Source organism: Nocardioides glacieisoli (genome assembly GCF_004137245.1).
In the GTDB taxonomy this organism is placed as follows: Bacteria; Actinomycetota; Actinomycetes; order Propionibacteriales; family Nocardioidaceae; genus Nocardioides; species Nocardioides glacieisoli.
In genome coordinates, this window is record NZ_SDWS01000003.1 from 222,728 (window position 1) to 278,393 (window position 55,666).

Below are 55,666 nucleotides of genomic sequence, written 5' to 3' on the forward strand. Positions count from 1 at the left end.
ACCGAGATCATCGACCCCTGGGCCGGCTCCTACTACGTCGAGAAGCTCACCCACGACCTCGCCGAGCGCGCGTGGGCGCACATCCAGGAGGCCGAGCGCGCCGGTGGCATGGCCGCGGCGATCGAGCAGGGCATCCCCAAGATGCGCATCGAGGAGGCGGCCGCCCGCACGCAGGCGCGGATCGACTCCGGCTCGCAGAAGGTCATCGGGGTCAACACCTACCGCCTGGCCGCGGAGGACAAGCTCGACGTGCTCCGCGTCGACAACGACGACGTCTACCGCCAGCAGGTCGCCAAGCTCGAGCGGCTGCGGGCCGAGCGCAACGACGACGACGTACGCCGTGCGCTCGAGGCGCTGACGAACAGTGCCGACCGTGGACCGGTCGGCGGTGGCTCCCTCGACGGCAACCTGCTCGCGCTCGCCGTCGACGCGGCGCGGGCCAAGGCCACGGTCGGCGAGATCTCCGACGCGCTGGAGAAGGTCTACGGCCGCCACCAGGCCGTGATCCGTACGATCAGCGGCGTGTACCGCGACGAGGCAGCCAAGTCCGGTCCAGATGGCGCCGAGGGCTCTGCCGTGGCAGCCGTCCTCGCCGCGACCGAGGAGTTCGAGGCCGAGGAGGGGCGCCGCCCGCGCATCCTCGTCGCGAAGATGGGCCAGGACGGCCACGACCGCGGCCAGAAGGTCGTCGTCACCGCCTTCGCCGACCTCGGCTTCGACGTCGACGTCGGCCCGCTCTTCTCGACGCCCGAGGAGGTCGCCCAGCAGGCGATCGACGCCGACGTGCACATCGTCGGAGTCTCCTCGCTCGCGGCCGGCCACCTGACGCTGCTGCCGGCGCTCAAGCAGGCGCTCGCCGACCAGGGCCGCCCGGACATCATGATCGTGATCGGCGGCGTCATCCCGCCCGACGACGTCGCGACGCTCAAGGAGATGGGCGCCGCGGCGGTGTTCCTGCCGGGCACCGTGATCGCGGAGTCGGCGCTCGACCTGCTGGCCCGGCTGCGCGCTTCCTGATGGCGCGCCCGGTCGACGTCGGCGCGCTGGTCGAGGGCATCCGCTCCGGCCGCCGTGCGGACGTCTCGCGCGCGATCACGCTCGTCGAGTCCTCGCGCGCCGAGCACCGCGGCGACGCGCGCGAGCTGCTGACCGCGCTCGCGGCCTTCGACCTCCCACCCGCCACCCGCGTCGGCATCTCCGGCGTGCCGGGGGTGGGCAAGTCGACCTTCATCGAGGCGCTCGGCACCCGCCTGACGGCCGCCGGCCACCGCGTCGGCGTGCTCGCCGTCGACCCGTCGTCGATCCGCACCGGCGGATCGGTGCTCGGCGACAAGACCCGGATGGCGTCGCTCGCCGTCGACCCGAACGCCTTCATCCGGCCCTCGCCCTCGGCGGGCACCCTCGGCGGCGTCGCGCGCGCCACCACGCAGGCGATGCTGGTGCTCGAGGCGGCCGGCCACGACGTCGTACTGGTGGAGACGGTGGGTGTCGGCCAGTCAGAGGTCACCGTCGCCGGGATGGTCGACACGTTCCTCTTCCTCACCCTGGCCCGCACCGGTGACCAGCTCCAGGGCATCAAGAAGGGGATCCTCGAGATCGCCGACGTGGTGGCGGTCAACAAGGCCGACGGTGACTTCGAGGCCGGCGCCCGGGTCGCCGCGCGTGAGCTGGCTGGTGCGTTGCGGCTGGTCCGCGGGCACGCCGAGTGGGCGCCGCCCGTGGTGACCTGCTCGGCCCTGACCGGCGCGGGCGTCGACGACGTGTGGCAGCGCATCGGCCAGCACCGCGAGCACCTCGGCGCCGACGGGCTGGCCCACAAGCGTGCGGAGCAGCAGCTGGAGTTCACGTGGGCGCTCGTGCGCGACGAGCTCGCCCAGCGGCTGCGGACCTCGCCGGGCGTGGCGGCGGTGCGCGACGACGTACGCCGTGCCGTGCTCTCCGGCGATCTCCCGGCCCCGCTGGCCGCAGATCGGCTACTCGCCGCGTACGACTCCGGGACGGCCTAGACTGGGGCGGTCATGCCCCCATCAGCGAACCAGCCCACTTCCGCCACAGCCGTCATCACCGAGGTCGTCGACAAGCACTCCGACGACCTCGTTGCTTTGCGTCGCGACCTGCACGCGCACCCCGAGCTGAGCTGGGCCGAGAGCCGCACCAGCGACGCCGTCGTGACGGCGCTCGAGGCGGCCGGCTGGTCGATCACCCGACCGGAGGGCGGGGGAGTGCTGGCCGAGATCGGCCACGGTGGCCGGCTGGTGGCGCTGCGCGCCGACCTCGACGCGCTGCCGATCGACGACCAGATCTCCGACCCGTGGAAGAGCACCGTGCCCGGTGTCGCGCACGCGTGCGGCCACGACGTCCACACCTCTGGCCTGGTCGGCGCCGGCCTCGCGCTCGCCGAGGTCGCGACCCGCGGGCTGCTGCCGGGCCGGGTGCGGCTGCTGTTCCAGCCGGCCGAGGAGGTCATGCCCGGCGGTGCGTTGCACCTGATCTCCAGCGGCGCCCTCGAGGGCGTTTCCCACGTCTTCGGCCTGCACTGCGACCCGAGCCTCGACGTCGGCCGCATCGGCCTGCGCGAGGGGCCGCTGACCGGCGCCGCCGACGCGTTGACCGTCCGCCTGATCGGCAAGGGCGGCCACACCTCGCGTCCGCACCTCACCGAGGACCTCACCTTCGCCCTCGGCAAGGTGATCACCGAGCTGCCCGCCATCCTGAGCCGCCGCCTCGACCCCCGCGCCGGGGTCAGCGTCGTGTGGGGGATGGTGCGCGCCGGCTCGGCCCACAACGTCATCCCGCACGGCGGCGTCGTGGCCGGCACGGTCCGGATGCTCGACGCGGTCGCCTGGGCCGACGCCGAGCACCTGATCCGCCAGCTGATCACCGCGATCGTCGCCCCCTACAGCGTCACCGCGGAGGTGACCTACCAGCGCGGCGTGCCGCCCGTGGTCAACCACGAGGTCTCGACCGCGCTGCTCGGCGCTGCCCTCGACCGGGTGCTCGGCCCGCACGGCCACGTCTCCACTGCGCAGAGCCTCGGCGGCGAGGACTTCGGGTGGTACCTCGACTCCGTCCCCGGCGCCATGGCGCGCCTCGGCACCCGCACGCCCGGCGGGCCGACGTACGACCTCCACCAGGGCAACCTGCGCATCGACGAGGCCGCCACCCCGATCGCCGCGCGCGTGCTCGCCGAGGCGGCCGTCATCGCGCTGTCAGCCGACTGACCCGGCGTCCGACGGGCGGCCGAGTGGCACGCTGAAGGTGAACGTGCTGCCCTGCCCGAGCACCGAGCCGGCCTCGAGGCGCCCGTGCATCAGGTCAGTGAGCTCGCGGGCGATCGCGAGGCCCAGGCCGTTGCCCTGTCGGTCGCCCGAGGCGGCCGGGTTGGCCTGGGTGAACGGCTCGAAGAGGGTCGGCAGCTGATCTGCTGCGATCCCGATGCCGGTGTCGGTGACCTCGAACTCGACCCACATCTCGTCAGCACCGTCCTCGGGCGCGTCCAGGGCGGCCACCCGGAGGTCGACGTGCCCGCGCTCGGTGAACTTCACCGCGTTGTGCACCAGGGTCCGCAGGACCTGGGCGACCCGGGTCCCGTCACCGATCCCGGCGGACGGTACGGACTCCTCGACCACGCAGCGCAGCTCCACCTCGCGACTGTGTCCCACCAGCTCGGCCCAGGCAGCGACGTCCTCGACGAGGTCGCGCACGTGCACGAGTGACTTTCCGAGCACGGTCCGCTGCGTCTCGAGCTCGGAGAACTCGAGCAGGTCGTGGGCCAGGCGCATCAGTCGCTCGGCCGAGCGGTGCACGATCTGGGCGTAGTGCGCGGGCTCGTCCGGGAGGTCGGTCTCCAGCAGGAGCTCGGAGGCGCCGATCATGGCAGCCAGTGGGGTGCGGACCTCGTGGCTCACCGTCGCCAGGAAGCGGGTCTTGGCGGCGTTCGCGTGCTCCAGCTCGCGGAGGACCCGCTGGGCCTCGGTGGTGTCCTCGGTGATGCCGTGCACCCCCACCACGTGGGCGTCGACGACCAGCGGGATGGCCGTGCACCGGGTGTCGACGATGCCGCCGTCGGCTCGCAGCACCCGCGCGTCGACGACCTGGGGAATGCCGGCGAGGGCGAGCTCGAAGGCCTCCTCGAGGAGGTGCACGTCGTCGGGGTGGATCACCTGGGCGAAGTGCGTCTGCCGCATCTCGTCCAGGCTCAGCCCGGTCATGTCCAGCGCGCGCTGGTTGGCGTCGGTGTAGTAACCGCGCCGGTCGACGGAGTAGGCCGCGTGCGGGTGGTGCGTGAACAACGAGGCGTAGTGGTCCGTGTCCTCCGGAGCGGGCTTCGGGTGTGGTGCAGGCACGAGTGTCAGTAGAACATGCCGTCGACGTGTCGATCGCCGAGCCTGCCGCACGTCAGCGAGATGTCACCATGAACGCGTCGACGACACACCGGAGGACACCGTGAAGCTCCTGCTCACCTCGGGCGGCATCACCAACCCGAGCATCGAGGCCGCGCTGCTCGACCTCCTCGGCAAGCCGATCGCCGAGTGCCACGCGCTCTGCATCCCCACTGCCCAGTGGGGACACCAGATGCTGGGGCCGCAGTCGGTCCGCAGCTTCATCGTCGGTGATCCGCAGCGGGGGATGACGACGATGGGGTGGGCTTCGGTGGGTGTGCTCGAGCTGAGTGCGTTGCCCACGGTCGGCCGCGAGCGGTGGGAGCCGTGGGTGCGCGAGGCCGACGTGATCCTCGTCGACGGCGGCGACGCGACCTACCTCACCCACTGGATGCTCGAGTCCGGCCTCGCCGAGCTCGTGCCGAGGCTCGACACCGTGTGGGTCGGCCTCAGTGCGGGCAGCATGGTCATGACGCCGCGGATCGGCGCGGACTTCGTCTCGTGGACGCAGGCACCCGACGACCGGACCCTGGGTGTCGTCGACTTCTCGATCTACCCGCACGTCGGCCACCCGATGATGCCGGAGAACACGATGGCCGATGCCGAGCGCTGGGCCGCCGACCTCGGTCTCCCGGCCTACGCCGTCGACGACGACACCGCGATCGTCGTCGTCGACGGCCAGGTCGAGGTGGTCTCCGAGGGGACCTGGAGCCAGCTCGCCTGAGCTACTGCTGTCTATACGGCACCCCGTCGGCCGCAGGGGGCCGGGAGCGGCCGACCAGGCCCGCCACCGCGAAGATGGTGACGAGGTAGGGGAGCATCAGCATGAACTGGCTCGGCACCGGCGAGCCGATGGCCGAGAGCACGCCCTGGAGGTTGGTCGCGAAGCCGAAGAGCAGCGCCGCGAGGGTCGCGCGGATCGGGTCCCACTTGCCGAAGATGACCGCGGCGAGCGCGATGTAGCCCGCGCCGCCGGTCATCTCGCGGTTGAACTGGTTGACGGCGACCAGCGTGTAGTAGGCACCGCCCATCCCGGCGATCGCGCCCGCGAGCAGGATCGTGCGGTAGCGGGTGAGGTTGACCTTGATGCCCACGGTGTCCGCCGCCTTCGGGTGCTCACCCACGGCACGGACCCGCAGGCCCCAGCGGGTCCGGTAGAGGGCGTACGCCACGATCGCGACGACGGCGTAGAGCACGTAGACGAGGGCGGTCTGGCGGAAGAGGATCGGCCCGACGAGCGGGATGTCACCGAGGACCGGGATCGGCATCCGCTCGAAGCCGACGGGCGCGTTGAGGCTGTCGGAGTTGGGGGTGAGCACCTGGCGGAACAGGAAGTTGGTCAGCCCGACCACCAGCACGTTGAGCACGACGCCGACGATCACCTGGTCGACGAAGTAGGTGATCGCGAACAGGCCGAGGATCAGCGCGATGAGCGCGCCGGCGACCATGGCTGCGACCAGGCCCGCCCACGGCGAACCGGTGAGCGAGGCGGTGATCGCCGCGGCGAAGGCGCCGAAGAGGAGCTGGCCCTCGATGGCGATGTTCACGACCCCCGCGCGCTCGCCGAGCACGCCACCCAGCGCGCCGAAGACCAGGGGGACTGCGAGCGCCACCGCGCCGGCGAAGAGGCTGACCACGCGGATCCGGCCGTCGGCGGCCGCCCAGCTCAGGAAGCCGGTCATCCACGCGAGCGCGAAGACGATCGGCAGCCACATCGGCTGGCGGACGTGCGCCACCATGCGGCGTACGGACTCGCCCAGCGCGACGGCGCAGACCAGCACCATCAGCCACGCGGTCAGCATCGAGGGCACGGTGATGTCGGGCAGTGCCACGAAGTCGGACTCGGCGGCGAGCTGGAAGGTGGTGTCACCCTCGTGCGAGGAGCGCAGCAGCGTGATCGCGAGCAGCGCCACCATCACGCCGAAGATGATCGGCAGCTTCTTGGCGCCGGCCGCCTTGGTGGGCGTGACCGCCGGGTCGGGCGCGAGCCCGCCCTGGTCGGCGGGCGTCGGGGTGGTCACGGTGCTCACTTGGCCTCCTGGGCGGGGAGCCGGAAGATCGCACGCACCAGGGGAGGGGCGGCGAGGAAGAGGACGATCAGCGACTGGACCACCAGCACCAGGTCGACCGAGATGTTCTCGGAGGTCTGCATGGTGAAGCCGCCGGCCTTGAGCGCACCGAACAGCAGTCCGGCAGCCAGGATGCCCAGCGGACGCGACCGACCGAGCAGGGCAACCGTGATCGCGTCGAATCCGATGGAGGCGTCGAGGTCGAGCGAGACCCCGCTGGTCACGGTGCCGAGCACCTGGTTCACACCGGCGAGGCCGAGCAGCGATCCGGCGATGAGCATGACGACCGTGTAGGTCCTGCCGACGTTGATGCCGGACGCACGGGCCGCGTGGGGGTTCTCGCCGACCGCGCGGATGCGGTAGCCGAGGGTGGAGCGGTTGATCAGCCACCACACCACGGCCACTGCGACCAGGGCGAGGACGAAGCCGAGGTGCAGGTTGAACTGGTCGCCGAGCACCTTCGGCAGGATCGCCGACTCCTTCATCGGCAGCGACTTGGGGTTGTTCGAGTTCGGCGTCTCGAACAGCACGTCCTCGGCGAGCGCGTAGAAGAGGAGGTAGAAGGCGACGTAGTTGAGCATGATCGTGACGATCACCTCGTGGGCGCCCGTGCGGGCCTTCAGGACGCCGGCGATGCCGCCCCACAGGGCGCCCACCGCCATGCCGACGAGGATCGCGAGCGGCAGGTGGATGACCAGCGGGAGCTCGAGCTTCGAGCCGATGTAGCCGGCCGCGCCACCCGCCATCAGCATCTGCCCGCGGCCGCCGATGTTGAACAGCGACGCACGGAAGGCGATGCCGACGCCGAGACCACCGGCGATCAACGGACCGGCGAACTTCAGCGTCTCCGTCAGCGGGCGCCACTGCTGCGCCGGCTCGGTGAGGTTGTAGTTGAAGATCGCGCCGCGGAACATCGCGCTGTAGGCGCCGGAGATGGCCTCCCACACGGCGGAGAAGAAGTCGGACGGGCGGGCCGTGACGTAGCCGAGCGTCTCGCGCACGCCCTCGTCGGTGGCGGCGATCATCACCGAGCCGACGAAGACCGCGAGGAACACGGCCAGCACACCGGAGAGGGCGTCGCCGGACGCGATCTCCTTCAGCAGCGACCGGGACCTCGAGTCGTCCTGCGGCGTGTCCTTCCGGGTCTCCTCCGGAGCCTCGTCGAGGACGGTGTCGGCCTCGCGGTCCGCGGGCTTCTCGTCGGGCTGGGGCTTGTCTGCGTCGCTCATACGGCCACGTCCTCCAGGTCCTTCGGGCGTTCGCCGGTCATCATCAGTCCGAGGGTCTCGCGGGGGGTGTCGGCCGACACGATGCCGACGACCTGGCCGCGGTAGAGCACCATGATCCGGTCGGCGAGGGCGACCACCTCGTCGAGCTCGGTGGAGACCACCAGCACCGGGATGCCGCTGTCGCGGGTCGCGACGACCTGCTTGTGGATGAACTCGATCGAGCCGACGTCGACCCCGCGGGTGGGCTGCGCGGCGACGAGCAGGCGCAGGTCGCGCGACAGCTCGCGGGCCACGACGACCTTCTGCTGGTTGCCGCCCGAGAGGTTGCCGGCCAGCGAGTCGATGTCGCGGGCGCGGACGTCGTACTCCTTGAGCTTCTGCTGCGCGAACTCGCGCAGGGCGCCCATGCGCAGGCCGCCGTTCTTGACGAACGGCGACTTGAAGCTGCGGTTGAGCATGAGGTTCTCGGCGATGGTGAAGTTGGGCACCAGGCCGTCGACCTGGCGGTCCTCGGGGATGAACCCGACGCCGGAGTCGAGGATCCGGCGGGTCGACTTGCCGACCAGCTCGATGCCGTCGAGGACGATCGAGCCGCTGACGTCGTCCTGGAGGCCCAGGAGGGCCTCGGTGAGCTCGGTCTGCCCGTTGCCCTGGACGCCGGCTACGGCGAGGACCTCACCGGCGCGGATGGTGAAGCTGAGGCCGTCGACCTGGGTGTGGCCGGCCACGTCGACGACGCGGAGGTCCTTGACCACGAGGGCGTCGGCGCCGAGCTTCGGCTCGTCCTTGTGGACGGTCAGCTCGACCGGGCGGCCGACCATCATCGAGGCGAGCTCGGCGTTGCTGGACTTGGGGTCGGCCTCGCCGACCACCTTGCCGAGGCGGATGACCGTGATGCGGTCGGCGACGGCGCGCACCTCGCGGAGCTTGTGGGTGATGAAGACGATGGCCTTCCCGGCCTCCTTGAGCTGGCGCATGATGTCCATCAGCTCGTCGGTCTCCTGGGGCGTCAGGACCGCTGTGGGCTCGTCGAAGACGAGGAGCTCGGCGTCGCGGGAGAGCGCCTTGATGATCTCCACGCGCTGCTGGACGCCGACCGGCAGGTCCTCGACGACGGCCTCGGGCTTCACGTGGAAGCCGAAGCGGTCGGAGATCTCGGTGACGCGGTCGCGGGCGGCGTCGAGGTCGAGCTTGCCGGCGAAGCCGGTGGTCTCGTTGCCGAGCATGACGTTCTCGGCGACGGTGAAGACGGGGATGAGCATGAAGTGCTGGTGGACCATGCCGATGCCGGCGGCCATCGCGTCACCGGGCCCGGTGAAGTTCTGCACGACACCGTCGAGCTCGATCTCGCCCTCGTCAGCCTTGTAGAGGCCGTAGAGCACGTTCATCAGGGTCGACTTGCCGGCGCCGTTCTCACCGAGCAGGCAGTGGATCTCGCCGGGCTCGACGGTGAGGGAGATCGAGTCGTTGGCCACCACGCTGCCGAAGCGCTTGGTGATGCCTCGCAGGACGAGTCTCATGGCATCGCATCCTAGGGGTCGGAGTGGGTGTGCTGGCCGCCGGGAAGGCTAGCCGCCACGGGGCCCCAGGTCTGGGTGCACATGTGCCAAACGTCGGGGCCGTCGTCTGGCAACAACAGAGGGGGGCCGACGGAACCGTCGGCCCCCCTCACGTGGTGGAGCTGTGGTGCACCTCGGGCGGATCAGCCCAGGTAGGACTCGACCTTGATCGAGCCGTCGATGATGCCGGCCTTCACCTCGTCGAGCTTGCCCTGCAGGTCAGGGCTGACCTTGCTCTCCCAGTCGTGGAACGGGGCCACGCCGACGCCGTCGTTCTCGAGCGTGCCGACGTAGGGAGCGAAGTCGAACTCGTCCTGACCAGCGGCGAGCACGGCCTCGTAGGTCGAGACCTTCATGCCCTTGAGGATCGAGGTCATGACGTAGGGCTGCGTGGACGGGTCGGTCTCGTAGAGGTCGGCGTCGACGCCGATCATCGCGATGTCGTCACCGGAGTCCTCGATGGCGGTGATGGCGCCCTGGTAGATCGGGCCACCGACGGGGAGGATGACGTCGACGTCCTGGTCGAGGATCTGTCGGGCCGTGTTGGTCGCGGCCTCGTTGGCCTCGAAGCCACCGGTGAACGAGCCGTCCTTGCCGTCCCAGCCGACGACCTCGATGTCCTTGCCGTTCTCCTCGGCGTAGTACTCCGCGCCCTGCTTGAAGCCGTCCATGAAGATCGTCACGGTCGGGAAGGGCAGACCGCCGTAGGTCCCGACCTTGCCGGTCTTGGTGTAGTCGGCGGCGGCGTAGCCGGCCAGGAACGCGGCCTGGGCGGTGTTGTAGAGCAGCGGCTTGATGTTCTCGACGTCAGCCTTGCCGTCGAAGGTCGCACCGTCGTCGCCACCGTCGGCCGAGTCGTCGATGAGGACGTACTCGATGTCGGGGTTGGCCGCGGCGGACTCCTTGGTGGCCGAGGCCAGGGCGAAGCCGACGGTCACGATGACGTCGCAGCCCTCGCCGACCAGGCTCTCCAGGTTGGGGCCGAAGTCGTTCTCGCTGTTGGACTCGACGGGCTTGAGCTCCACGCCCAGCTCGTCGGCGGCCTGCTTGGCGCCCTCGAAGCCGAGCTGGTTGAACGACTTGTCGTCGAAGCCGCCCGCGTCGGAGACGATGCAGGGCAGGAAGTCCTCGACGGCCGGCTCGGCGGAGCTGGAGCTGGTGCTGTCGCTCCCGCTGTCGGTCTCCTCCTCGGGGGCGTCACCGCACGCCGCCAGGGTCGCGGTCGCCAGCAGCGCCACGAGGCCGCTCGTGACGACCTTCCTCGTCTTCAACACAGATGCCTCCAAATTCGTGAACCCCGGGGTGGGGTCAGCGTTCGGGCGTCATCCTGCCTCCCCGCGTGCCACAGGTCACGCAGATCCGGACTAACGAAATGCGTTTGAGACATAAAAACTGACGGCCATCTTTCGGCGAAACCTGCCAAAGACCCTCGCTTCGCCGGGTGCGACATAGTTGCGCCGTGGAACAGAGTGAGTGGGACCAGCTCAAGCAGGCCGCCGTCGAGGTCATGGGACGCGCCTACGCGCCCTACTCGCGCTACCCCGTCGGAGCCGCCGCGCTGACCGACGATGGGCGCACCGTGGTGGGCTGCAACGTCGAGAACGCGGCGTACGGCGTCACGCTCTGCGCCGAGTGCGGACTGGTGTCCCAGCTCCACGCCACCGGTGGTGGCCGGCTGACGCACTTCGTCTGCGTGAACGCCGACGGCGACGTGATCATGCCGTGCGGGAGGTGTCGCCAGCTCCTCTTCGAGCACGGCGGTCGCGACCTACTGGTCTGGACCGTCTCCGGCGTCAAGCCGATGTCCGAGGTGCTCCCCGACGCCTTCGGACCCGACGACCTGGCCCTCGTGACGACGACCGTCACCGAGCAGGAAGGGGCCCGCTGATGGCCGCCCACGACGCCGTCGAGGTGATCCTCGCCAAGCGCGACAAGCACGAGCTCAGCGACAGCCAGATCGACTGGGTGATCGACGCCTACACCCGGGGCGAGGTCGCCGACGAGCAGATGTCCGCGCTCGCGATGGCGATCCTGCTCAACGGGATGAACCGCACCGAGATCGCCCGCTGGACCGCGGCCATGATCGCCTCCGGCGAGCGGATGGACTTCTCCACGCTGTCGCGCCCGACCGCCGACAAGCACTCGACCGGCGGCGTCGGCGACAAGATCACGCTCCCGCTCGCGCCGCTCGTCGCCGCCTGCGGCGTCGCGGTGCCCCAGCTCTCCGGCCGCGGCCTGGGCCACACCGGCGGCACGCTCGACAAGCTCGAGTCGATCCCGGGCTGGCGGGCGACGCTCAGCAACGAGGAGATGTTCGCGATCCTCGAGGACGTCGGCGCGGTCATCTGCGCGGCGGGCGACGGCCTCGCCCCGGCCGACAAGAAGCTCTACGCCCTGCGCGACGTGACCGGCACCGTCGAGGCGATCCCGCTGATCGCGAGCTCGATCATGAGCAAGAAGATCGCCGAGGGCACCGGGGCGCTCGTGCTGGACGTCAAGGTCGGCAGCGGCGCCTTCATGAAGGACCTCACGACGGCGCGCGAGCTCGCCGAGACGATGGTCGCGCTCGGCACCGACGCCGGCGTGCACACCGTCGCGCTGCTCACCGACATGGCCACCCCGCTCGGCCTCACCGCCGGCAACGCGATCGAGGTCGCCGAGTCCGTCGAGGTGCTCGCCGGCGGTGGCCCCGCCGACGTGGTCGAGCTGACCCTCGCCCTGGCCCGCGAGATGCTCGCGGGCGCCGGTCGCGACGACGTCGACCCAGCCGACAAGCTGGCTGACGGCTCCGCCATGGATGCCTGGAAGGCGATGATCCGCGCGCAGGGCGGCGACCCCGACGCAGCGCTTCCGGAGGCGAAGGAGTCGCACGTCGTGAATGCTCCCTCCAGCGGCACGCTCACCCGGCTCGACGCGATGGCGGTCGGCCTGGCGGCCTGGCGCCTCGGTGCCGGCAGGGCACGCAAGGAGGACCCGGTCCAGGCCGGTGCCGGCGTGGTCTGGCACGCACGCCCGGGCGACGAGGTCACCGAGGGCGAGCCGCTCTTCACGCTGCTGACCGACGAGCCGGAGCGCTTCGACCGGGCTCTTGCCTCGCTCGAGGGTGGCTACGACATCGAGGCCGGATCGTCGTACACCCGCGGGGAGATCGTGCTCGACCGGATCAGCTGATACCGGATCAGGCGAGCAGCAGCACGACGTGCTGGGCCACGCAGGCGGGCTTGTCGTGGCCCTCGATCTCGACGGTGTGCTCGACGATGAGCTGCAGCCCGGCGGGCAGCTCGCGCACCTCACCGAAGCGCACGTGGGAGCGCAGTCGGCTGTCCACCGGCACCGGGTTGGGGAAGCGGACCTTCTCCAGCCCGTAGTTGAGCCGCGCTCCCGGCGTCTCGAGCTGGAAGACCTGCGAGGCGAAGCGGGGGAGCAGGCTCAGCGTGAGGAAGCCGTGCGCGATCGTCGTACCGAAGGGGCCGGCTGCCGCCTGCTCGACGTCGACGTGGATCCACTGGTGGTCGAGCGTCGCGTCGGCGAACGCGTCGATCCGGGCCTGGTCGACCGCCAGCCACTCGCTGGTGCCGATCTCCGAGCCGGATGCGGCGGCGACGTCGTCGAGGGTGGTGAAGGTGCGCATGGGGCCGAACATAGACCACTGGCACGGAGTGCTTGGATGTGCCGATGAGCACTCCGAATCGCGACCAGGTGCACCGCGCCCCCAAGGTCCTGCTGCACGACCACCTCGACGGAGGCCTGCGTCCGCAGACGATCGTCGAACTGGCCGCGGAGATCGGCCACGAGCTCCCGGCCGCCGACGCGGACTCGCTCGGCCGCTGGTTCACCGAGTCGGCCGACTCCGGCTCGCTGGTCCGCTACCTCGAGACCTTCGACCACACCGTCGCGGTCATGCAGACCGGCCCGTCGATCGCCCGGGTCGCCCGTGAGTGCGTCGAGGACCTCGCTGCGGACGGCGTCGTCTACGCCGAGGTGCGCTACGCCCCGGAGCAGCACGTCGCGGGGGGACTGACGCTCGACGAGGTCGTCGCGGCGGTGCAGGAGGGCTTCGACGCCGGGGTGGCCGCGAGCGGCGGCAGGATCGTCGTACGACAGCTGCTGACCGCGATGCGCCACCAGGCCCGGTCGATGGAGATCGCCGAGCTGGCCGTCGCGTGGCGCGACCGGGGCGTGGCCGGCTTCGACATCGCCGGCGCCGAGGCGGGCTACCCGCCCACCCGCCACCTCGATGCGTTCGAGTACCTCCAGCGGGAGAACTCGCACTTCACGATCCACGCCGGCGAGGCCTTCGGGCTGCCGTCGATCTGGCAGGCGATCCAGTGGTGCGGCGCGGACCGGCTCGGCCACGGCGTTCGGATCATCGACGACGTCACGGTCAACGACGACGGGTCGGTCGAGCTCGGCCGGCTCGCGGCCTACGTCCGCGACATGCGGATCCCGCTCGAGATGTGCCCGCGCTCCAACATCCAGACCGGCGCCGCCGAGTCGATCGCCGAGCACCCGATCGGGCTGCTCACCAAGCTGCGCTTCCGGGTCACCGTCAACACCGACAACCGGCTGATGAGCGGGACGTCGATGACCGAGGAGATGTTCGGCCTGGTGGAGGCCTTCGACTACTCGCTGGAGGACCTGCGCTGGTTCACCATCAACGCGATGAAGTCGGCCTTCCTGCCCTTCGACGAGCGCCTCGCGATCATCGACGACGTCGTGAAGCCCGGCTACGCGGCGCTCATCGCCGAGGGGTGACCACGAGCCACGGGCGGTCCCAGCCGGCCAGGCCGACGTCGCCCGACTCCCATCGCTCGCGCGACACCTCGAGCTCGAGGCCGGACGCAGGTTCGTAGGTCCGGGTGACGTCGCGCTCGACGTCGGTGACCAGCACGACGTGGCGGGGCAGGAACCGGTCGCCGACGAAGACCGCAGCCGGTCGCGTCGGCGTCACGTGCGCCAGCTGCGGCCAGACCCGGCGGCCGAGCCGCACCGGGCGGACGGCGTACGCCACTGCGGTGAGCAGGCGCAGCTCGCGGGCGACCGCCCACGGCGGCGTGCCGAGCGCCCGCGGCCACGGCACCTGCCAGCCGCCCGCCGTGTCGGCGAGCGACGTCAGCCGGCGGTGCAACGTGGCTGCCTCGTGGGCGAAGGTCTCCTGGTCGCCCACCAGCCCGGCGTAGCGCGGGTGCACGATCCGTCGCGCCATCACGAGCGCGGCGGCACCGCACGAGCGGCGGTCGGGCTGGCGCAGCCTCACGGCGACCTCACTGCGAGCTCATTGGGACTGCCTCACCGACGCGGTCAGCTCCGCGTAGGCCTGGTCGCCCGTGGCCCTGCGGCACCCCTGGCGCAGCGCGTGGGCGACGACGCGCTGCTGGTCGCGCATCAGGGCCACGCCGCGGCGGACCAGCATGAGCGGGGGCTTGCGGTGCTCGCGCAGGTCACGGGTGAGCCGGCGCCAGAAGGTGACGAGGGGGTGCTGGGTGATGCAGTAGGCCGCCGCGAGCAGGCCCTCGTCCCGGCACGTGGCCACGACCTCCGGCGCGAAGATGCCCTCCGCGACGAACAACTGGCTGCCCGCGAGGTCGACGGGCCGGGAGCCGACCCGACCGTTCTGGGAGATCTCGTAGACCGGCACGTCGCAGCGCCCGGTCGTGCAGAGCTCGCGCAGCGCGGCGAGCGCGTCCTGCTCGTGCCACGAGGCGGGATCGTCCCAGTCGACCAGGCCGGCGTTGGCGCCGACGGTGATGCGGGGCAGCGAGGGGTCGTCGCCGTCCTTGTAGAAGTCGTCGAGCCGGAGGACCGGAAGACCGAGCCGTTCGGCGAGCCGGGACTTCCCGGCCCCGCTGGGCCCGGCCAGGACGACCACCTGGGCAGCGCTCACGTGTTTCCATCTCATTTCGTCGTTCGGCCACGCTGGTAAAGGCTGGACACTAGTCTCGCCCAGACCGCTGATCGAATTTCCTTGTGGGAGGAACTTCATGAGTCTGGACGACTCCGCCGCGCCCGGAACCGGGCAGCCCGCGCCTCGCAAGCGCAACGTGCCCCTGATCGTCGGGCTGGTGCTCGTCATCGCGCTCGGCCTCGTCGCCGCCTTCACCTTCATCGGCGGTGACCAGGCCCCGGCCGAGGCCGACTGCGTCTCGGAGAAGGTCGCCCTGACCACCGCTCCGGTGATGGCGGAGCTGGTCGAGCAGGCCGTCGCAGACGTCAACGCCGACGAGCCGTGCATCGACATCGAGATCACCTCCGGCACGGTGAAGGACGTCGTCGCGTCGCTCGCGGACCCCAACGCCGAGCTCCCCGAGATCTGGATCCCGGACAGCCCGACCTGGAAGGGCCAGCTCACCGCAGCCGGCTGGACCGGGTCCCCGATCGCCAAGGTGCTCGCCCAGACGCCTGTCGGCCTCATCGGCGGCCCTGCTGCCGAGGCGCCCGAGTCGTGGGCGAGTGCCCTCGACGGCGGCGCCCTCGCGATGGCCGACCCCAGCGCCGAGGGTGCCTCCGCCCTGGCCCTGCTCGCGCCCTACGCAGAGATGAAGCAGACCGGCGAGAACCCCGCGTCGATCGAGCAGAAGACGGTCCCCGTCGCGCAGACGTACGGCGAGCGCGCGGTGGCCGGGAGCACCAACGAGACCGACCTGTCGACGATCTCGGCGTCCAGCACCCAGCTCGTGCCCGCGACCGAGACCGCCTACCTCGCGGCCCGTCGCAGCAACGACCAGCTGAGCCTGGTGGCGCCGAGGACCGGCGTGCCGATGCTGCAGTACCCCCTCATCGACGTGAACCGCGGCACCGGCGACATGCTCGCCACCGGCGGTGACCTGTCCGCCCGCGTCGGGCGCGCCCTCACCCGCTGGTTCACCTCCAGCGCCGGCGTCGAGGCCATCGCCGCCGCCGAGCTGCGCGGCCCCGACGGCGCCCCGCTGCCCAACGAGATCGGCCTCGGCGACGCCAAGGTCCTCCCCACGGTGGCCCAGAAGACCACCGACGACACGCTCCGCCAGTGGCGCGTGCTGTCGGTGCCGTCGAGCATCCTCGCCGTCGTCGACCTCTCCGGCTCGATGAAGTCCGCCCTCGGCGACACCACCCGCATCAAGCTCGCGGTGCAGGCCTCCCAGGTCGCGCTCGACGCGTTCCCGGCCCAGGCCCGCATCGGCATCTGGGGCTTCTCCAAGAACCGCGGCGAGGGCGGGGTGTCGTACGAGGAGTACGCCACCCTCGACCGCCTCGACGCGCCGGCCGGCGCTGCCGGCTCGCACGGCGACGTGGTCCGCAGCGAGGCCACCAAGCTCGTCGAGCGGGTCCGCGGCGGCACCGGCGTCATGGACACCACGCTCGCGGCCTACAAGTACGCCCAGCAGAAGTGGGACCCGGCGTGGTTCAACTCGGTCGTGATCTTCACCGACGGTGCGGCCGACGACACCAGCTCGCTGTCGCTGGACTCGCTCGTCAACCAGCTCAAGACGCTGCGCGACCCGGCCAAGCCGGTCAAGGTGATCATCATCGGCCTCTCCCAGGAGTCCGACACCGGTGAGCTCGACGAGATCGCGGCGGCGACGGGCGGCCAGAAGTACGTCGTCAACGACCCCAACGAGATCCTCGGGGTCCTGGCGCAGGCGCTGCTCAACCGCTGAGCACCAGCACGTACGTCGAAGGCCCCCGGAGATCCTCCGGGGGCCTTCGACGTTGTTGGTGCGGCGCTCAGACGCCGATCGGGTGCCAGACCGTCTTGGTCTCGAGGAACCGGGTCATCCGGTCGAGGCCGGGCTCGGCGAGCCAGTCGGTGTCGGGGGCCGGGCGGCGTACGCGCTTGAGGTTGTCGGCACCGGCCGCCTCGAGCTCGGTGGCCAGGGTGGCGTCCTCGATGCCGGTGAGGTCGATGCCGTTGACGTCCATGTGCGAGGCGAGCCAGGGGGCGATCTCCGCCGCCGAGCCGGTGAGCACGTTGACCACGCCGCCGGGCAGGTCGCTGGTCGCCATCACCTCGCCGAGGGTGATCGCGGTCAGCGGGTTCTCCTCGCTGGCGATCACGACGACGGTGTTGCCGGTGATGATGAGCGGCGCCACGACGCTGACCAGGCCCAGGAGGGCGCCCCGCGGGGCGACGACGGCGATCACGCCGCTGGGCTCCGGGGTGGACAGGTTGAAGTAGGGGCCGGCGACCGGGTTGGCGTTGCCGACGACCTGGGTGATCTTGTCCGCCCAGCCGGCGTACCAGACGAGGCGGTCGATCGCGGCGTCGACGTAGGTGCGCGCCTTCGCCGTGGAGATGCCCTCCGCGGCGCGGAGCTCGGCCTCGAACTGCTCGCGGCGACCCTCGAGGACCTCGGCGATCCGGTAGACGACCTGGGCCCGGTTGTACGCCGTCTTCGTCGACCAGCCACCGAAGGCGGCGCGGGCGGCGACGACGGCGTCACGGGCGTCCTTGCGGGAGGCCTGCGCGGCGTTGGCGAGCAGGCGGCCCTTGGCGTCGTTGACGACGTAGGAGCGGCCGGACTCCGAGCGGGGGAACTGCCCGCCGATGTAGAGCTTGTAGGTCTTGCGCACGTCGATGCGGGACATCAGCTGTCCTCTCCCTTGAGGTAGCCCTCGAGCCCGTGGCGGCCGCCCTCGCGGCCGTATCCGGACTCCTTGTAGCCGCCGAACGGCGAGGTCGGGTCGAACTTGTTGAAGGTGTTGGCCCAGACGACGCCGGCGCGGAGCCGGTTGGCCATCGAGAGGATCCGCGAGCCCTTGTCGGTCCAGACGCCGGCCGAGAGGCCGAACGGAGTGTTGTTGGCCTTCTCGATCGCCTCAGACGGCGTGCGGAAGGTCAGCACCGACAGGACCGGGCCGAAGATCTCCTCGCGGGCGATGCGGTGGGCCTGCGAGACGCCGGTGAAGACGGTCGGGGCGAACCAGTAGCCGTTGGCGGGCAGGTCGCACGGGGCCGACCAGCGCTCGGCACCCTCGGCCTCGCCGATGTCGGAGAGCTCGCGGATCTTGGCGAGCTGCTCCGCGGAGTTGATCGCGCCGACGTCGGTGTTCTTGTCGAGCGGGTCGCCGACGCGCAGCGTGGCCATCCGGCGCTTGAGGCGCTCCATGACTTCGTCGGCCACCGACTCCTGCACGAGCAGGCGCGAGCCGGCGCAGCACACGTGGCCCTGGTTGAAGAAGATGCCGTTGACGATGCCCTCGACGGCCTGGTCGAGCGGGGCGTCGTCGAAGACGATGTTGGCCGCCTTGCCGCCGAGCTCGAGCGTGACCTTCTTGTTGGTGCCGGCGACCGCGCGGGCGATCGCCTTGCCGACGTCGGTCGAGCCGGTGAAGGCGACCTTGTCGACGTCGGGGTGGGACACGATCGCGCGGCCGGTGTCGCCGGCGCCGGTGACGATGTTGACGACGCCCGGCGGGAGGTCGGCCTGCTGGCAGATCTCGGCGAACAGCAGCGCGGTCAGCGGTGTGGTCTCGGCCGGCTTGAGGACGACGGTGTTGCCGCACGCCAGCGCCGGGGCGATCTTCCACGCCAGCATGAGCAGCGGGAAGTTCCACGGGATGACCTGGCCGGCGACGCCCAGCGGGGTCTCGCCGAAGCCGGAGTACTTGAGCTTGTCGGCCCAGCCGGCGTAGTAGAAGAAGTGCGCCGCGACGACCGGGATGTCGACGTCGCGCGACTCCTTGATGGGCTTGCCGTTGTCGATCGACTCCAGGACGGCGAGCTCGCGGCCGCGCTCCTGGATGATCCGGGCGATGCGGTAGAGGTACTTCGCGCGCTCGGAGCCGGACATCCTCGACCAGACGCGCGTGTAGGCGCGGCGGGCGGCCTTCACGGCGGCGTCGACGTCGGCGTCGCTGGCCTCGGCGACCTCGGCGAGCACCTCCTCGGTCGCGGGGTTGACGGTCTTGAACGCCTTGCCGGTGCCGTCGACGAACTCGCCGTCGATGAACAGGCCGTAGGACGGCTTGATGTCGACGATCGCGCGCGACTCGGGTGCGGGGGCGTACTCAAAGATGTTGCTCATCAGGTGCCTCAGTCCAGCGTGAAGTAGTCGGGACCGGAGTAGCGACCGGTCGTCATCTTGGTCCGCTGCATCAGCAGGTCGTTGAGCAGCGTGGACGCACCGAAGCGGAACCAGTCGGGGTCGAGCCAGTCGGGACCGGCGATCTCGTTGACCATCACGAGGTACTTGATGGCGTCCTTGGTGGTCTTGATCCCGCCGGCGGGCTTCACACCGACCATCTGGCCGGTCTGCTCGCGGAAGTCGCGTACGGCCTCCAGCATGATCAGCGTGACCGGGAGCGTCGCGGCAGGCTGCACCTTGCCGGTCGAGGTCTTGATGAAGTGGCCGCCGGCCATCATCGCGAGCCAGCTGGCGCGCCGGACGTTGTCGTAGGTCTGGAGCTCGCCGGTCTCGAAGATCACCTTGAGGTGCGCGTCGCCACAGGCCTCCTTCACCTGGGCGATCTCCTCGAAGACGTCGAGGTAGCGGCCCGAGAGGAAGGCGCCACGGTCGATGACCATGTCGATCTCGTCGGCGCCGGCCTCGACGGCGTCACGCGTGTCGGCGAGCTTGATGTCCATCGCGGCGCGGCCGCTCGGGAAGGCGGTGGCGACCGCGGCGACGTTGACGCCGCTGGTGCCGAGGGTCTGCTTGGCCGTGGCGACCATGTCGGGGTAGACGCAGACGGCGGCGGTCGCCGGGCAGGACGGGTCGGCCGGGTCGGGGCGCATCGCCTTGGAGGCGAGCGCGCGGACCTTGCCGTGGGTGTCCTGGCCCTCGAGCGTCGTGAGGTCGACCATCCGGATCGCGAGGTCGATGGCGAAGGCCTTCGCCGTCGTCTTGATCGACCGGGTGCCGAGGCCGGCGGCGCGTGCCTCGCACCCGACCTGGTCGACCCCGGGGAGGCCGTGGAGGAATCGGCGGAGCGAGGAGTCGGAGCGCACGACGTCGTCGAACAACGCGTGCGTCGACCCGGTGCTCGCCGTTGAGCTGGGAGTCGGTGTCACCGACCCAGCATAGAGTTGGCCGAGATGAGCCCGGCAATCCCCAACGGGCCAAACCCTGCCCAAATCGACGAGGACGACATGGCATCCCTGCAGGACGACCACGACGCGGTGGTCGAGCGTTTCCAACCGACGAGCGGCCGCGCCACCGGGTGGATGGCCGTCGTCCTCGCGACGCTCGTGGTGGTCGCCGGAGTGGTCTACGTCGACGACGGCTTTCCGCTCTGGGTGACCGCCCTGGGGCTGCTCATCGGGATCCTCGCGTGGGCCACGATGATCCGTCCGGCGCTGTGGGCGACGCACGAGCACCTGGTGATGCGCAACCTCGCCGAGACCGTCCACATCCGGCTGGCGGCCGTCGAGGAGATGGCGGTGCGCCAGGTGCTGGCCGTCCGCGCCGCCGATCGTCGCTTCGTCTCCACCGTCGTCGGCCGCACGTGGCGCAAGGCGCTGACGTCGCGCCACCGCCCCGGCGGCCTCGCCGACGACGCCGCGCTGGCCCCCACTGAGGGGATGCACTACGCCGACTTCGTGGAGAACCGGCTCTACGAGCTGGTCGACAAGGCACGCTCCCGTGCGGGTCTCCGCGCCGGGTCGCGGGAGCAGCTCGCGCTGCCCGACGCCGTACGCCGTGAGCCGGCGTGGCTGCCGATCGGCCTGTTGGCCGGCGCCGCGCTGTTCCTGGTGGTCAGCCTCCTCCTCTGATGTCCGCATCGAGGGCCGCCTCGAGCCCGTCGAGGACCAGGGTGAGGCCGTAGTCGAACTCGTCGCCGTACTGGTAGTCGCGACCGGTGATCTGGACGGCGATCATCTCGGCGAGGTGCGGGTAGGTCTCGTCGAGCGGTCCGTGGCTCTCGACGCTGAGCTGCTCGACGAAGGCCTCGGCAGGCTCGCCCGGCTGGAAGGGCAGGTTCACCTCGGTGAGCACGAAGCCGAAGACGTACGCGTCGAGCACGGAGAAGGCGTGGGCCGCCAGCGGGACCGAGAAGCCGGACGCCCGGAGGCAGCCCAGGACCGCGTCGTGGTGGCCCAGGCTCGACGGACCGGGGGAGCGCCGCGACTCGATGAGTCCGAGGCCCCACGGGTGCGCGAACAGCACCGAGCGGGCGGAGTGGGCGCGCTCGTCCATCTCGCCGCGCCACGGGCGATCCGTCGCCGGTGTCGACATCCGCGCGAAGACCCAGTCGGCGAGCCCGTCGAGCAGCGCGTCCTTGCTGGCGACGTGGTGGTAGAGCGACATGGCCTCGACCTCGAGCTCGCGGCCGACGCTGCGCATGCTCACCCCCGCGAGCCCGGAGGCGTCGGCGACCCGGCTGGCGGCGTCGATGACGCGGTCCCTCGAGAGCGGTGGTCTGGACACGACCCTCCTCGGTTGGCTGGCTTACATGCGTAAGGCTACTCTCGTCTTACAGGTGTAAGGCGAAAGGACGTGGGATGAAGGCAGCAGTGGTCACGAGGTACGGGCCGCCAGAGGTGGTGCAGGTGCGCGACGTGGCCGACCCGGTGGCAGGGAGGGGTCAGGTGCTCGTGCGGGTGCGCGCCACAGCGCTCAACTCGGGCGACGCGCGCATCAGGGGGCGTCGCTTCCCGCCGGGATTCGCGGTGCCGGCACGGCTCGCGCTCGGCCTCCGCGGTCCCCGGCGGGCGGTCCTCGGTGTCGTCTACTCCGGCGTGGTGGAGGCGCTGGGCCCGGGCGTCACCGGCGTCAGCGTCGGCGACGAGGTGTGTGGGATGACCGGTGCACGGATGGGCGCGCACGCCGAGCTCGCAGCCGTGCGTGCCGACCGGATGACCGCCAAGCCGGCGGACGTCACGCACGAGCAGGCCGCGGCCATCCTGTTCGGCGGCAGCACCGCCCGGCACTTCCTGCGGGACCTGGTCGGTCCGGGCACACGCGTGCTGGTCAACGGTGCCTCGGGCGCCGTCGGGAGTGCCGCCGTCCAGCTCGCCCACCTCGCCGGCGCGCGCGTGACGGGCACCTGCAGCGCCCGCAACGCCGACCTGGTCCGCTCGCTGGGTGCCGACGAGGTCGTCGACCACGCGACGCAGCCGGTGACCGGGCTGCCCGGGACGTACGACGTGGTGCTGGACACCGTCGGCAACCTCGACCGCCGCTCGGGCCCCCGGCTCCTGACGCCCGAGGGCGTCGTCGTCCTCGCGGTGGCGAGCCTCGCCGACACCGTGCTCGCGCGCGGCAACGTCCGTGCAGGTGTGTCGTCGGAGGCCCCGGAGCACTTCGCCTGGTGGCTCGAGCGGATGGCCGCGGGCGAGGCGAGGGCGATCGTCGACCACACCGTGCCGCTCAGCGAGATCGTCGAGGCCCACCGGATCGTCGACACCGGGCGGAAGGTGGGCAACGTCGTCGTCGTGCCCTGAGCACCTCAGCGCAGCTCGTACGCCCCGAGGTCCGGCCTCCCGGAGGCCGGGCGACGCACGTGCCCGGTCGGGGCGGTGTACTCCAGACGGGCGCGCAAACGTCGGGGGACCGCAACCCCTCGGTCGACGGCCGGCGAGGACGGAAGGAGGCGGAAGTCCTCCACCTGCGGGTCGGCGAAGCCGTCGAGGCCGATCACCCGGTTGCGCCGGGCGTCGGCGGTCGGTCCGCTGGTGAGGTCGCCGGGGCCGACGAGCAGGTTGTTGCGCAGGTGGGCGCGAGCCCCGGCGGCGAGGGCGACGAAGGTGCCGGACGTCCGTTGGTTGACCAAGGTGTTGTTGACCACCCAGAGGGTGCGGCTCGGGTGGGTCAGCCCCTCGGCACCGTAGGAGACGAGGGCGGGGTTCTCCGAGCGCGGTCCCTGCACGATCACGTTGCCGGCGACCAGCGAGCGCCCGCCGTTGGGCAGGTCGACGGAGTAGCTCGCGGTGGCGTCGCCGTCGCTGATGCGGTTGGCGACGATGGTGTTGCGGGCCGCGCGCGACTTGAGCTCGTGCCCGGTGCGGGCGTCCGCGAGCCAGCTCCCGCTCACGGTGAGGGAGCGGACGGCACCGACGTAGAGGTTGTGGGAGTAGCCGTCACCGAAGCCGTTGCGGAAGAACCGCGACCGCGTGATGACCACGTCGCTCTCGGGATCGGCGCCGGTGAGGATGCCGTTCTCGTTGTCGTGGAACCAGCTCCGCGTCACCGTGAGGTCGGTGCCCTTCTGGCGGATGCCGGCGCCGTTGCGGTCGGGCACCGACGCCCCGCTGAGCTCGATCCGGTCGACCGTCGTCCGGTCGCCGGCGATCACCCAGATCGCCTTCCCCTGCGCGTCGTTGCCGTCGGCCCGCAGGTGCGCCCGCCCGCCGTCGCCACGGAGGGTGAGGTCGTCCTGGGTCCAGGTCGCGACGTCGCCCGAGTAGGTGCCCGGGTCGATGAGGACGGTGTCGCCGTCGCGCGCGACCGCCGCCGCGGCGCTCGGGGTGGTCAGCGCGCGGTCCGGCCCGACCCGCCACGTGCGCGGCGCCTGCGCACGCTCGTCGTACGACGACGCTGGCGCCGGGCTCCCGACGAGCAGCCCGGCCGCGAGGGCGAGGACGAGGAGGCGCACGTCAGCCGCCGAAGACCGCGCCCCGGAGGTCGGCGGTGATCGCGTCGAGACGGCCGACCGCGGAGATGCGAGCGGCGTCCACGCTGCCCCCGTCGGTACTGGCTTCGACCGGGATGACGACCTCGAGGTAGCACTTCACCTTCGGCTCGGTGCCGCTCGGTCGCACGATCACGCGAGCACCCTCGGCGAGGGTGTAGCGCAGGCCGTCCGTCGGCGGGAGCTGGGCCGAGCCCTGCGAGAGGTCCTCGACCTTCTCCACCGCGAGGCCGCCGAGCGTGGTCGGCGGCGTGGTGCGGACGCGGTCCATCGTCGCCGGGATCTGCGCCAGGTCGTCGAAGCGCACCGAGAGCTGGTCGGTCGCGTGCAGGCCGTGCTCGTGGGCGATGTCGTCGAGGATGTCCGTGAGCCCGCGGCCCTCGGCCTTGGCCGCCGCGGCGAGCTCGCAGACCAGCAGCAGGGCCGAGACGCCGTCCTTGTCGCGGACGTTGTCGGGGTCGCAGCAGTAGCCCAGCGCCTCCTCGTAGCCGAAGGCCAGGCCCTCGACGCGACCGATCCACTTGAAGCCGGTGAGCGTCTCCTCGTGCGGCTGCCCGGCGGCCGCAGCCATCTTGCCGAGCAGGCTGGAGGACACGATCGAGTTGGCGTAGACACCGGTGCGCCCGCGGGCGATCAGGTGGTGGGCGAGGAGGGCGCCGACCTCGTCGCCGCGCAGCATCCGCCAGCCGTGCGCGTCGGGGACCGCCACCGCGCAGCGGTCGGCGTCCGGGTCGTTGGCGACCACGAGGTCGGCCTTCTTCTCGGCGGCGAGCGCCATCGCGAGGTCCATCGCCCCCGGCTCCTCGGGGTTGGGGAAGGAGACGGTCGGGAAGTCGGGGTCGGGCTGCTCCTGCTCCTCGACGACGTACGGCGCCTCGAAGCCCGCGGTCTCCAGCACCTGCGCGACCGTCGTGCCGCCGACGCCGTGGAGCGGCGTGTAGACGATGGTGAGGTCGCGCGGGCCGTCCTCGGCGAGGCCGGCGACGGTGTCGAGGTAGCGGTCCACGATCTCCTCGCTCACCAGGGTGCCCGCGTCACCGCGCGGCAGGTCGGCGAGCGGGCCGACGGCCGCGATCCGGGCTGCGATCTCGCTGTCGGCCGGCGGGACGATCTGGCTGCCGTCGCCGAGGTAGACCTTGTAGCCGTTGTCCTCCGGAGGGTTGTGGCTGGCAGTGACCATCACGCCGGCGACGCAGCCGAGCTCGCGGATCGCGAAGGCGAGGAGGGGCGTCGGGAGCGTGCGGGGCATGACGAGCGCCTTGAAGCCGGCGCCGGTCATGATCTCGGCGGTGTCGCGCGCGAAGACGTCGGAGTTGTGGCGGGCGTCGAAGCCGATCACCACGGAGCCGCCGCGGCCCGTGTCGAGGAGGGCGGTGTCCTTCAGGTAGGCGGCCAGACCGGCAGCCGCGCGGGTGACCACCACGCGGTTCATCCGGTTGGGGCCGGCGCCGAGGGCGCCGCGCAGGCCTGCCGTGCCGAACTCCAGCGGGCCGGCGAAGCGGTCGGCCAGGTCGGTGTCCTCGCCGCGCTCGGCGGCCGCGATCACCGCCTCGAGCTCGGACCGGGTCCGGTCGTCGGGGTCCTCTGCGGCCCAGGCGCGGGCCTCCTCGATCAGCTGCTCGGGTGCGGTCATGTGCGGAGGCTATCCCTGCCCGATGTCGGCGGTGGCTGCGAGGATCCCGGCATGATCGATCACCTGGGCATCAACTGCACCGACCTCGCCCGCGCCGCCGAGTTCTACGACCGGGTCCTCGGCGTGCTGGGCCACCGCCGGGTCATGGATGTCGGCGTGGCCATCGGCTACGGCACCGAGGGTCCGGACTTCTGGATCGGCACCTTCGACGGGGTCGGCCCCAACCGCGAGGTGCACATCGCCTTCGGCGCCCCCGACGCGGCGACGGTCCGCGCCTGGCACGCCGAGGCGCTGGCCGCCGGCGCCGAGTCGCTGCACGAGCCGAGGCTGTGGCCGGAGTACCACGCGGCCTACTACGGCGCCTTCGTCCGCGACACCGAGGGCAACAACATCGAGGCCGTCTGCCACACCGGCGACAGCTGAGATCCGGAGGGTTATCGGAGGCGCAGGAGCTGGTGCGTGTCCCTCACGCTTGTCTCGACGACCTCCGAGCGTGATTCGGCGAAGTTCTTGAACGTGGTGAACCCCAAGCCCTTCTCGTCGAACGCCGGGTCGATCCGCTTCATCTGGCTCTTGAGCGCTGCGGCGTAGACCCATCCGTCGGCGTCCTTCTTCGCCACGGCCATCGTCCGCGCGAGAAGAGCAGTGGCCGCAGCCTGTTCGGGCGACTCCACTGGGGCCATGGCCTTCTTGCTCGGCGCCTTCGTGGCGGCGGCCTGCTTTGTCGCAATCGTGGCCGGGCCGTAGGCGCCATTGGGGCTAGGGGACGCAGTGAGGGGCCCTTGCGCGGTCACGCCCGGAAGCTGCTCGTACTGTGCGAACTCGTCGCACGCGCTGACGAGGGCGCTGCTCGTCGAGCCCGCGACCCCGATGCCGACGAAGGTGCGGCCAAGTCGCTTGCACCGCTGCGCGAGCGGGACGTAGTCGGAATCGCCGGCAACGAGCACGACGTGGGTGATGTCGGGGTGGCGCGACAGGTCCTCGACCGCGTCGACGGCCAGCCTGATGTCGGCGCCGTTCTTCGTACCTGAGGCGGCGAACAGCTGGACGAGGTCGACTGCCCGGTCGACGAGGTCCCTGCGGTAGGCGGCATTTGCCGGGACTGACCAGTCGGCGTATGCGCGGGTCATTGCCACCACGCCGAACGAGGTCGCGAAGTCACTGATCGCGCCGAGGTCGACCTTCGCCCGTGCCAGGCGGTCGTCGTCCATCGTGTGGCTCCGCGCGCCGCCTGCGTGCCACGCGCCCTTGCCGTGGAGTGCGTCATAACGCGAGATCACGACGTTGTCGAAGTCGATGTACACCGCCACGCGATCCCCCATGTCGCGACCCTAGGACAGCGAACACCGTGTCGCTGGAGATCGTGGAGACTCCGAGCCATCTGCTGACTCGACACTTCCACGATCGTCGCGCGCGTCCCTCGCGACCGGAACAACCCCGTCGCGATGGATCGCACCACCCGGCTAGCGTGTGCGCCGTGCCAGCCCTCGTCCGCTCCGTCAACGCAGGGGCCGCGGAGTCGGTGCCCGGCATGAAGCGTCCGAGCGGGATCCGCAAGCGCCCGGTCGACCGGATCGAGGTGCGCGACCCCGGACCCAAGCGGGGCGGGCTCGGGAGCGGTGTGGTCGGCGACCACATCGGCAGCCGCAAGCACCACGGCGGCGAGACGCAGGCGGTGTACGCCGTCGCGCGCGAGGAGCTCGACTGGTGGGCCGAACACCTCGGCCGCGAGCTCGGCGACGGGATGTTCGGCGAGAACCTCACCACCACCGGGCTCGACGTCGACGAGGCCGAGGTGGGGGAGCGGTGGCGGGTCGGCGAGACCCTGCTCGAGGTCTGTGGGCCGCGGGTGCCGTGCGTGACCTTCGCCAAGCACATGGCCGAGCGGGCGTGGGTGCGCCGGTTCACCGAGCGCGGGCGCACGGGTGCCTACCTCGGAGTCCGCGAGCCGGGCGCGATCGGGCCCGGTGACTCGATCGAGGTCGTGCACCGGCCCGGGCACGGGCTCACCGTGCCGATGTTCTTCCGTGCCGCGATGGGCGACAGGGACCTCGCCGGCGTGTTCCTCGCCGCGGAGGTCCTGCCGCCCATCGAGCACGAGTGGCTCGCCCGGGTGTCCGGGCGGGGCGTCAGCTGAGCGCTGCCACCGCGGCGTCGTAGTCGGGCTCGGTGCCGATCGTCTCGGTGAGCTGGGTGTGCAGCACGGTGCGGTCGGTGTCGAGCACCACGACGGCGCGGGCGAGCATGCCCTGCCAGCCGCCGTCGGCCATCTCGATGCCGTAGTCGCGGCCGAAGGAGGACCGGAAGGCCGAGCCGACCTCGACGGCCTCGATGCCCTCGGCGCCGCAGAAGCGGGCCTGGGCGAGCGGCAGGTCGACCGAGACGTTGACGACGGTGGTGTTGTCGAGGCCGGCCGCGAGCTCGTTGAACTTCCGCACGCTCGCCTGGCACACGCCGGTGTCGATGCTCGGGAAGATGTTGAGGACGACGCGCTTGCCCGCGGCGTCGGCGTCGGTCACGGGCTGGAACTTCAGCCCGACGAGGTCCCAGCCGGGGGCCTGCGAGCCGACCGCGGGGAGCTCGCCGACGGTGCTGACGGTGTTGGGTCCGAGTTCTGTGGTTGCCATGGGGCCAAACCTAGACGCTTCCGCCTAGGGTCTGCCCATGGCCTCCCAGGACCGGACGACCGTGATCATCGAGGTGCTGCGCGACGCCTTCGCGCCGCTGATGCGTGCCGACCCGGCGGCCTTCCGCGCCAAGTACCGCAAGATGGCCGCCGACCCGCACGCCTTCTACCGCGGCAGCGCCTGCCTGTTCTTCAACGACGTGACGCAGGAGAAGGACGAGTGGGCCGACCACGGCGCCGAGCGCATCTGGATCCACGGCGACCTCCACGTCGAGAACTTCGGGACCTACCTCAACTCCGACGGCCGACTGGTCTTCGACATCAACGACTTCGACGAGGCGTACGTCGGACACTTCACGTGGGACCTCCAGAGGTTCGCGGCCAGCATGGCCCTGGTCGCGTGGCAGAAGGCCCTCCCCGAGGAGGCGATCCGCAAGCTGATCGCCCGCTACGCGCGCTCCTACCTCGTCCAGGTCAACCACTACGTCGCCTCCGACACCGACGACGAGTTCGAGATCCGGCTCGACAAGGCCGAGGGGCCCGTGCTGATCGCGCTGCAGGAGGCGCGCTCCATGCGCCGCGCCGACCTGCTCGACGAGATGACGGTCCTGGCCAAGGGCGTGCGCCGCTTCGCCGACGGCGGTGGGGCGCGCCGGCTCAAGCGGGACGAGCGCGCCAAGGTGGTCGCCGCGTTTCGCGCCTACCTCGACACCATCCCGCAGTCCAAGCGCTTCGACCGCGCCCTGTTCTACGAGCTGCGCGACGTCGTCGGGATGTCGGGCTTCGGCATCGGCAGCGCCGGCCTGCCGGCGTACAACGTGCTGGTCGAGGGCTACAGCCAGGCTCTGGACAACGACGTGGTGCTCAGCATGAAGCAGGCCAACATCCCGGCCGTGAGCCGTTTCGTGGACACCAGCAAGGTCGACGCCTACTTCGAGCACGAGGGGCACCGCACGTCCGTCAGCCAGCGCGCGCTGCAGGTGCACACCGACCCCCTGCTCGGCCACACGACCATCGACGGCGTCGGCTACATCGTCTCGGAGATCTCGCCCTACGAGGTGGACCTCGACTGGAGCGAGATCAACGAGCCCGACGACATGCGCTCGGTCGTGGACCTGCTCGGCCGTGCGACGGCCAAGATCCACTGCGCGTCGGACGAGGACAGCCAGCAGGACCTCGTCGACTTCGACGTGGAGGCGGCGATCGCGAAGTCGCTGGAGGGGCGGCGCAACGAGTTCGTCCAGTGGCTGTGCGACTGGGGGATCGCGTACGCCGTCCGGGTCCGCGAGGACCACGCGCTCTTCGTCGACGCCTTCCGCGAGGGCCAGGTCGGGATCGCCGCGACCTGACCCCCGCAGAAGAGGGGCTCAGGCGTCGATGTGCGCCATGTTGCCGTAGCGGTCGCCCTGCACGGCGTAGCGCGGGACGGCCTGCTCGAGGGCGCCGAGGTCGTCGGCGGTGAGCTCGACGCCGACGGCACCGACGTTCTCCTCGAGGTACTTCACGCGCTTGGTGCCGGGGATGGGGGCCACGTCGTCACCCTGCGCCAGCACCCAGGCGAGCGCGAGCTGCCCGGGCGTGCAGCCCTTCGCGGCTGCGATCTCGCGGACCTTCTCGACCAGCACGAGGTTGGCGTCGAGCGCCTCGCCCTGGAACCGGGGGAAGTACTCCGAGCGGCGGCGGTCGGCCTCGCCGTCGGCGCCGCGGTCCGCGCTGATCGCGCCGGTGAGCAGGCCCCGACCGAGCGGGGAGTACGGCACGAGGCCGATGCCGAGCTCGCGGATGGTCGGGAGGATCTCGTCCTCGAGGTCGCGGGTGAAGAGGGAGTACTCCGTCTGCAGAGCGGTGATGGGGTGGACTCCGTGCGCCTTGCGGATGTTGGCTGCGGAGGCCTCGGAGAGCCCGAGGTGCCGCACCTTCCCGGCCTCGACGAGCTCCTTCATCGCGCCGACGGTCTCCTCGATCGGGACCGACTGGTCGACGCGGTGCTGGTAGTAGAGGTCGATGTGGTCGACCCCGAGGCGCTGGAGCGAGGCGTCGCAGGCCTTGCGGACGTAGTCGGGGCTGCCGTTGATGCCGACCATCGTGCCGTCGGGGAGGCGCTCGTTGCCGAACTTGGTGGCGAGCTGCACCTCGTCGCGCCGGCCGGCGATCGCCTTGCCGACGAGCTGCTCGTTGGTGAAGGGGCCGTACATGTCGGCGGTGTCGAGGAACGTCACGCCGAGGTCGAGCGCGCGGTGGATCGTGTCGGTGCCGCCCTGCTCGTCGGGCGTCCCGTAGAACTCCGACATCCCCATGCAACCGAGGCCGAGGGCGCTGACGGTGAGGGAGGAGGTGGTGCCGAGCGTGCGCTGTCCGATGTCTGGTGTGGTCATACCTCCACAGAACTCCTTCGAGCGCGCTCCAAGTCAAGCGGCCGTCACGAGGCAGGCGAGACCTGGTGCTCGTAGAGCGCGATCTTGTGGTCGATGGCGCGCAGGTGGGAGGTGACCTCGGCGAGCTGGCGCTCGACGAGCTCGCGGTGGGCGAGCAGCAGGTCCAGGCGCTCGGCCTCGTTGCCGTCGCCCTCGCGGACCAGCGCGGCATAGCGGCGCACGTCCCGGATCGGCATCCCGGTGGCTCGCAACCGCGTCACCATCTGGATCCAGCGCAGGTCGTCGTCGGTGTAGCGGCGGTGGCCCGAGGAGGCACGCTCGACGGAGCGCAGCATCAATCCGTCGCGCTCGTAGTAGCGCAGGGTGTGGGCGGTGAGGCCGGTCCGCTCGGCCGCCTCGGCGATGCTCAGGCTGGTCACCGCACCAGTCTCCGACTTGGAGTGCGCTCCAAGTCAAGCGTCAGAGAGCAGGCCTGTGGAAACGCGCCGACGCGAAGGGCCCGCCGGGGAACTCGGCCTCCGCCTCGTCGTCCGGTCCGGGCTCGACGGAGTCCGCGAAGTCCTCGGCGTCGTCCTGCGGCTCGTAGCCCAGCCGGCGGCCGGGCTCGAGGTCCCACCAGGCGCGCGTGTTGGCGCTGATGCCGTAGAGGACGGCGAAGCCGGGGGCCGGGGCGGTGAGCGCCGCCTCCACCATGCGAACGCCGTCGTCGTGGGACAGCCACGTCGACAGCCCGCGGACGCTGGTCGGCCGCTCCAGGAACGAGCCGATCCGGCAGGCGACCGCGTCGATGCCGTGGCGGTCGGAGAAGAGCTGGAGCAGCGCCTCCGCGGCCACCTTGGCGACGCCGTAGTAGGTGTCGGGCCTCGGGAGGGCCTGGTCGGTGAGCTCGCCCGCCGCCCGTGGGGTGCGGCCGACGGCGTGGTTGGAGGACGCGTAGACGATGCGGGGCACCCGGTGGGCGACCATCGCGTCGAGCAGGGCGGCCGTCGTCACGACGTGCGACGTGAGCTCCTCGGGCAGCGACAGCTCCTCCGGGACGCCTGCGAGGTGCACGACGGCGTCGAGCCGCTCCTCCGAGAAGACCGCCGCGACCGCGTCGGCGTCGGCGCAGTCGGCCTCGTGCCAGGCGTACGGCGTTCCCTCGGGGGCCGGCACCAGGTCGAGCCCGACGACCTCGTGGCCCAGCTCGGCCAGGCCGACGGTGACGACACGGCCGAGGCTGCCGGCGGCTCCCGTGACGAGGACCCGCATCAGATCGAGGTGACGACCTGGCTGAGCAGGCCGCCCATCCGGCTGGCGGCGGCCTTGCCGGCCTCGAGGACCTCCTCGTGGTTGAGCGGCTCGCCGCTCAGGCCGGCGGCCAGGTTGGTGACCAGGCTGATGCCGAGGATCTCCATGCCGGCCTCGCGGGCGGCGATCGCCTCCAGCGTGGTGCTCATCCCGACCAGGTGGCCGCCCATGATCCCGGCCATCCGGACCTCTGCGGGGGTCTCGTAGTGCGGCCCGGGGAACTGGACGTAGACGCCCTCGTCGAGCGAGGAGTCGATCTCCTTGCACATCGCGCGCAGGCGCGGGCTGTAGAGGTCGGTGAGGTCGACGAAGTTGGCGCCGACGATCGGGCTCGTGCCCGTGAGGTTGATGTGGTCGGAGATCAGCACCGGCTGACCGGGCTGCCAGCCCTCCTTGAGGCCGCCGCACCCGTTGGTGAGCACGATGGCCGAGCAGCCGGCAGCGGCCGCCGTACGGATCGGGTGCACGACCGCGGCGACACCCTTGCCCTCGTAGAAGTGCGTGCGCGAGAGGAAGACCAGGAGGTTCTTGTCGCCACTGCGGATGGATCGGATCTTGCCGCTGTGGCCGACGACTGCTGCCGCGCTGAAGCCGGGCAGGTCGGTGGTGTCGATCTCCGCGGTCGCCTCGCCCAGCGCGTCGACGGCGGGCAGCCAGCCCGAACCCAGCACGAGGGCGATGTCGTGGCGCTCCACGCCGGTCAGCTCGGCGAGCTTCGCGGCAGCGGCCTGGGCGTTGTCGTAGGGGTTCTTCTCGCTCATGGGCCGCACTCTAGGGCCCACGCGGGGCTCGTCAGAGGCCGGTCGAGCGGCAGGCGCGCCTGCGCAGTGCGTGGACGTAGTCCTCGGGGGCACCCGCTGCGTCGGCGGCGTCGGCGAGCACGCCGAGGTAGGACGCCGAGGGCAACCCACCCTCGTACGCATCGAGGACGTAGGACCACACGACCATCTCGCCGGTCATCGTCTGCACGCGCACCTTGGTCTTCCGGTAGAGCCCGCTGTCGGCGGCCTCCCAGCCGTCGAGCTGGCGCTCGTCCTCGGGCGTGACGTCGTAGACGGCGACGAAGACCTGCTCGAAGGGGTCCTCCACGATGGTCGACAGCGCGCCGTCCCAGCCGTGCTCCTCGCCTCCGAACGTCAACCGCCACCCCGTCAGCCAGCCCGTGGACTCCAGGATCGAGTGGGGACAGCGCTCGCTCATCCGGGCGGGATCGAGGTTCGTCCCGTAGGCGGCGTAGAGCGTCACGAGGAGCAGGGTATCGAGCCTCGACCTCGGGTGTTCCCCCCGCCGATGCGACAACTAGGGTGGAGGGGTGACCGACACGCACTTCGACACCCTCGTCCTCGGCGCCGGCCCCGGTGGCTACGTCGCCGCGATCCGCGCAGCCCAGCTCGGCCAGAAGGTGGCCGTGGTGGAGGAGAAGTACTGGGGAGGTGTCTGCCTCAACGTCGGCTGCATCCCTTCCAAGGCGCTGCTGAAGAACGCCGAGCTGGCCCACACGCTCCAGCACGAGAAGGCGAAGTTCGGCATCGAGGGCGACGCCACGATGGCCTTCGGTCCCACCCACAAGCGCAGCCGCGACGTGAGCTCGGGCATCGTCAAGGGCGTCCACTTCCTGATGAAGAAGAACAAGATCACCGAGATCGACGGCTGGGGCACCCTCACCGGTCCGAAGGCGATCGACGTCAAGGACAAGGACGGCACCACCACCGGCTACACCTGCGACAACCTCATCATCGCCGCCGGCGCGACCGTCCGGCTGGTTCCCGGCGTGGAGCTCAGCGAGCACGTCGTGACCTACGAGGAGCAGATCCTCACCGACCACCTCCCCGAGTCGATCATCATCGGCGGATCGGGCGCGATCGGCGTCGAGTTCGCCTACGTGATGGCCAACTTCGGCGTCGACGTGACGATCGTGGAGTTCCTCGACCGGATGGTGCCGACCGAGGACGCCGACATCTCCAAGGAGCTCGCCAAGCACTACAAGAAGCTCGGCGTGAAGGTGCTCACCTCCACTGCGGTCAAGAACGTCGAGGACACCGGCTCGGGCGTCAAGGTCACCGTCGCCCCGGCCGCCGGCGGCGACGAGCAGGTGCTGGAGGCCGGCAAGTTCCTCGCGGCCTTCGGCTTCGCCCCGCGGGTGAAGGGCTACGGCCTGGAGAACACCGGGGTCACCGTCACCGAGCGCGGCGCGATCGAGATCGACGACTTCGGCCGCACCAACGTCGACGGCGTGTACGCCATCGGCGACTGCACCGGGAAGATGATGCTCGCCCACGTCGCCGAGGCGATGGGCATCGTCGCGGCCGAGACCATCAACGGCGCCGAGACCATGCCGGTCGCCTTCGACTTCGTGCCCCGCGCGACCTACTGCAACCCGCAGATCGCCTCGTTCGGCTACAGCGAGGCGCAGGCCAAGGAGAAGGGCTACGACGTGAAGACGGCGTCGTTCCCCTTCAGCGCCAACGGCAAGGCGATGGGCCTGGGCGAGCCGATCGGGTTCGTCAAGGTGGTCGCCGACGCCGAGCACAACGAGATCATCGGTGCCCACATGATCGGCCCCAACGTCACCGAGCTGCTGCCCGTGCTGACCATGGCCCAGCAGTGGGACCTCACCGCCGACGAGGTGGCCCGCAACGTCTTCGCCCACCCGACGCTGGGTGAGGCCGTCAAGGAGGCCGTCCACGGCATCGCCGGCCACATGATCAACTTCTGAGGGCCGGTCCTCCATGGCTGACCACATCGTCATCATCGGCGGCGGACCCGGCGGCTACGAGGCCGCCCACGTCGCCGCGCAGCTCGGCGCCGAGGTCACGGTCGTCGACACCGACGGGATCGGCGGCTCGGCGGTGCTCACCGACTGCGTGCCGAGCAAGACGCTGATCGCCACGGCCGAGCTGATGGCCGACATGGGCACCGCGCAGGAGCTCGGGGTCAACTTCCACGACCAGGAGGGCGACGCGGCGACCTCGATCTCGGTCGACCTGGGCCGGGTCAACGCCCGTGTGAAGCGGCTCGCCGCCGACCAGTCGACCGACATCACGGCCCGGCTCGACCGCGACGGCGTACGCGTCGTGAAGGGTCGCGGCCGCCTCGGGCCCGACCTCACCGTCGAGGTCGGCGACGAGACGCTCCGGGCCGACGCGATCATCGTCGCCACCGGCGCCGCACCTCGGACGCTCCCGAGCGCGCAGCCCGACGGCGAGCGGATCCTCACCTGGGAGCAGGTCTACGACCTGACCGAGGTGCCGGAGAAGCTCATCGTGGTGGGCTCGGGCGTGACCGGCGCGGAGTTCGCCAGCGCGTACCTCTCCCTCGGCATCGACGTGACGCTGGTCAGCAGCCGCGACCGGGTGCTGCCCGGCGAGGACGCCGACGCGTCCGCCGTGCTCGAGGACGTGCTCACGCGACGTGGGATGCACGTCCTGGGCGAGTCGCGGATGCAGTCGGTGACCCGCGACGGCGACACCGTCACCGTCACCCTCACCGACGGGCGCACGGTCTCGGGCAGCCACTGCATCCTCGCCCTCGGCTCGATCCCCAACACCGCCGACCTCGGGCTCGAGGAGGCCGGCGTCGCCACCGACGACGGCGGCTTCATCACCGTCGACCGGGTCTCCCGCACGTCGGCACGCGGCATCTACGCAGCCGGCGACTGCACCGGCGTGCTGATGCTCGCGTCGGTCGCGGCGATGCAGGGCCGGATCGCGATGTGGCACTTCCTCGGCGACGCGGTCTCGCCGCTCGACCTCAAGAAGGTCTCCTCCAACGTCTTCACCGCGCCCGAGATCGCCACGGTGGGCTGGTCGCAGAAGGCCGTCGACGCCGGCGAGATCGAGGCGGAGGTCGTCATGCTCCCGCTGGCCGGCAACGCCCGCGCCAAGATGCAGGGCGTCCGCGACGGCTTCGTGAAGCTCTTCTGCCGACCGGGCACCGGCATCGTCGTCGGGGGAGTGGTCGTCGGGCCGCGCGCCTCCGAGCTGATCCACCCGGTGTCGATCGCGGTGGCCGAGTCGCTGACCGCCGACCAGCTCGCGCAGGCCTTCACCGTCTACCCCTCGATGAGCGGGTCGATCGCCGAGGCCGCCCGCCGGCTGCACCGGGTCTGACCCGCACCCCGAGCCCCGATCCCACCCGTGCCTCCGGGCCCGGTCCCGGCTGGCACGCGGGGCACCACCACGTACGCCGGTTGGCGGCGTCGCCCGGCACCTCGGCCGTCACGCTGATCGGGCCGCGGCAGCGCCGGCAGCCCTGCCGCTGGCGACCGGTCACCCAGTGGTCGTCGCCGCGGACGGGCGAGCCGGTGGTGACCTGGTAGGCACCCTGGACGGTCGCGGAGTGCCGCAGCATCGTCGCCCCGCGCTCGACGAGCCGCTCGAGGTCGACCTCGCCGATCGGGGTCCACGGGCTGACGCCGGTCAGGAAGGCGAGCTCGTTGGCCCAGAGGTTGCCGAAGCCCGCCACCGCGCGCTGGTCGAGGAGGGCCGAGACGAACGGCAGCGCCGGGTCGGCCGAGAGTCGGCGCACGGCCTCGGCGGCGTCCCAGTCGTCGCGCAGCGGGTCGGGGCCGAGGTGCCCGACCAGGTCGGCCTCGCGGTCGGTCGGCACGAGGTCGAGGTCGTGGAGCCGGATGCCGTGCACGGCCCGGTCGTCGTCGAGCGTGAGCACCAGTCGCACGTGGGCCTGGAGCTTCGCCGGCAGGCGCTTGCCCGGCGCGAGCGTCGACCACGACCCGTCCATCTTGAGGTGGCTGTGCAGCGTCGCCGCGGGTGAGCCGGCCGTGGCGCTGAAGCGGGTCAGCAGGTGCTTGCCGTGGGTGTCGTGGCCGAGCACCTCGCGGCCGGCGATGTCGCGGGTGGCGAGACGAGGCGTGCGGAAGTCCGAGCGCGCGATCGTGTGGCCCGTGAGCTGGCGGTCGAGCCGGCGCGCGAGCTTCCAGACGCTGTCTCCCTCGGGCACCCGCCCAGTGTCACAGGCGGGTGGGACAGCGGACGTCTCAGCGCCCGTGGAGCCCGCCGCCGCTGGGACCGCCGGCGCTCTGGTTGAGGTAGGCCTGCGCCAGTCCCTTCTGCACCTCGCCGCCCCATCCGTCCCTCGCCAGCTCGGCGGCCGCGCCCACGGTCCCGTCGGCACCCCCGGCGAGGTGCCACGGGACCCAGCGGTCGCCGAGGCGCACCATCCGCACGAGCGGCTCCTCGCCGGCGGCGAGGCGGCGCGCGTCGGCGGCGCAGGTCGCGATCGTGCGTGGGGTCCCGCCGGGCGGGGTCCACTCGACGTCCTGCATCGAGGGTCCGTGCTGGGGGTTGAAGAAGCAGGGTTCGCGGCGCCCGGGGAGCGGGTCGCCGTCGCGGATCGCGATGACGGCAGCCCGGTGGTAGCGGGCGTCGGCGACGACCTGCTCGATCGCGACGACGTCCTCGACGGTCTCGCTCGCGGCGAGGAGGCTCGTGGCCTGGTCGTAGTTCTCCAGCGCGCGGCGGTAGTGGTCGACGGCCTCGGTGTCGGGGGCGTCGCCCAGGGTGTCGACGTGCAGCTCGGCGACCTGCTCGCCGAGGACGGTGACGTCCTCGTCCATCAGCTTGCGTGCCGTGCGCCAGGCGTCCTTGGCGACGAGCTCTTCCTCACGCCTCCGGCGGCGTCCCCCGAACATGTCGCCACCCTGCCAGATCCGGGACGCCGTCCGAAGTGTTCAGCCACCGTCACCGCCTCCGCCGCCACCGCCATCGCCGCCGCCGAAGTCGCCACCACCGCCGTGGCCGTCCCAGCCCGAGAAGTCGTGACCGCCGATCATCCCGCCGTCGTTCCAGGCCCCGGGGTCGGCCCACGCGGCCCCCGCGACGAGGCTGTCCGAGCCGCCGACGGTGGCCCCGGCGTACGTCATGGTGATGCGGTCGGCCTGCACCCGCCCGTCGAGGATCAGCTCGGCGTACCACCCGCCCGCCCACGCGGTGTAGGCCGGGCCGGAGGCGTACCACGGGACGTAGCGGTTGCCGAGGCGCACCATCCGGACCTGCGGCGCCTCGCCCGCGGCGAGCCGCTCGGCGTCGCGGAAGCACACCGCGATGTCGCGCGGGACCCCGCCGAGCGGCGCCCACGACACGTCCCGGCTCGCGGGTCCGTGGCCGGGGTCGAAGAAGCACGGAGGGCGACGGGCGGGCCGCTCGACGCCGTCGCGGGCCGCCAGCACGCAGGCATGGGCGAACCTGCCGTCCGCCAGCGTGCGCGTCACCTCGGTGACGTCGGTCGCCGCGGCCGAGGTCTCGAGACGACGCTTGGCGGACTCGTAGGCGTCGAGGGCCTTCTGGTAGTTGACACGCATCTGGTCGTCGAGGTCGGTCGTGAGCGTCTCGAAGTGCAGGGCGGACAGCTCCTCGCCGAAGACCGTGACATCCTCGCTCGCGGCCCGGCGGACGTGGCGGAAGGCGTCGAGCTCGGCGAGCTCGACCTCACGCCTGTCCCGCCGGCGTCGGCCCATCACCAGACCACTGTCCCACCCCCCGACGGGTTCGGGGAGGCCCGGTTCAGACCGGGCGGGTAACCTCGGGAACTCTGTCCGTCCACGCTCTCGGGGGAGATCCACGCCATGCGCCGTACGCGTCCACCCAGGCTCCTGCTCGCCGTCCTCGCGAGCGCGCTCGTGCTGCCTGTCCTGCCCTCCGCAACGGCCTCGGCCGCGGAGCCCCGCAGGGCGGTGGAGACCTACGCGACGCCGGGCAGCGTCGGCATCGTCCTCACCGGTCACGGCTTCGGCCACGGCAAGGGCCTCTCGCAGTACGGCGCGCTGGGCGCCGCCAAGCAGGGGCTGACCTGGCAGCAGATCGACGAGTTCTACTACCCCGGCACCACGTGGGGGCGGATCGGCGGCAAGATCCGCGTCCTGATCACCGCCGACACCGGCCGTGACGTGCAGGTGGCCGCGCAGCGCGGCCTCGAGGTCACCAGCCTGACCAAGCGGCGGACCTGGCGGGTCCCGCCGATCGCGGCGAAGAAGTGGCGCCTGATCCGTGCGGGCAGCGACACCAGCGTGCAGTACACGAAGGGCGGCGCGTGGCGGACCTGGAAGAAGGTGCCCGGCGAGGCGGAGTTCGCCTCCGCCACGGGGATCCTGACCCTGGTCACCCCGGCCGGCCGCCGTGACTACCGGGGCTCGCTCCAGTCGGTCGCCGCACGCCAGAGCACGAAGCGCGAGACCGTCAACAAGCTCAGCATGGAGGCCTACCTCCGCGGTGTCGTCCCCCGCGAGGTCCCCGCGTCGTGGGCGCCCGCCGCCGTCAGCGCGCAGTCGGTCGCGGCACGGACCTATGCCGCCTTCGAGCGCTCGCACCCCTCTGCTGCCCACTACGACCTCTGCGACACCAGCAACTGCCAGGTCTACGGCGGTGTGGACGACGAGCACCCGGCCGCCACCGCGGCCATCCAGGCAACGGCCAAGCAGGGTCTCTTCTACGACGGCCGTCCCGCCTTCACGCAGTTCTCCGCGAGCAACGGCGGCTACTCGGCCGTCGGCTCGATGCCCTACCTCGTGGCGCAGGCCGACCCCTACGACAGCATCGCGAACCCGGCGTACTCCACCTGGACGAAGGCGATCGACGACACCCAGATCGAGGGGCGCTGGCCGGCGATCGGCGACCTGACGAGCATCGAGGTGACCACCCGCAACGGCTACGGCGACTGGGGCGGCCGCGTCGTCGACATCGCCTTCATCGGGACCACCGGCACGGCGCGCACGGACGGTGACACGGTCCGCGACCACTTCGCCCTCAACTCCGACTGGTTCACCTTCACGGTCACGCCGCGGCAGAAGGGGCAGCTCCGAGAGTGAAGCCCTCCCTCCTGCTCGCCGCGCTCGTCCTCGCGGCCACGGGCTGCAGCGCTGACGGCGCGAGCGGCGACGCCGACGCTCTGCCCGACCCGGTGGTCGACACCGAGGTGACCTCCACCATCGACTACGTGGCGATGGGTGACTCCTTCTCGGCCGGTCCGTTCATCGGCACGATGCGCACCGACCCCGAGGGCTGCGCGCGCTCCAAGGACAACTACCCGGCGTTCCTCGCCGACTGGCTCGACGTGGCGAGCTACACCGACGTCACCTGCTCCGCGGCGACGACGGCCGACTTCTACGCCCCGATGACGCTCTTCAACGGCGGCACCACGGTCCCGCAGATCGACGCCGTCTCGGCCGACACCGACCTCGTGACGATCGGGATAGGCGGCAACGACTTCGGCATCTATGACGGCCTGATCACGTGCCAGAGGCCGGACTCGGCGTGTCCGGTCGCGCAGCTGGGCGCCGACGCGCGCAAGGTCGCCGGCCGCATCGAGCAAGCCGTCCGGCGCGTCACCCGGATCGCCCCCGACGCCGAGGTCCTCGTCGTCGGCTATCCCGACATCCTGCCGACCGAGGGCACCTGCAACGCCGTCGGCGCCTCGCCCGAGGTGCTCGGCCCGGTCACCGAGGTCGCGGGCATCCTCAACGCCTCGCTGCGGAGGGGCGCGGAGGCGGCAGGGGCGTCGTACGTCGACATGGAGACCGTCTCGGAGGGTCACGACGTCTGCGCCAAGGGTCGTGCGTGGGTCAACGGACCGCGCTTCCGGGCGGGCATCGCGGCACCCTTCCACCCGAAGGTCAACGGGATGCGCGCAGTGGCGGCCGAGGTCTTCCGCCAGGTCACCGGCGAGGACGCGGAGATCACGGAGTACGCCGAGCCGGACCCCGACGTCGTGGTGCTCAACCAGTCCTGACTGTCGGACCTCCCTGCTGTGATCTGCCCATGGTGACGGTGGTCGTCGGCGCGCTGGTCCGGGACGGGCGGGTCCTGCTCGCGCACCGTCGGCCCGACAAGGTGGCCTACCCCGACGTGTGGGACCTGCCCGGGGGAGTCATGGAGGACGGTGAGTCCGAGCTCGCGGCGCTCGCGCGGGAGCTGCGCGAGGAGCTCGGCGTGGAGGTCGACGTCGACGCCGTCTCCCACCTGTGCCGCCTGGAGGCGCGGCCCGTCGACGAGCCGGTGGTCCTCAGCGCCCTGCGGGACTAGCCGATCACCAGCACCAGGTCGCCGCCCTCGACGCCCTGGGTCGAGCGGACCGCGAGCCGCGAGACCGTGCCGGCGACCGGCGCGGTGATCGAGGCCTCCATCTTCATCGCCTCGATCGTGGCGACGGTCTGCCCGGCCTCGACCGTGTCGCCCTCGGCCACCGTGACGGTCACCGCGCCGTCGTACGGCGCCGCGACGTGGCCGCCGTTCTTCGGGTCGGCCTTCTCGGCCGAGACGACCTCGGCGGCGACGCTGCGGTCGCGCACCTGCACGGGCCGCAGCTGCCCGTCGATCGTCGCCATCACGTTGCGGAAGCCGCGCTCGTCGGGCTCGCTGATCGCCTCGAGGCCGTAGAGGACGGTCTTGCCCTCGCGCAGCTGCACGGGGTGCTCGCCACCGCGCTGCAGGCCGTAGAGGTAGTCGACGGTCGGCAGCACGGACAGGTCGCCGTAGGCCTCGCGGGACTCGACGAACGCAGCCGTGGGCCCGGGGAAGAGCAGCTCGTTGAGGGTCGTCCGACGGTCGTCGGCCAGGCCCTGCTGCTGCTCGGCGGTGAGGCTCTCGGTCGGCTGCTTCCAGGTCCGGCCGGCCAGGGCCTTGCTGCGGAACGGCTCGGGCCAGCCGCCGGGCGGGTCGCCGAGCTCGCCGTTGAGGAAGCCGATCACTGAATCCGGGATGTCGTACGACGCCGGGTCGGCCTCGAACTCCGCCGGGTCGGCGCCGGCCGCGACGAGGGCGAGCGCGAGGTCGCCGACGACCTTGGACGACGGCGTCACCTTGACGACGTTGCCGAGGATGTCGTTGGCCGCGGCGTACATGTCCTCGACCTGCTCGAACTTCTCGCCGAGACCGAGCGCGATCGCCTGCTGGCGCAGGTTGGAGAGCTGGCCGCCGGGGATCTCGTGGCGGTAGACGCGACCGGTCGGGGCGGGCAGGCCGGACTCGAACGGCGCGTAGACCCGGCGGGTGGCCTCCCAGTAGGGCTCGAGCGCGTTGACCGCGGCCAGCGACAGCCCGGTCTCGCGCGCCGAGTGGTCGGTCGCCGAGACGAGCGCCGACAGCGCCGGCTGGGACGTCGTGCCGGCCATCGAGGCACAGGCGGCGTCGACCGCGTCGACGCCGGCGTCGATCGCCGCGACGAGCGTGGCGAGCTGGCCGCCCGGGGTGTCGTGGGTGTGCAGGTGCACGGGCAGGTCGAACCGCTCGCGCAGCGCGGTCACGAGCGTGCGCGCGGCGGGCGCGCGCAGCAGGCCGGCCATGTCCTTGATCGCCAGCACGTGGGCGCCGGCGTCGACGATCTGCTCGGCCAGACGGAGGTAGTAGTCGAGCGTGTAGAGCGTCTCGTCGGGCGAGGAGAGGTCGCCGGTGTAGCAGAGCGCGACCTCGGCGACCGAGGTGCCGGTGGCGCGGACCGCGTCGATCGCGGGCCGCATCTGCGAGACGTCGTTGAGCGCGTCGAAGATCCGGAAGACGTCGATACCGGTCTCGGCGGCCTCCTGCACGAAGGCCTCGGTGACCTCGGTCGGGTACGGCGTGTAGCCGACGGTGTTGCGGCCGCGGAGCAGCATCTGCAGCCCGATGTTGGGGATCGCCTCGCGGAGCGCGGCCAGCCGCTCCCACGGGTCCTCGGCGAGGAAGCGGAGCGCGACGTCGTACGTCGCCCCGCCCCAGCACTCGACCGACCACAGCTCCGGCGTGGTGCGGGAGACGTGCTCCGCCACGCCGAGCAGGTCGCGTGAGCGCACCCGCGTGGCGAGCAGCGACTGGTGGGCGTCGCGGAAGGTGGTGTCGGTGACGGCGACCCGGTCCTGGGCGCGGAGCCGGCGGGCGAACTCCTCGGGACCGACCTCGCGGAGCAGCTGGCGGGTGCCGGCGGGTGCCGGCTGCGACCGGTCGAGCGACGGCAGCTTGCTGCTCGGCGACACCGAGACCCGTGCCTGGCCGTGCGGCTGGTTGACGGTGACGTCGGCGAGGTAGGTCAGCAGGCGCGAGGCGCGGTCGCCGCCGACCTGCGCCTTGAGCAGCTGCGGGTGGTCCTCGATGAAGGAGGTCGTCACGCCGCCGGCGGCGAAGTCGGGGTCGGCCAGCACGGCCTGGAGGAAGCCGACGTTGGTGGAGACGCCGCGGATGCGGAACTCCAGCAGCGCGCGCCGCGCCTTCTGCACCGCCGACTCGAAGGTGCGGCCGCGACAGGTGAGCTTGGCGAGCATCGAGTCGAAGTGAGGGCTGATCTCGGCGCCGGAGTACGTCGTACCGCCGTCGAGGCGGACGCCCGGCCCACCCGGGGAGCGGTAGGTCGTGATCTTCCCGGTGTCGGGCCGGAAGCCGTTGGCGGGGTCCTCCGTGGTGATCCGGCACTGGAGCGCGAACCCCTGCGGTCGCACCGAGTCCTGCGTCAGCCCCAGGTCGGCGAGCGTGGCGCCGGCGGCGATCAGCATCTGCGACTGGACGAGGTCGACGGCGGTGACCTCCTCGGTGACCGTGTGCTCGACCTGGATGCGTGGGTTCATCTCGATGAAGACGTAGCGGCCGCTGGGGTCGAGCAGGAACTCCACGGTGCCGGCGTTCTTGTAGCCGATCTCGCGCGCGAACCGCACCGCGTCGGCGCACATCCTCATCCGGATGTCGGGGTCGAGGTTGGGAGCGGGGGCGATCTCGACGACCTTCTGGTGGCGCCGCTGGACGGAGCAGTCGCGCTCGTAGAGGTGGATCACCCCATCATCCGAGCCGTCGGAGCCGGTGCCACTAGTTCCATCCGCCAGGATCTGCACCTCGATGTGGCGCGGGTCGACGACCGCCTGCTCGATGAAGACCGTCGGGTCGCCGAAGGCACCCTCGGCCTCGCGCATGCACGTCTCGATCGCCTCGCGGAGGTTCGCGCGGTCGTCCACCCGGCGCATGCCGCGACCGCCGCCACCGGCGACGGCCTTGACGAAGAGGGGCGCCTCGATGGCCTCGGCCGCAGCCAGCAGCTCGTCGACGTCGGTCGACGGCGGGACCGACTCGAGCACGGGTACGCCGGCGGCCTTGGCCGCGGCGATCGCGCGGGCCTTGTTGCCGGTGAGCGTCAGCACCTCGGCGCTGGGGCCGATGAAGGTGATGCCCGCCGCGGCGCACGCCTCGGCCAGGGTCGGGTTCTCCGAGAGGAAGCCGTAGCCGGGGTAGACGGCGTCCGCGCCGCACTGCACGGCGACCGCGACGATCGCGTCGGGGTCGAGGTAGGCCCGCACCGGGTGACCGACCTCGCCGATCTCGTAGGCCTCCTCGGCCTTCATCCGGTGCTCGGACCACCGGTCCTCGTGGGGGAAGACGGCGACGGTCTTCGAGCCGATCTCGCGAGCGGCTCGGAGGGCGCGGACTGCGATCTCACCCCGGTTGGCGATGAGGACCTTGGAGAACATGGCCCGAACGCTATCGAGGGACTGGTGTGACGTGGGTTACTCGTCCGTACCCCGGTCAGGCGGCGGCGCTGTCCTGGGCGCGCCACCACTCGACGGTGGCGGCGAGGCCGGCGGTCAGCGACGTGGGTGCCAGCCCGAGCCGCTGCTCGCTCGCCGATGAGTCGAGCACGAAGGGCGCGGTGAACATGTAGGCCGTCTCTGCCAGCTCGCGCATCTCGCGGGAGACGACGCCGGACGCGCGCAGCACCCACGGCGGGAGCGCCGACATCCTCGGGACGGGCACCCCTCCCGCCTCGGCGACCAGCTCAACCAGCCTGCGCTGGGTGACCGGCGCGGCGGTGGGTGCGTGGAGGAACGAGTTCCAGAGCTCCGGGCGCGCGGCGGCCTCGATCATCGCGGCGGCCAGGTCGGGGACGTAGGTGAACGAGTGCGGCTGGTCGAGGCTGCCGAGCACCCGCATCGTCCGCCCGGCGAGCACGGTCGGGACCAGGCGCTCGCCGGCATGGGCGTTGCGCACCACCGGGCCGTAGAAGTCGGACGCCGCGACGCTCACGGTCGGCGTGGCCGACGCCTCGCGCTGGGCGAGCAGCTCCGTGCGGACGCCGAGCTTGCCGGTGGTCGCGGTCCGCGGCAGGTCCTCGGTCAACGGACCGTCGACCTGGCCGTATGAGTACAGGCTCTCCGGGAACACGACCACCGCGCCGACGCGACCGGCTGCTGCCAGCACGGCCGCCTCGGCCTGCGGGAGCTCGGCGCGCCAGACCCTGGCGTCGTACGCCGACCCGTGGATGCAGTGGTGCACCGCGACCGCGCCGTCGAAGGTCTCGGCGAGGACCTCCGTACGGGAGACGTCGACGCGCCGACGGTCGATGAGGGGGTGGACCGGGCCGCTGCCCGACCGGGTCAGCAGGCGGACCTGGTGGCCCGCGTCGGCGAGCTGGAGGGCGACGGTCGAGCCGACGGGGCCGGCTCCGGTGACGACGTGGACGGTGTTCATGGCTGCTCCTGGGATGAAGTGAGAGCGGTGCTCTCGTTTCTCCTATCGTGCACGACTCGCAACCCGAAAGCAAGAGCACTGCTCTCTTTGGTCACGAGTGCTCGCTCGTGTGGCACGATGGACGCCATGGACACCTCCACTCCCCGGGCCCGGGCACGCGAGCAGACCATGCGCGACATCGTCCGCATCGGACGCGGCCACCTGGCGACCGAGGGAGCCGCAGCCCTGTCGCTACGGGCGGTTGCGCGTGACCTCGGTCTCGTCTCGTCCGCGGTCTACCGCTACGTCGCGAGCCGCGACGAGCTGCTGACCCTGCTCGTCGTCGACGGCTACGACGAGCTCGGCGACGCGGTCGACGCCGCCCTCGAGCGGGTCGACACTGCCGACTTCGCCGGTCGGCTGGCGGCGATCGGCCGCGCGACCCGCGCCTGGGCACTGGCCGAGCCGGCGACGTACGCCCTGCTCTTCGGCAGCCCGGTGCCGGGATACGAGGCTCCCGCGGAGCGCACGACCGGCCCCGGGACCCGGGTGGTCGGACGGCTCGTCGAGGTCTGGGAGGACGCCTGGCAGGCCGGCGCCGTCGACCTCGACGACGCGCCGCTCACGCCGCGACGGTTCTCCCGCGACCTGGGTCGGATCCGTCGCGAGCTGGGCCTGAGTGCCCCGGACCGGCTGGTCGCCCGCGGCCTCTTCGCGTGGGCCGCGCTCTTCGGCTGCCTGTCGTTCGAGGTGTTCGGGCAGTACGGCGCGGACACCCTCACCGACCCCGCCGACCTGTTCGAGGCGCACCTGGCCGCGCTGGTCGAGGCCGTCGGTCTCGCCTGACCGGGCACTTCCTCGCGCTGGATCACGCCGGGCGGGCAGTTCCTCGCGCTGGACCGCGAGGAACTGCCCGCTCAGCACTTCTCAGCGGGAGGAAGTGCCCGGTCGGGCCGTCTCAGCGCGAGGAACTGCCCGGTCGGCGCTCGTCAGATCGCCTGTCCGCAGGCCCCGGACCAGCACGGGGATCGCCACTGCTGCCGCGACCAGGTGGAGGCCCAGCAGGGTGCCGATGGTGGCCCCGTCCGCTCCCCAGAGGAGTGGGGGCACCAGCGACAGGGCGGTCAGCGAGCCGGCCGTCCGGAGGAACAGGTCCGCGGGACGCGCGCTCCACCGCTGCAACGCGGCGGCGATCACGATTCCCACGAGCGTGAAGCCGCCGGTCACGACGGCGATGCCCGAGACCGGGATCGTCTCGTCGCTGCCCTCGACCGCGAGGTCCACGCCCGCGGCCTTCGCCACGGCGGCCACTGCGGCCGTGGCGGCCGCGGCCGCCACGGTGGCGAGCAGGCCGGTGCGCGCGAGCCGCATCATCGGGCACCTCCCTCGAGCTGCGCCGGCAGGCCGAGGTGCGGGAACTGCTCGGGTCCGAAGATCGTGACCTCGGTGATCGCGCCGTCGCTGATCCGCAGCACGTCGAGCGACAGCGGGACGTACGCCGACGCCTGCTCGCGCCACACGTAGTAGCCGACCGCGGGCTGCCGGTTGACCGACGTCGGGACACCGCGCAGGCCGGTGATCTCGGGGTAGCCGCCCTCGATCCAGTCGGCGATCACGGCGTCGCGGCCGATGGTGAGCCCCTGCACGGGCGGCATCGCGAACCTGACGTCGTCGCGGAGCATGCTGGCGATCGTGTCGATGTCGATGGCCATGCTGGCGTCGGTGAAGCGGCGTACGAGCTCGCGGTTGTCGGCGTCGTCGTCGCTGCCCGTCCACTCCTGGCGCTCGGCCGGCAGGTGCTCGCGCATGCCGGCGCGGGCCCGCTGGAGCGCGCTGTTGACCGAGTTCACCGAGTCGCCGAGCAGGTCGGCGACGTCCTTGGCCGGCCAGCCGACGACGTCGCGCAGGATCAGCGCGGCGCGCGGGCGGGGGGCGAGGTGCTGCACCGCGACGACGTACGCCAGCTCGACGGTCTCGCGCGCCATCGCCGCGGTCTCGGGCTCGTCGGCGTCGTCGGCGGTCAGCTCGTCCAGCAGCCGGTCGGGGTAGGGCGACAGCCACAGCACCTCGCCGCCGGCCGCGGGCTCGGGGCGCCGCTTGGCGAGCAGGTCGAGGCAGGCGTTCGTCGCGATCCGGTAGAGCCAGGCGCGGAAGGTCGAACGGCCCTCGAAGGTCTCGCGCCGGCGCCATGCGCGCAGGAAGGTCTCCTGCACCGCGTCCTCGGCGTCCTGGAACGACCCGAGCATCCGGTAGCAGTGGACGTGCAGCTCACGCCGGTGCTTCTCGGCCAGGTCCGAGAACCCCGCCTCGTCCATCGCGCCCAGCTCGCTCACGCCCGGCTCCTCACTTCTCAGCTCCCTGCTCAGCACTGCAGTCATCGTCCATCCTCCGTCGTGTGGTGTCGCTTCTGGAGGTATGACTGCCGCACGGCGCAGAACTCATCACTCAGGGCGCGAGCGCCTTCCCGACGGCGCGGCCGGAGAAGATGCAGCCGCCGAGGAAGGTGCCCTCCAGCGCGTTGTAGCCGTGGACGCCACCGCCGCCGAAGCCGGCGACCTCGCCCGCGGCGTAGAGGCCGGGCACGCGGCTGCCGTCGGCGGCGACGCACTGCCCGTCGAGGTCGGTCTCGAGACCGCCGAGCGTCTTGCGCGACAGGATGTTGAGGCGTACGGCGATGAGCGGGCCATGGGCCGGGTCGAGCACCTTGTGCGGCCTGGCCACGCGGACCAGCCTGTCCGTGCGGCTGCGGCGGGCGTTGTGGATCGCCATCACCTGGATGTCCTTGCTGAAGGAGTTGTCGACCTCGCGGTCGCGCGCCTCGATCTGGTGGCGGAGGACGAAGGCGTCGAGCTTCGGGCCGCGGGCCAGCTCGTTCATCCCGGTGACGAGCTCGTCGAGGTCGTCGGCCACGACGAAGTCGACGCCGTGCTCCTTGAACGCCTCGACCGGCCCCGGCGCACCCTTGGCGAGGCGGCTCTGGGCGAGGAACTTCAGGTCCTTGCCGGTGATGTCGGGGTTCTGCTCGGAGCCGGAGAGGGCGAACTCCTTCTCGATCATCGACTGGGTGAGCACGAACCACGAGTAGTCGTGACCGGCGGCCAGGATCTGCTTCATCGCCCCGATCGAGTCGGCGCCCGGTACGCCGGACATCCCCTCGAGCCGCTTGCCGGTGGCGTCGAACCACATCGACGACGGCCCGGGCAGGATCCGGATCGCGTGGTCGGGCCAGACCGGGTCCCAGTTGTGGATGCCCTCGACGTAGGCCCACATGCGGTCCCGGTTGACCATCGTCGCGCCGGCGGTCTCGGCGATGCCCTGCATCCGCCCGTCCACGTGGGCGGGGACGCCGGATATCAGGTGCTCGGGGGCGGGGCCGACGCGCTCGGTCGGCCAGCTGCGCCGCATCAGCTCGTGGTTGTGACCGATACCGCCGCTCGTCACGACGACCGCGGCGGCGCGGTGCTCGAACTCGCCGGCGGCGTCGCGGCTCGACTTCACGCCTCGCTTGCTCTCGTCGTCGACCAGCACGGTGCCGCGGACGCCGACGACGGCGCCGTCCTCGACGACCAGCTCGTCGACCTGGTGGCGGAACGCGAGGCGGACGAGCCCGTCCGCCTCGGCGCGCTCGACCGGCTCGGCGAAGATCCGGACCACCTCGGGGCCGGTGCCCCACGTGAGGTGGAAGCGGGGGACCGAGTTGCCGTGGCCGGTCGCGCGGCCGTCGCCGCGCTCGGCCCAGCCGACGAAGGGCAGCGACCTGAGGCCGAGGTCGTGGAGGTAGGCGCGCTTGTCGCGGTGGGCGAAGTCGACGTAGGCCCTCGCCCACTGCTGCGGCCAGAAGTCCTCGCCGCGGCCCGGGCCGTCGGTGCCGTCGCCGAGGCGGTCGAACTGCGCCGATCCCTGCCAGTCCTGCCAGGCCAGCTCGGGGGAGTCCGTGATGCCCATCCGCCGCTGCTCGGGGCTGTCGACGAAGAGCAGCCCGCCGAGCGACCACCACGCCTGGCCGCCGAGGTTGGCGCGGTTCTCCTGGTCGAGGACGAGCACCCGCTTGCCGGCGAGCGCCAGCTCGTGGGTGGCGACGAGGCCGGCGAGGCCGGCGCCGACGACGATGACGTCGGGGGTGAAGGTGTCCGTGCTCATCGAGGCTCCTGCGGGTAGCGGCTGACGATCATCTCGGCGAGCAGGCGCAGCGCGCGCTCGACGGTGCGGCCGGGGGCGGCCGTCGGGTCGGGGTCGAGGGCGGAGAACGCCAGCCCGTCGAGCATGTTGACGACGATGCTCAGCACGGCGGCGAGGTCGTCCGCGGGGAGCCTCGCCCCCCACAGCTCGGTGGCGACGACGAGCATCTGGGCCTGCAGCGACTCGCGCGCGGGCAGCATGGCCCCGCGCAGGTCGGCGTCGGCTCGGGCCGCGACGAGCAGCTCACGCCAGGTCTGGTTGGCAGGGGAGAGGACGACCTCGCGGAGGCGGCCGAGGACCACGACCACCTCGTCGACCGTGTCGACACCGGTGTCCACCGTGGTGCGGAAGTCCTCGACGTTGCGCTCCGCGACGTGCTCGGCGGTCGCGACCAGCAGCGCCTGCCGGGTGGGGAAGTGCCGGAACAGCGCTCCTTGGCTGACGCCTGCCTCCGTGCAGACCGCGGCGGTCGAGGTGGCGGCGTACCCCCGCTCGGCGAGGCAGCGCACGGTCGCGTCGAGGAGCGCGGTGATCGTCCCCTCGCGGCGCTCGGCCTGGGTACGCCGCTGGGCTGGGGTGACGGTCACCCCACGAGTCTCACATAAAAAGTGAGTGCTCGCTATCTATCAGTCCCTGTTGCTCAGCTGACTGCCGTCGCGTCCGACTCCGACACGGGACGGAAGTAGGTGGCTCGCACGAGGGCGTCGAAGAGCGAGAGCATGATGTTCTCGATCTCGCCCATCGGGGTCGAGAAGCGCACCATCACGACCTGCTTCGTCTGTGGCACCGGGACCCAGTAGTCGGCCATCAGCCGCAGGGCCCCGGACTGCTTGACGGCAGGCTCGTCGGCGACCTCGATCGGCTGCACGCGGTGCGAGCGCAGCGCCGGGCCGCCCCCGCCCGACACCTCGGTGAGCGACGCGGCCAGCTCGGGGCTGGACTGCCGCAGGCTCTCGGAGAGGACGGCCAGGACGTGATCGGGCTCGGTGCCGATGGTCGGGCTCATCCGCAGGCGGGTGGGGGCGTAGACCACGAGGGTCACCGGCAAGGGTGAGCCCGGTGCGATCTCGGTCGAGAACATCATGCTGCGCGCCTCGGCCTCCTGTGCTGCCCGGACCGCCTGGCGGAGGTCGCGGCGCAGGTCGGCTCTCACGTGCGCCCGGTCGTCGGCGGCCCCGATCACGTCGCGTACGACGGCCTTGATCGACGTCTCGCTGTGCGCTCCACCACGCAGGTCGACGCTGTGCCAGGTGCCCGGGAGGCGGAAGTGCAGTCGGGGAATGCTCACGCGGGCTTCTTCCACTCCCCGTAGCGCTTCTGCATCGCGATCATGCTGATTCCGCCCTCCCCGTAGGAATCGGAGAACGTCGGCGTCAGTTCCTTCGCGGCCGCCCGCAGGTCGACCGGTTCTTCCTCAGCGTCATCGGCAAACGCCATCAGGCTGATCCCGTTGGGCTCCCACGGAGCGCTGAGCCAGATCGCCTTCACGATCGCGTCGAGGTCCTCGGAGCTCATCGCGTCGGCGCCGTCCACCCGGAGCTCCATGGAGACCCCGTGCCCGAGCCCGTCCACCACCCGCTCGCTCTTCGTCACGCTCACCACGCGTGGGCTCGAGGCCTCGACCGCGTCGTTGATGCCACTCAGGTCCATGGTCTTCCCATCCTCGGGGGTCTCTTCTCTGGCGCACGCTGCCAAGGTCGCGGTGCCGAGCGCGAGCAAGGCTCCCCGACGGCTGATGAGGCGCATCGCGATCACTCCTGGAAGTGGTAGTACGACGGGACGCTCGGCAGCCCACCTGGCTGGGGGAAGTAACTGTTCAGCCCGGGGTGGTTCTGGTTGATCTGGGCGAGGTTGTTCTGGAGGGTCTGCGAGTAGGCCGTGGCGTTGTGGATATTTCCGACGTCGGTCGGGCCGCTCGCCGCGGACGAGGGCTCCGAGATCGTCGTCCAGTTGCTGCCGTGGTCGGGCGATCCGTCACCGACCGCCGAGTCGAGTCGCGGGACCGGGTCGTAGTCGTGCTGGATGGAAACCACGTCGACCGAGTCGGGGATCGGCATGTGGTCGATCGGGGCACCCGAGACGATGATCGCGTCCACGCCTAGGTCGGAGTTGTACGCCGCCAGGTGGCCGGCCATGATCCCGCCCTGGCTGAACCCGACCAGCATCAGGTGGTCGGCGGGAGTGATGCCGGCCTGCTCGATCGCGGAGAGCACGGCGGCTTCGTACTGCGCCTGCAGCGCCGGGGTCATCACGAGGGCCAGGTTGGAGTCGAGGTCGTTGACCGCGCCCTGATCGCCGAACCGCGAGAGCCACTCCTGGGTGCTCGGCAGGGTGACGGTGTAGTACCACCCGTCGGGTCCGAGCACCTTGGTGACCTTGACGACCGACTCGTCCGAACCACCGAGGCCGTCGACCTCCTTGGTCCCTGTGAGCACGTTCGCGAGGGTGGGGTCCTCGTCGAGCGGGTGATCGGGGGTGTAGGGAGTGACGGTCGGGTTGGGGCCTGTCACGTCGGAGTAGATGCTCCACGCGATGAAGGCAGCGAGCACCCCCACCACGACCACGGCCAGCACCAGCGAGACGCCGAGCGCGACAGCGATGACGACGATGACGGCCAGCAGGACCAGCACCTCGAGGATCGCCGTGATCGTGTCGGCCAGCTTCTGGAGGACGTCGACGATGGCCTCGAAGAAGCCGCCGATCCAGCCGGCGAGGCCCTCGAGGAAGTCGCCGAGGTCGTCGAAGAACTCGCCGACCTTGTCCCAGAAACCCTCGTTGGTGTCGGCGATCGCGTCCTCGATCCGCCGGATCGCGTCCTCCGCCGCTTCGTTCATGTCGTCGCGGGCCTGGTCGATCTTGTCCTGGGCGTCGTCGACCGCGCCGTCGGCCCGGCCCAGCCTGCCGCGGGCGGACGAGAGGTTGTCGTCCTGGCTCGAGGTGTCGGCGCCGTCAACGGCGTTGTCGAGCGCGGACTGCGCCGCGTCGACCTCGTCGCGGGCGTTGGCCGCATCGGTCCGGGCGTCCGCGAGCTCCTCGGCCGCGGCCTCGGCCTTGAGGTGCGCGTCGGTGAGCTCGACGGCGTAGTCACGGATCGCCTTGGCGGTGCCGTCGTAGCGGCCATGGATCCGTTCGAGCTGGCCCCGCACGTCGTTCGCCAGGCTGTGCAGCGCCGCGACGGCCTTGGACTCGTCGTCGTCGACGATGCCGTCCAGGGAGTCGATGACGTCCTGGATCCGGTCGGAGGTGCGCAACAGCTCGGCGGCCCGGTCGGTCAGGGCGTCGGGGTTGCCTTCGAGGACGCTCACCTGGGGTTCGCCATCTTGTCGTCGAGGTCGATGAAGGTGTCGTGGATCGCCTGCATGAAGTCCGCCACGGACGCGAGTCCGTCGCGGAGCTCCTCGCGGGCCACGTCCCAGTCGTTGCCGAAGTCCTCGATCTTGTCGGCCAGTCCGTCGTGGCCGGTCAGCTCGCCGATGTCATCGGCGAACCCCTCGGCGTCGTCGAACTCGTTCTTGAGCGTGCGCGCCGTGCTCGCCGTCCGCGACAGACGGCCCAGGTCGATGTCGATGTCGGCCATGGCTATGGCTCCTCGTCCGTTGGCGGTCGCAGGAGCGCTCCTACGGCCCGGTCGACCTCGCGGGTCTGGTGCCTCAGCGCGGCCAGCTCGGCCGCAGTTGGTGGCGCACCTTGGCGCACGCGTTCCATCGCCTCACGGACGGCGCCCCCCAGGGCCGATGCTGACACGGTGCACAACCTAGTTGGGCTTGACGCACTCGGACAACGAACCCCGACATCAGGCGCTGGGTCAGTCCTTGATCTCGCAGATCACGGCGCCGTTGGTGACGGTCGCGCCGACCTCGGCCTGGAGGCCGGTGACGGTGCCGGCCTTGTGGGCCTTGAGCGGCTGCTCCATCTTCATCGCCTCCATGACGACGATGACGTCGCCCTCGGCGACCTCGGCGCCGTCGGTGACGGAGACCTTGACGATGGTGCCCTGCATGGGGGAGGTGACCGAGTCGCCCGACGCGGCCGCCCCGGCCTTCTTGGTGGAGCGCTTCGCCTTCTTCGCGCCACCTCCGGCACCGCCGCCGACGGACAGCCCGCCGAGCCCGGCCGGCAGCACGACCTCAAGGCGCTTGCCGCCGACCTCGACGGTGACCTTCTGCCGCTCACCGGCCTCCTCGGCCTCCGCGGAGTCGCCGGACCAGGGCTCGATCTGGTTGTCGAACTCGGTCTCGATCCACTGCGTGTAGACGCTGAACTCGCCGCTCTCCCCATCCTTGGCGGACGGCGTCGACGAGCCGACGAAGGCCGGGTCGGAGACGACCGCGCGGTGGAAGGGGATGACCGTCGGCATGCCGTCGACGACGAACTCGTCGAGGGCCCGGCGCGAGCGCTCGAGCGCCTGCGTGCGCGTCGTACCGGTGACGATGAGCTTGGCGATGAGGGAGTCGAACGAGCCCGGGATGGTCTCGCCGTTCTCGTAGCCGCCATCGAGACGGACACCAGGGCCGGACGGCGGGCTCCAGGCCGACAGGGTGCCGGGCGCGGGCATGAAGTTGCGCCCGCCGTCCTCGGCGTTGATGCGGTACTCGATCGAGTGGCCGCGGATCTCCGGGTCGCCGTAGCCGAGCTCCTCGCCGGCGGCGATGCGGAACATCTCGCGGACCAGGTCGATGCCGGTGACCTCCTCGGACACGCAGTGCTCGACCTGGAGGCGGGTGTTGACCTCGAGGAACGAGATCGTGCCGTCCTGCGCGACGAGGAACTCGCAGGTGCCGGCGCCGTAGTAGCCGGCCTCGGTGAGGATCCGCTTCGACGACTCGTAGAGCTCGCTGACCTGGTCGTCGGTGAGGAACGGCGCGGGCGCCTCCTCGACGAGCTTCTGGTTGCGGCGCTGCAGCGAGCAGTCGCGGGTGCTCACGACGACGACGTTGCCGTGCTGGTCGGCCAGGCACTGGGTCTCGACGTGGCGCGGCTTGTCGAGGAACTTCTCGACCAGGCACTCGCCGCGCCCGAAGGCGGTGACCGCCTCACGGACCGCGGACTCGTAGGCGTCGGGGATCTCCTCGATCGTGCGGGCGACCTTGAGGCCGCGCCCGCCGCCGCCGAAGACGGCCTTGATCGCGACCGGGAGGCCGTTGGCCTCGGCGAACGCAACGACCTCGTCGGCATCCTTGACCGGGTCCTTGGTGCCCGGGGCCAGCGGAGCGTTGGCGCGGTCGGCGATGTGCTTGGCCTTGGCCTTGTCGCCGAGCGCCTCGATCGCCGCCGGCGGGGGACCGATCCAGATCAGCCCGGCGTCGATGACGGCCTGGGCGAAGTCGGCGTTCTCGGCCAGGAAGCCGTAGCCGGGGTGCACCGAGTCGGCGCCGGTGTCGGCGGCGACCTTGATGATCTTGGCGATGTCGAGGTAGGAGTCGGCAGGCGTCGCGCCGCCGAGCGAGTGGGCCTCGTCGGCGAGGCGGACGAAGAGCGCGTCGCGGTCGGGCTCCGCGTACACCGCGACGGAGCCGATGCCGGCGTCCTTGCAGGCGCGGATGACACGGACGGCGATCTCGCCACGGTTGGCGATCAGGACCTTCTTCAAGCTCACGCGGGACTCCTGGGTCGGGCGAGGGTGGCCATGTGCGCTGGCCGGGAAAAGCACCGCTCGGCAGGCTACCGCGACCCGAGCACGGCGCGACCGACAGCCTTGTGCAGAGGCCGTACGACGCGTCCGTAGGCGATGCCGACGACCAGCGAGGCGGCCAGCGCGAGCCACGGGTGGCCGGCGTCCTCGAGCGGCGGGTAGACCTGCCAGTGGGTGAGGTAGATGAAGAGGCTGGCGCCGGCCAGGACGCCGGCCGTGCGGGCCAGCCACGCGGGGACCGGGACGTGCGGCAGCCACAGCATGAGCAGGAAGCCGCCGAGCACGATCACCTCACGGTGCACCTGCCCGAAGAAGCCGACGAGCAGCACGGCAGCGAGCGCGGAGACGATCAGCCGGCGACGGGTGGTGTCGGCGCGGGCGCCGAGCCAGCCGAGGACGAAGACGAAGGCGACCACGAGGGTCGTGTAGCGCTGGGTGGGACCGGCACGCAGGCCGACGTCGGCGAAGCGGGCCGCGGCGGTGACGGCGAGCACCGCGAGCGCGAAGCGGAACGGCGTACGACGCTCGAGGTCGTGCAGGCGCGGCAGGCAGGTGAGCGCGAGGGCCGCTGCCGTGATCCACACCAGTGACTCCAGGAACCACAGCTGCCACTGGTCGTCCCACTCGGAGCTGTTGAGGAGCTCGCGGACGAACAGGGCGGTGGTCAGGTCGTAGCTGCCGAGCGCGAGCGCGACGGCGCCGACCCACAGGACGGAGGGGGCGATCAGCT

Annotated in this window: 55 protein-coding genes (2 of these 55 cut by a window edge); 19 read left to right on the top strand and 36 right to left on the bottom strand. The window is 71.4% G+C overall.

Translation table 11 applies throughout. The features are described from left to right. The 3 genes in view from scpA to EUA06_RS08630 are tightly spaced (at most 12 nt apart) and all read left to right on the top strand, a layout consistent with a single transcriptional unit that may run on beyond the window. Positions 1-1,017: the 3' portion of a methylmalonyl-CoA mutase gene (gene scpA / locus EUA06_RS08620; RefSeq protein WP_129474631.1), read on the top strand. The gene continues 1,164 nt to the left of window position 1, outside the view; only the last 1,017 of its 2,181 coding nucleotides appear in the window; its start codon lies off the left edge, out of view; its stop codon occupies positions 1,015-1,017. After that, a complete protein-coding gene (meaB, locus tag EUA06_RS08625) occupies positions 1,017-2,006 on the top strand; it encodes a methylmalonyl Co-A mutase-associated GTPase MeaB (protein WP_129474632.1) in 990 nt (329 codons plus the stop codon). The genes scpA and meaB overlap by 1 nt, the downstream gene beginning before the upstream one ends. 12 nt (positions 2,007-2,018) lie before the next feature. Next, positions 2,019-3,221 (top strand): amidohydrolase, encoded by a 1,203-nt coding sequence (locus EUA06_RS08630; RefSeq protein ID WP_129474633.1) that lies wholly within the window; start codon positions 2,019-2,021, stop codon positions 3,219-3,221. On the opposite strand, the gene EUA06_RS08635 is transcribed toward EUA06_RS08630, so the two are convergent. After that, the gene (locus tag EUA06_RS08635) at positions 3,210-4,346 is read right to left on the bottom strand and encodes a sensor histidine kinase (RefSeq protein WP_165354316.1); all 1,137 of its coding nucleotides are present in this window, start codon (positions 4,344-4,346) and stop codon (positions 3,210-3,212) included. The genes EUA06_RS08630 and EUA06_RS08635 overlap by 12 nt on opposite strands. 100 nt (positions 4,347-4,446) lie before the next feature. Here EUA06_RS08635 and EUA06_RS08640 point away from each other — a divergent pair, with 100 nt between their 5' ends. Next, a complete protein-coding gene (locus tag EUA06_RS08640) occupies positions 4,447-5,106 on the top strand; it encodes a Type 1 glutamine amidotransferase-like domain-containing protein (RefSeq protein ID WP_129474635.1) in 660 nt (219 codons plus the stop codon). 1 nt (position 5,107) lies between these two features. Here the strand turns inward: EUA06_RS08640 and EUA06_RS08645 are convergent, their stop codons facing one another. From EUA06_RS08645 to EUA06_RS08660, 4 genes are all read right to left on the bottom strand, one after another. Continuing rightward, positions 5,108-6,412 carry an ABC transporter permease gene (locus tag EUA06_RS08645; RefSeq protein ID WP_242498042.1) on the bottom strand — a complete coding sequence of 435 codons (1,305 nt, stop codon included), beginning with the start codon at positions 6,410-6,412 and terminating at the stop codon, positions 5,108-5,110. Next, the gene (locus EUA06_RS08650) at positions 6,409-7,680 is read right to left on the bottom strand and encodes an ABC transporter permease (RefSeq protein WP_129474636.1); all 1,272 of its coding nucleotides are present in this window, start codon (positions 7,678-7,680) and stop codon (positions 6,409-6,411) included. Before EUA06_RS08650 ends, EUA06_RS08645 begins: the two co-directional genes overlap by 4 nt. Further along, complete coding sequence (locus tag EUA06_RS08655; protein WP_129474637.1) at positions 7,677-9,200, bottom strand: ABC transporter ATP-binding protein; 1,524 nt, start codon at positions 9,198-9,200, stop codon at positions 7,677-7,679. The genes EUA06_RS08650 and EUA06_RS08655 overlap by 4 nt, the downstream gene beginning before the upstream one ends. A 182-nt stretch (positions 9,201-9,382) precedes the next feature. Beyond that, positions 9,383-10,513 (bottom strand): BMP family lipoprotein, encoded by a 1,131-nt coding sequence (locus EUA06_RS08660; protein WP_129474638.1) that lies wholly within the window; start codon positions 10,511-10,513, stop codon positions 9,383-9,385. Positions 10,514-10,698: 185 nt separating this feature from the next. Between EUA06_RS08660 and EUA06_RS08665 the strand changes: the two genes are divergently transcribed. Further along, positions 10,699-11,127 carry a cytidine deaminase gene (locus EUA06_RS08665; RefSeq protein ID WP_129474639.1) on the top strand — a complete coding sequence of 143 codons (429 nt, stop codon included), beginning with the start codon at positions 10,699-10,701 and terminating at the stop codon, positions 11,125-11,127. Beyond that, positions 11,127-12,410, top strand: a complete 1,284-nt coding sequence (locus EUA06_RS08670) for a thymidine phosphorylase (protein ID WP_129474640.1) — start codon at positions 11,127-11,129, stop codon at positions 12,408-12,410. Before EUA06_RS08665 ends, EUA06_RS08670 begins: the two co-directional genes overlap by 1 nt. A 7-nt stretch (positions 12,411-12,417) precedes the next feature. Here the strand turns inward: EUA06_RS08670 and EUA06_RS08675 are convergent, their stop codons facing one another. Further along, positions 12,418-12,870, bottom strand: coding sequence for a MaoC family dehydratase (locus EUA06_RS08675; RefSeq protein WP_129474641.1), 453 nt, complete (start codon positions 12,868-12,870; stop codon positions 12,418-12,420). A gap of 44 nt (positions 12,871-12,914) precedes the next feature. Between EUA06_RS08675 and EUA06_RS08680 the strand changes: the two genes are divergently transcribed. After that, the gene (locus EUA06_RS08680; protein ID WP_129474642.1) at positions 12,915-13,994 is read left to right on the top strand and encodes an adenosine deaminase; all 1,080 of its coding nucleotides are present in this window, start codon (positions 12,915-12,917) and stop codon (positions 13,992-13,994) included. On the opposite strand, the gene EUA06_RS08685 is transcribed toward EUA06_RS08680, so the two are convergent. Together EUA06_RS08685 and EUA06_RS08690 are read right to left on the bottom strand one after the other, a co-directional pair. Beyond that, the gene (locus EUA06_RS08685) at positions 13,978-14,496 is read right to left on the bottom strand and encodes a hypothetical protein (RefSeq protein WP_129474643.1); all 519 of its coding nucleotides are present in this window, start codon (positions 14,494-14,496) and stop codon (positions 13,978-13,980) included. The two genes, EUA06_RS08680 and EUA06_RS08685, sit on opposite strands and share 17 nt — an antisense overlap. Positions 14,497-14,514: 18 nt before the next feature. Then, on the bottom strand, positions 14,515-15,123 hold the full coding sequence (locus tag EUA06_RS08690; RefSeq protein WP_242498043.1) for a nucleoside/nucleotide kinase family protein: 609 nt from the start codon (positions 15,121-15,123) through the stop codon (positions 14,515-14,517). Between the two features lie 97 nt (positions 15,124-15,220). Here EUA06_RS08690 and EUA06_RS08695 point away from each other — a divergent pair, with 97 nt between their 5' ends. Next, entirely contained in the window at positions 15,221-16,876 is a 1,656-nt protein-coding gene (locus EUA06_RS08695) for a substrate-binding domain-containing protein (protein ID WP_129474650.1), read from the top strand. A gap of 67 nt (positions 16,877-16,943) precedes the next feature. Here the strand turns inward: EUA06_RS08695 and EUA06_RS08700 are convergent, their stop codons facing one another. Genes EUA06_RS08700 through deoC form a run of 3 tightly spaced genes read right to left on the bottom strand, consistent with a single transcriptional unit; the run spans position 16,944 to position 20,229 of the window. After that, positions 16,944-17,804: an aldehyde dehydrogenase family protein gene (locus EUA06_RS08700; RefSeq protein WP_129474652.1), complete on the bottom strand. Its 861-nt coding sequence runs from the start codon at positions 17,802-17,804 to the stop codon at positions 16,944-16,946. Beyond that, on the bottom strand, positions 17,804-19,243 hold the full coding sequence (locus EUA06_RS08705) for an aldehyde dehydrogenase family protein (RefSeq protein ID WP_207208270.1): 1,440 nt from the start codon (positions 19,241-19,243) through the stop codon (positions 17,804-17,806). Before EUA06_RS08705 ends, EUA06_RS08700 begins: the two co-directional genes overlap by 1 nt. Before the next feature lie 8 nt (positions 19,244-19,251). Continuing rightward, positions 19,252-20,229 carry a deoxyribose-phosphate aldolase gene (gene deoC, locus EUA06_RS08710; RefSeq protein ID WP_129474654.1) on the bottom strand — a complete coding sequence of 326 codons (978 nt, stop codon included), beginning with the start codon at positions 20,227-20,229 and terminating at the stop codon, positions 19,252-19,254. A 78-nt stretch (positions 20,230-20,307) separates the two neighbouring features. Between deoC and EUA06_RS08715 the strand changes: the two genes are divergently transcribed. Continuing rightward, positions 20,308-20,931 carry a hypothetical protein gene (locus EUA06_RS08715; RefSeq protein WP_129474656.1) on the top strand — a complete coding sequence of 208 codons (624 nt, stop codon included), beginning with the start codon at positions 20,308-20,310 and terminating at the stop codon, positions 20,929-20,931. Here the strand turns inward: EUA06_RS08715 and EUA06_RS08720 are convergent. Next, positions 20,915-21,586, bottom strand: coding sequence for a TetR/AcrR family transcriptional regulator (locus tag EUA06_RS08720; RefSeq protein ID WP_129474658.1), 672 nt, complete (start codon positions 21,584-21,586; stop codon positions 20,915-20,917). The two genes, EUA06_RS08715 and EUA06_RS08720, sit on opposite strands and share 17 nt — an antisense overlap. 74 nt (positions 21,587-21,660) lie before the next feature. On the opposite strand from EUA06_RS08720, the gene EUA06_RS08725 reads away from it, so the two are divergent. Then, the gene (locus tag EUA06_RS08725; protein ID WP_129474660.1) at positions 21,661-22,602 is read left to right on the top strand and encodes an NAD(P)-dependent alcohol dehydrogenase; all 942 of its coding nucleotides are present in this window, start codon (positions 21,661-21,663) and stop codon (positions 22,600-22,602) included. A 5-nt stretch (positions 22,603-22,607) separates the two neighbouring features. On the opposite strand, the gene EUA06_RS08730 is transcribed toward EUA06_RS08725, so the two are convergent. After that, on the bottom strand, positions 22,608-23,753 hold the full coding sequence (locus tag EUA06_RS08730; protein ID WP_129474662.1) for a right-handed parallel beta-helix repeat-containing protein: 1,146 nt from the start codon (positions 23,751-23,753) through the stop codon (positions 22,608-22,610). A 1-nt stretch (position 23,754) separates the two neighbouring features. After that, on the bottom strand, positions 23,755-25,422 hold the full coding sequence (locus EUA06_RS08735; protein ID WP_129474664.1) for a phospho-sugar mutase: 1,668 nt from the start codon (positions 25,420-25,422) through the stop codon (positions 23,755-23,757). Positions 25,423-25,473: 51 nt separating this feature from the next. Between EUA06_RS08735 and EUA06_RS08740 the strand changes: the two genes are divergently transcribed. After that, positions 25,474-25,845, top strand: coding sequence for a VOC family protein (locus EUA06_RS08740; protein ID WP_129474666.1), 372 nt, complete (start codon positions 25,474-25,476; stop codon positions 25,843-25,845). An 11-nt stretch (positions 25,846-25,856) separates the two neighbouring features. Here EUA06_RS08740 and EUA06_RS08745 read toward each other — a convergent pair whose 3' ends face one another. Next, positions 25,857-26,744, bottom strand: a complete 888-nt coding sequence (locus EUA06_RS08745; protein ID WP_129474668.1) for an NYN domain-containing protein — start codon at positions 26,742-26,744, stop codon at positions 25,857-25,859. A gap of 155 nt (positions 26,745-26,899) precedes the next feature. On the opposite strand from EUA06_RS08745, the gene EUA06_RS08750 reads away from it, so the two are divergent. Next, the gene (locus EUA06_RS08750; protein WP_207208271.1) at positions 26,900-27,559 is read left to right on the top strand and encodes an MOSC domain-containing protein; all 660 of its coding nucleotides are present in this window, start codon (positions 26,900-26,902) and stop codon (positions 27,557-27,559) included. Here the strand turns inward: EUA06_RS08750 and tpx are convergent. Then, positions 27,552-28,049 (bottom strand): thiol peroxidase, encoded by a 498-nt coding sequence (tpx, locus tag EUA06_RS08755; protein ID WP_129474670.1) that lies wholly within the window; start codon positions 28,047-28,049, stop codon positions 27,552-27,554. The genes EUA06_RS08750 and tpx overlap by 8 nt on opposite strands. Positions 28,050-28,086: 37 nt before the next feature. Here tpx and EUA06_RS08760 point away from each other — a divergent pair, with 37 nt between their 5' ends. Next, a complete protein-coding gene (locus EUA06_RS08760; RefSeq protein WP_129474671.1) occupies positions 28,087-29,397 on the top strand; it encodes a DUF2252 domain-containing protein in 1,311 nt (436 codons plus the stop codon). An 18-nt stretch (positions 29,398-29,415) separates the two neighbouring features. On the opposite strand, the gene EUA06_RS08765 is transcribed toward EUA06_RS08760, so the two are convergent. From EUA06_RS08765 to EUA06_RS08785, 5 genes are read right to left on the bottom strand one after another with little or no spacing between them, the layout of a single operon-like run. Next, positions 29,416-30,423: an aldo/keto reductase gene (locus EUA06_RS08765; protein ID WP_129474673.1), complete on the bottom strand. Its 1,008-nt coding sequence runs from the start codon at positions 30,421-30,423 to the stop codon at positions 29,416-29,418. A gap of 44 nt (positions 30,424-30,467) precedes the next feature. Next, the gene (locus EUA06_RS08770; protein WP_129474675.1) at positions 30,468-30,842 is read right to left on the bottom strand and encodes a MerR family transcriptional regulator; all 375 of its coding nucleotides are present in this window, start codon (positions 30,840-30,842) and stop codon (positions 30,468-30,470) included. A gap of 40 nt (positions 30,843-30,882) precedes the next feature. Continuing rightward, positions 30,883-31,674, bottom strand: a complete 792-nt coding sequence (locus EUA06_RS08775) for an NAD-dependent epimerase/dehydratase family protein (protein ID WP_129474677.1) — start codon at positions 31,672-31,674, stop codon at positions 30,883-30,885. Further along, complete coding sequence (locus EUA06_RS08780) at positions 31,674-32,474, bottom strand: purine-nucleoside phosphorylase (RefSeq protein ID WP_129474679.1); 801 nt, start codon at positions 32,472-32,474, stop codon at positions 31,674-31,676. The genes EUA06_RS08775 and EUA06_RS08780 overlap by 1 nt, the downstream gene beginning before the upstream one ends. Before the next feature lie 31 nt (positions 32,475-32,505). Beyond that, positions 32,506-32,958: a gamma-glutamylcyclotransferase gene (locus tag EUA06_RS08785; protein WP_129474681.1), complete on the bottom strand. Its 453-nt coding sequence runs from the start codon at positions 32,956-32,958 to the stop codon at positions 32,506-32,508. Between the two features lie 67 nt (positions 32,959-33,025). Here EUA06_RS08785 and lpdA point away from each other — a divergent pair, with 67 nt between their 5' ends. Next, positions 33,026-34,429: a dihydrolipoyl dehydrogenase gene (lpdA, locus tag EUA06_RS08790; protein ID WP_129474683.1), complete on the top strand. Its 1,404-nt coding sequence runs from the start codon at positions 33,026-33,028 to the stop codon at positions 34,427-34,429. Positions 34,430-34,442: 13 nt separating this feature from the next. Further along, positions 34,443-35,822 (top strand): NAD(P)H-quinone dehydrogenase, encoded by a 1,380-nt coding sequence (locus EUA06_RS08795; protein ID WP_129474685.1) that lies wholly within the window; start codon positions 34,443-34,445, stop codon positions 35,820-35,822. Here EUA06_RS08795 and EUA06_RS08800 read toward each other — a convergent pair. Genes EUA06_RS08800 through EUA06_RS08810 form a run of 3 tightly spaced genes read right to left on the bottom strand, consistent with a single transcriptional unit; the run spans position 35,758 to position 38,191 of the window. Beyond that, entirely contained in the window at positions 35,758-36,672 is a 915-nt protein-coding gene (locus EUA06_RS08800) for a DNA-formamidopyrimidine glycosylase family protein (RefSeq protein WP_129474687.1), read from the bottom strand. The genes EUA06_RS08795 and EUA06_RS08800 overlap by 65 nt on opposite strands. Positions 36,673-36,709: 37 nt before the next feature. Continuing rightward, entirely contained in the window at positions 36,710-37,363 is a 654-nt protein-coding gene (locus EUA06_RS08805; protein WP_129474689.1) for a hypothetical protein, read from the bottom strand. A 39-nt stretch (positions 37,364-37,402) separates the two neighbouring features. Continuing rightward, entirely contained in the window at positions 37,403-38,191 is a 789-nt protein-coding gene (locus EUA06_RS08810) for a hypothetical protein (protein WP_129474691.1), read from the bottom strand. 105 nt (positions 38,192-38,296) lie between these two features. On the opposite strand from EUA06_RS08810, the gene EUA06_RS08815 reads away from it, so the two are divergent. The 3 genes from EUA06_RS08815 to EUA06_RS08825 are packed head-to-tail and all read left to right on the top strand — an operon-like array spanning position 38,297 to position 40,748. After that, positions 38,297-39,535 (top strand): SpoIID/LytB domain-containing protein, encoded by a 1,239-nt coding sequence (locus tag EUA06_RS08815; RefSeq protein WP_129474693.1) that lies wholly within the window; start codon positions 38,297-38,299, stop codon positions 39,533-39,535. Next, the gene (locus EUA06_RS08820) at positions 39,532-40,455 is read left to right on the top strand and encodes an SGNH/GDSL hydrolase family protein (protein WP_129474695.1); all 924 of its coding nucleotides are present in this window, start codon (positions 39,532-39,534) and stop codon (positions 40,453-40,455) included. The genes EUA06_RS08815 and EUA06_RS08820 overlap by 4 nt, the downstream gene beginning before the upstream one ends. Positions 40,456-40,484: 29 nt before the next feature. Then, positions 40,485-40,748: an NUDIX domain-containing protein gene (locus EUA06_RS08825; protein WP_129474697.1), complete on the top strand. Its 264-nt coding sequence runs from the start codon at positions 40,485-40,487 to the stop codon at positions 40,746-40,748. Here the strand turns inward: EUA06_RS08825 and EUA06_RS08830 are convergent. Then, the gene (locus EUA06_RS08830) at positions 40,745-44,149 is read right to left on the bottom strand and encodes a pyruvate carboxylase (RefSeq protein ID WP_129474699.1); all 3,405 of its coding nucleotides are present in this window, start codon (positions 44,147-44,149) and stop codon (positions 40,745-40,747) included. The two genes, EUA06_RS08825 and EUA06_RS08830, sit on opposite strands and share 4 nt — an antisense overlap. 55 nt (positions 44,150-44,204) lie before the next feature. Next, positions 44,205-45,146 carry an NAD-dependent epimerase/dehydratase family protein gene (locus EUA06_RS08835; RefSeq protein ID WP_129474701.1) on the bottom strand — a complete coding sequence of 314 codons (942 nt, stop codon included), beginning with the start codon at positions 45,144-45,146 and terminating at the stop codon, positions 44,205-44,207. 126 nt (positions 45,147-45,272) lie between these two features. Here EUA06_RS08835 and EUA06_RS08840 point away from each other — a divergent pair, with 126 nt between their 5' ends. Continuing rightward, positions 45,273-45,971 carry a TetR/AcrR family transcriptional regulator gene (locus EUA06_RS08840; protein WP_129474703.1) on the top strand — a complete coding sequence of 233 codons (699 nt, stop codon included), beginning with the start codon at positions 45,273-45,275 and terminating at the stop codon, positions 45,969-45,971. Positions 45,972-46,052: 81 nt separating this feature from the next. On the opposite strand, the gene EUA06_RS08845 is transcribed toward EUA06_RS08840, so the two are convergent. From EUA06_RS08845 to EUA06_RS08890, 10 genes are all read right to left on the bottom strand, one after another. Next, a complete protein-coding gene (locus EUA06_RS08845) occupies positions 46,053-46,499 on the bottom strand; it encodes a DUF6069 family protein (protein WP_207208272.1) in 447 nt (148 codons plus the stop codon). Continuing rightward, positions 46,496-47,503 carry an RNA polymerase subunit sigma-70 gene (locus EUA06_RS08850; protein ID WP_129474705.1) on the bottom strand — a complete coding sequence of 336 codons (1,008 nt, stop codon included), beginning with the start codon at positions 47,501-47,503 and terminating at the stop codon, positions 46,496-46,498. Before EUA06_RS08850 ends, EUA06_RS08845 begins: the two co-directional genes overlap by 4 nt. 67 nt (positions 47,504-47,570) lie before the next feature. Next, a complete protein-coding gene (locus EUA06_RS08855) occupies positions 47,571-49,265 on the bottom strand; it encodes an FAD-binding dehydrogenase (protein WP_129474707.1) in 1,695 nt (564 codons plus the stop codon). Next, positions 49,262-49,891 (bottom strand): TetR/AcrR family transcriptional regulator, encoded by a 630-nt coding sequence (locus EUA06_RS08860; protein WP_129474709.1) that lies wholly within the window; start codon positions 49,889-49,891, stop codon positions 49,262-49,264. The genes EUA06_RS08855 and EUA06_RS08860 overlap by 4 nt, the downstream gene beginning before the upstream one ends. Before the next feature lie 53 nt (positions 49,892-49,944). Continuing rightward, a complete protein-coding gene (locus tag EUA06_RS08865) occupies positions 49,945-50,592 on the bottom strand; it encodes a hypothetical protein (protein WP_129474711.1) in 648 nt (215 codons plus the stop codon). Next, positions 50,589-51,050, bottom strand: a complete 462-nt coding sequence (locus tag EUA06_RS08870; RefSeq protein ID WP_129474713.1) for a hypothetical protein — start codon at positions 51,048-51,050, stop codon at positions 50,589-50,591. The genes EUA06_RS08865 and EUA06_RS08870 overlap by 4 nt, the downstream gene beginning before the upstream one ends. A 5-nt stretch (positions 51,051-51,055) precedes the next feature. Next, entirely contained in the window at positions 51,056-52,609 is a 1,554-nt protein-coding gene (locus EUA06_RS08875; protein ID WP_129474715.1) for an alpha/beta hydrolase, read from the bottom strand. Further along, positions 52,606-52,881: a hypothetical protein gene (locus EUA06_RS08880; RefSeq protein ID WP_129474717.1), complete on the bottom strand. Its 276-nt coding sequence runs from the start codon at positions 52,879-52,881 to the stop codon at positions 52,606-52,608. Before EUA06_RS08880 ends, EUA06_RS08875 begins: the two co-directional genes overlap by 4 nt. 228 nt (positions 52,882-53,109) lie before the next feature. Beyond that, on the bottom strand, positions 53,110-54,900 hold the full coding sequence (locus tag EUA06_RS08885; protein WP_129474719.1) for an acetyl/propionyl/methylcrotonyl-CoA carboxylase subunit alpha: 1,791 nt from the start codon (positions 54,898-54,900) through the stop codon (positions 53,110-53,112). Positions 54,901-54,965: 65 nt separating this feature from the next. After that, on the bottom strand, positions 54,966-55,666 hold the end of the coding sequence (locus EUA06_RS08890) for an AMP-binding protein (RefSeq protein ID WP_129474720.1). It continues 1,828 nt past the right edge of the window; only the last 701 of its 2,529 coding nucleotides appear in the window; its start codon lies off the right edge, out of view; its stop codon occupies positions 54,966-54,968.

Excerpts from the sequence above, each read along its gene's own strand:
- meaB (WP_129474632.1), top strand. The coding sequence starts at position 1,017 with ATGGCGCGCCCGGTCGACGTCGGCGCGCTGGTCGAGGGCATCCGCTCC.
- EUA06_RS08630 (WP_129474633.1), top strand. The coding sequence starts at position 2,019 with ATGCCCCCATCAGCGAACCAGCCCACTTCCGCCACAGCCGTCATCACC.
- EUA06_RS08650 (WP_129474636.1), bottom strand. The coding sequence starts at position 7,680 with ATGAGCGACGCAGACAAGCCCCAGCCCGACGAGAAGCCCGCGGACCGC.
- EUA06_RS08655 (WP_129474637.1), bottom strand. The coding sequence starts at position 9,200 with ATGAGACTCGTCCTGCGAGGCATCACCAAGCGCTTCGGCAGCGTGGTG.
- EUA06_RS08670 (WP_129474640.1), top strand. The coding sequence starts at position 11,127 with ATGGCCGCCCACGACGCCGTCGAGGTGATCCTCGCCAAGCGCGACAAG.
- EUA06_RS08675 (WP_129474641.1), bottom strand. The coding sequence starts at position 12,870 with ATGCGCACCTTCACCACCCTCGACGACGTCGCCGCCGCATCCGGCTCG.
- EUA06_RS08680 (WP_129474642.1), top strand. The coding sequence starts at position 12,915 with ATGAGCACTCCGAATCGCGACCAGGTGCACCGCGCCCCCAAGGTCCTG.
- EUA06_RS08695 (WP_129474650.1), top strand. The coding sequence starts at position 15,221 with ATGAGTCTGGACGACTCCGCCGCGCCCGGAACCGGGCAGCCCGCGCCT.
- EUA06_RS08700 (WP_129474652.1), bottom strand. The coding sequence starts at position 17,804 with ATGTCCCGCATCGACGTGCGCAAGACCTACAAGCTCTACATCGGCGGG.
- EUA06_RS08705 (WP_207208270.1), bottom strand. The coding sequence starts at position 19,243 with ATGAGCAACATCTTTGAGTACGCCCCCGCACCCGAGTCGCGCGCGATC.
- EUA06_RS08715 (WP_129474656.1), top strand. The coding sequence starts at position 20,308 with ATGGCATCCCTGCAGGACGACCACGACGCGGTGGTCGAGCGTTTCCAA.
- EUA06_RS08725 (WP_129474660.1), top strand. The coding sequence starts at position 21,661 with ATGAAGGCAGCAGTGGTCACGAGGTACGGGCCGCCAGAGGTGGTGCAG.
- EUA06_RS08735 (WP_129474664.1), bottom strand. The coding sequence starts at position 25,422 with ATGACCGCACCCGAGCAGCTGATCGAGGAGGCCCGCGCCTGGGCCGCA.
- EUA06_RS08740 (WP_129474666.1), top strand. The coding sequence starts at position 25,474 with ATGATCGATCACCTGGGCATCAACTGCACCGACCTCGCCCGCGCCGCC.
- EUA06_RS08745 (WP_129474668.1), bottom strand. The coding sequence starts at position 26,744 with ATGGGGGATCGCGTGGCGGTGTACATCGACTTCGACAACGTCGTGATC.
- tpx (WP_129474670.1), bottom strand. The coding sequence starts at position 28,049 with ATGGCAACCACAGAACTCGGACCCAACACCGTCAGCACCGTCGGCGAG.
- EUA06_RS08760 (WP_129474671.1), top strand. The coding sequence starts at position 28,087 with ATGGCCTCCCAGGACCGGACGACCGTGATCATCGAGGTGCTGCGCGAC.
- EUA06_RS08765 (WP_129474673.1), bottom strand. The coding sequence starts at position 30,423 with ATGACCACACCAGACATCGGACAGCGCACGCTCGGCACCACCTCCTCC.
- EUA06_RS08775 (WP_129474677.1), bottom strand. The coding sequence starts at position 31,674 with ATGCGGGTCCTCGTCACGGGAGCCGCCGGCAGCCTCGGCCGTGTCGTC.
- EUA06_RS08780 (WP_129474679.1), bottom strand. The coding sequence starts at position 32,474 with ATGAGCGAGAAGAACCCCTACGACAACGCCCAGGCCGCTGCCGCGAAG.
- EUA06_RS08795 (WP_129474685.1), top strand. The coding sequence starts at position 34,443 with ATGGCTGACCACATCGTCATCATCGGCGGCGGACCCGGCGGCTACGAG.
- EUA06_RS08805 (WP_129474689.1), bottom strand. The coding sequence starts at position 37,363 with ATGTTCGGGGGACGCCGCCGGAGGCGTGAGGAAGAGCTCGTCGCCAAG.
- EUA06_RS08815 (WP_129474693.1), top strand. The coding sequence starts at position 38,297 with ATGCGCCGTACGCGTCCACCCAGGCTCCTGCTCGCCGTCCTCGCGAGC.
- EUA06_RS08825 (WP_129474697.1), top strand. The coding sequence starts at position 40,485 with ATGGTGACGGTGGTCGTCGGCGCGCTGGTCCGGGACGGGCGGGTCCTG.
- EUA06_RS08830 (WP_129474699.1), bottom strand. The coding sequence starts at position 44,149 with ATGTTCTCCAAGGTCCTCATCGCCAACCGGGGTGAGATCGCAGTCCGC.
- EUA06_RS08835 (WP_129474701.1), bottom strand. The coding sequence starts at position 45,146 with ATGAACACCGTCCACGTCGTCACCGGAGCCGGCCCCGTCGGCTCGACC.
- EUA06_RS08840 (WP_129474703.1), top strand. The coding sequence starts at position 45,273 with ATGGACACCTCCACTCCCCGGGCCCGGGCACGCGAGCAGACCATGCGC.
- EUA06_RS08845 (WP_207208272.1), bottom strand. The coding sequence starts at position 46,499 with ATGATGCGGCTCGCGCGCACCGGCCTGCTCGCCACCGTGGCGGCCGCG.
- EUA06_RS08850 (WP_129474705.1), bottom strand. The coding sequence starts at position 47,503 with ATGACTGCAGTGCTGAGCAGGGAGCTGAGAAGTGAGGAGCCGGGCGTG.
- EUA06_RS08855 (WP_129474707.1), bottom strand. The coding sequence starts at position 49,265 with ATGAGCACGGACACCTTCACCCCCGACGTCATCGTCGTCGGCGCCGGC.
- EUA06_RS08870 (WP_129474713.1), bottom strand. The coding sequence starts at position 51,050 with ATGCGCCTCATCAGCCGTCGGGGAGCCTTGCTCGCGCTCGGCACCGCG.
- EUA06_RS08880 (WP_129474717.1), bottom strand. The coding sequence starts at position 52,881 with ATGGCCGACATCGACATCGACCTGGGCCGTCTGTCGCGGACGGCGAGC.